Annotated in this window: 44 protein-coding genes and 1 pseudogene; 9 read left to right on the top strand and 36 right to left on the bottom strand. The window is 40.7% G+C overall.

The genetic code is table 11. From position 1 onward, the window contains the following. Window positions 1-569: 569 nt before the first annotated feature. The 9 genes and pseudogenes from MHN81_RS21235 to MHN81_RS21275 form a co-directional block, all read right to left on the bottom strand. Window positions 570-2,195, bottom strand: coding sequence for a methyl-accepting chemotaxis protein (locus MHN81_RS21235; protein ID WP_023400024.1), 1,626 nt, complete (start codon window positions 2,193-2,195; stop codon window positions 570-572). Between the two features lie 356 nt (window positions 2,196-2,551). After that, window positions 2,552-3,127, bottom strand: coding sequence for a hypothetical protein (locus tag MHN81_RS21240; RefSeq protein WP_023400023.1), 576 nt, complete (start codon window positions 3,125-3,127; stop codon window positions 2,552-2,554). A gap of 332 nt (window positions 3,128-3,459) precedes the next feature. Continuing rightward, window positions 3,460-5,970 (bottom strand): glycoside hydrolase family 3 protein, encoded by a 2,511-nt coding sequence (locus MHN81_RS21245; RefSeq protein ID WP_239426696.1) that lies wholly within the window; start codon window positions 5,968-5,970, stop codon window positions 3,460-3,462. Window positions 5,971-6,005: 35 nt separating this feature from the next. Next, window positions 6,006-7,163, bottom strand: coding sequence for a sugar MFS transporter (locus MHN81_RS21250; RefSeq protein WP_231105436.1), 1,158 nt, complete (start codon window positions 7,161-7,163; stop codon window positions 6,006-6,008). A 196-nt stretch (window positions 7,164-7,359) separates the two neighbouring features. After that, window positions 7,360-10,329 carry a TonB-dependent receptor gene (locus MHN81_RS21255; RefSeq protein WP_023400020.1) on the bottom strand — a complete coding sequence of 990 codons (2,970 nt, stop codon included), beginning with the start codon at window positions 10,327-10,329 and terminating at the stop codon, window positions 7,360-7,362. A 579-nt stretch (window positions 10,330-10,908) separates the two neighbouring features. Continuing rightward, window positions 10,909-13,566: pseudogene (locus tag MHN81_RS21260) on the bottom strand (family 16 glycosylhydrolase); the annotation flags it as partial. A gap of 281 nt (window positions 13,567-13,847) precedes the next feature. Continuing rightward, the gene (locus tag MHN81_RS21265; protein ID WP_239426651.1) at window positions 13,848-14,690 is read right to left on the bottom strand and encodes a LytTR family DNA-binding domain-containing protein; all 843 of its coding nucleotides are present in this window, start codon (window positions 14,688-14,690) and stop codon (window positions 13,848-13,850) included. A 14-nt stretch (window positions 14,691-14,704) separates the two neighbouring features. After that, window positions 14,705-15,811, bottom strand: coding sequence for a histidine kinase (locus MHN81_RS21270; RefSeq protein ID WP_239426652.1), 1,107 nt, complete (start codon window positions 15,809-15,811; stop codon window positions 14,705-14,707). Window positions 15,812-16,059: 248 nt separating this feature from the next. After that, a complete protein-coding gene (locus MHN81_RS21275) occupies window positions 16,060-17,046 on the bottom strand; it encodes a rhodanese-related sulfurtransferase (RefSeq protein WP_023400016.1) in 987 nt (328 codons plus the stop codon). A 265-nt stretch (window positions 17,047-17,311) separates the two neighbouring features. On the opposite strand from MHN81_RS21275, the gene MHN81_RS21280 reads away from it, so the two are divergent. The 3 genes from MHN81_RS21280 to MHN81_RS21290 all read left to right on the top strand — a co-directional run bounded on the left by MHN81_RS21280 (window position 17,312) and on the right by MHN81_RS21290 (window position 22,058). Then, window positions 17,312-18,640 carry a DEAD/DEAH box helicase gene (locus tag MHN81_RS21280; RefSeq protein WP_023400015.1) on the top strand — a complete coding sequence of 443 codons (1,329 nt, stop codon included), beginning with the start codon at window positions 17,312-17,314 and terminating at the stop codon, window positions 18,638-18,640. A gap of 3 nt (window positions 18,641-18,643) precedes the next feature. Continuing rightward, the gene (locus MHN81_RS21285; RefSeq protein ID WP_023400014.1) at window positions 18,644-19,471 is read left to right on the top strand and encodes a S1-like domain-containing RNA-binding protein; all 828 of its coding nucleotides are present in this window, start codon (window positions 18,644-18,646) and stop codon (window positions 19,469-19,471) included. Between the two features lie 394 nt (window positions 19,472-19,865). Continuing rightward, window positions 19,866-22,058, top strand: coding sequence for a hypothetical protein (locus tag MHN81_RS21290; protein ID WP_239426653.1), 2,193 nt, complete (start codon window positions 19,866-19,868; stop codon window positions 22,056-22,058). Here MHN81_RS21290 and MHN81_RS21295 read toward each other — a convergent pair whose 3' ends face one another. The 8 genes from MHN81_RS21295 to MHN81_RS21330 form a co-directional block, all read right to left on the bottom strand. Beyond that, entirely contained in the window at window positions 22,059-24,557 is a 2,499-nt protein-coding gene (locus MHN81_RS21295; RefSeq protein WP_239426654.1) for an exonuclease domain-containing protein, read from the bottom strand. A gap of 98 nt (window positions 24,558-24,655) precedes the next feature. Then, on the bottom strand, window positions 24,656-25,045 hold the full coding sequence (locus MHN81_RS21300) for a hypothetical protein (protein WP_239426655.1): 390 nt from the start codon (window positions 25,043-25,045) through the stop codon (window positions 24,656-24,658). Between the two features lie 319 nt (window positions 25,046-25,364). Then, entirely contained in the window at window positions 25,365-26,468 is a 1,104-nt protein-coding gene (locus MHN81_RS21305) for a serine hydrolase domain-containing protein (protein ID WP_239426656.1), read from the bottom strand. A 352-nt stretch (window positions 26,469-26,820) separates the two neighbouring features. Continuing rightward, the gene (locus tag MHN81_RS21310) at window positions 26,821-26,988 is read right to left on the bottom strand and encodes a DUF6435 family protein (RefSeq protein ID WP_023400011.1); all 168 of its coding nucleotides are present in this window, start codon (window positions 26,986-26,988) and stop codon (window positions 26,821-26,823) included. Window positions 26,989-27,082: 94 nt separating this feature from the next. Further along, window positions 27,083-27,439, bottom strand: a complete 357-nt coding sequence (locus MHN81_RS21315) for a VOC family protein (RefSeq protein ID WP_239426657.1) — start codon at window positions 27,437-27,439, stop codon at window positions 27,083-27,085. Window positions 27,440-27,560: 121 nt separating this feature from the next. Then, the gene (locus tag MHN81_RS21320) at window positions 27,561-27,944 is read right to left on the bottom strand and encodes a GFA family protein (protein WP_023400009.1); all 384 of its coding nucleotides are present in this window, start codon (window positions 27,942-27,944) and stop codon (window positions 27,561-27,563) included. A 181-nt stretch (window positions 27,945-28,125) separates the two neighbouring features. Then, window positions 28,126-28,860 carry a hypothetical protein gene (locus MHN81_RS21325; RefSeq protein WP_239426658.1) on the bottom strand — a complete coding sequence of 245 codons (735 nt, stop codon included), beginning with the start codon at window positions 28,858-28,860 and terminating at the stop codon, window positions 28,126-28,128. A gap of 29 nt (window positions 28,861-28,889) precedes the next feature. After that, complete coding sequence (locus MHN81_RS21330) at window positions 28,890-29,186, bottom strand: hypothetical protein (protein ID WP_239426659.1); 297 nt, start codon at window positions 29,184-29,186, stop codon at window positions 28,890-28,892. Between the two features lie 461 nt (window positions 29,187-29,647). On the opposite strand from MHN81_RS21330, the gene MHN81_RS21335 reads away from it, so the two are divergent. Then, window positions 29,648-30,529: an alpha/beta hydrolase-fold protein gene (locus MHN81_RS21335; RefSeq protein ID WP_239426660.1), complete on the top strand. Its 882-nt coding sequence runs from the start codon at window positions 29,648-29,650 to the stop codon at window positions 30,527-30,529. A 229-nt stretch (window positions 30,530-30,758) separates the two neighbouring features. Here MHN81_RS21335 and MHN81_RS21340 read toward each other — a convergent pair whose 3' ends face one another. Beyond that, window positions 30,759-31,685 (bottom strand): S41 family peptidase, encoded by a 927-nt coding sequence (locus tag MHN81_RS21340; RefSeq protein WP_239426661.1) that lies wholly within the window; start codon window positions 31,683-31,685, stop codon window positions 30,759-30,761. A gap of 676 nt (window positions 31,686-32,361) precedes the next feature. Here MHN81_RS21340 and MHN81_RS21345 point away from each other — a divergent pair. From MHN81_RS21345 to MHN81_RS21355, 3 genes are all read left to right on the top strand, one after another. Further along, window positions 32,362-35,526: a M43 family zinc metalloprotease gene (locus tag MHN81_RS21345; RefSeq protein WP_239426662.1), complete on the top strand. Its 3,165-nt coding sequence runs from the start codon at window positions 32,362-32,364 to the stop codon at window positions 35,524-35,526. 775 nt (window positions 35,527-36,301) lie between these two features. Further along, a complete protein-coding gene (locus MHN81_RS21350; protein WP_023400003.1) occupies window positions 36,302-37,303 on the top strand; it encodes a sensor domain-containing diguanylate cyclase in 1,002 nt (333 codons plus the stop codon). Between the two features lie 104 nt (window positions 37,304-37,407). Then, window positions 37,408-37,869, top strand: coding sequence for a ribosome recycling factor family protein (locus MHN81_RS21355; protein WP_239426663.1), 462 nt, complete (start codon window positions 37,408-37,410; stop codon window positions 37,867-37,869). Between the two features lie 76 nt (window positions 37,870-37,945). On the opposite strand, the gene MHN81_RS21360 is transcribed toward MHN81_RS21355, so the two are convergent. The 8 genes from MHN81_RS21360 to MHN81_RS21395 form a co-directional block, all read right to left on the bottom strand. Beyond that, window positions 37,946-38,416 carry a DUF6265 family protein gene (locus tag MHN81_RS21360; protein ID WP_239426664.1) on the bottom strand — a complete coding sequence of 157 codons (471 nt, stop codon included), beginning with the start codon at window positions 38,414-38,416 and terminating at the stop codon, window positions 37,946-37,948. Window positions 38,417-38,691: 275 nt separating this feature from the next. Beyond that, the gene (locus tag MHN81_RS21365) at window positions 38,692-39,057 is read right to left on the bottom strand and encodes a hypothetical protein (protein WP_239426665.1); all 366 of its coding nucleotides are present in this window, start codon (window positions 39,055-39,057) and stop codon (window positions 38,692-38,694) included. Between the two features lie 97 nt (window positions 39,058-39,154). Beyond that, window positions 39,155-40,027 carry a PhzF family phenazine biosynthesis protein gene (locus MHN81_RS21370; RefSeq protein ID WP_239426666.1) on the bottom strand — a complete coding sequence of 291 codons (873 nt, stop codon included), beginning with the start codon at window positions 40,025-40,027 and terminating at the stop codon, window positions 39,155-39,157. Between the two features lie 81 nt (window positions 40,028-40,108). Then, window positions 40,109-40,558: a pyridoxamine 5'-phosphate oxidase family protein gene (locus MHN81_RS21375; RefSeq protein ID WP_239426667.1), complete on the bottom strand. Its 450-nt coding sequence runs from the start codon at window positions 40,556-40,558 to the stop codon at window positions 40,109-40,111. A 243-nt stretch (window positions 40,559-40,801) separates the two neighbouring features. After that, complete coding sequence (locus MHN81_RS21380) at window positions 40,802-41,155, bottom strand: EMAP domain protein (RefSeq protein ID WP_023399997.1); 354 nt, start codon at window positions 41,153-41,155, stop codon at window positions 40,802-40,804. Between the two features lie 46 nt (window positions 41,156-41,201). Then, window positions 41,202-41,546 carry a hydroxylase gene (locus tag MHN81_RS21385; protein ID WP_239426668.1) on the bottom strand — a complete coding sequence of 115 codons (345 nt, stop codon included), beginning with the start codon at window positions 41,544-41,546 and terminating at the stop codon, window positions 41,202-41,204. Between the two features lie 66 nt (window positions 41,547-41,612). Next, complete coding sequence (locus MHN81_RS21390) at window positions 41,613-42,059, bottom strand: N-acetyltransferase (RefSeq protein ID WP_239426669.1); 447 nt, start codon at window positions 42,057-42,059, stop codon at window positions 41,613-41,615. Between the two features lie 48 nt (window positions 42,060-42,107). Continuing rightward, window positions 42,108-42,497, bottom strand: a complete 390-nt coding sequence (locus tag MHN81_RS21395; RefSeq protein WP_239426670.1) for a MazG nucleotide pyrophosphohydrolase domain-containing protein — start codon at window positions 42,495-42,497, stop codon at window positions 42,108-42,110. A 243-nt stretch (window positions 42,498-42,740) separates the two neighbouring features. Here MHN81_RS21395 and MHN81_RS21400 point away from each other — a divergent pair, with 243 nt between their 5' ends. Beyond that, the gene (locus tag MHN81_RS21400; protein WP_023399993.1) at window positions 42,741-43,103 is read left to right on the top strand and encodes a hypothetical protein; all 363 of its coding nucleotides are present in this window, start codon (window positions 42,741-42,743) and stop codon (window positions 43,101-43,103) included. 358 nt (window positions 43,104-43,461) lie between these two features. On the opposite strand, the gene MHN81_RS21405 is transcribed toward MHN81_RS21400, so the two are convergent. From MHN81_RS21405 to MHN81_RS21435, 7 genes are all read right to left on the bottom strand, one after another. Beyond that, window positions 43,462-45,093 carry a methyl-accepting chemotaxis protein gene (locus MHN81_RS21405; protein ID WP_239426671.1) on the bottom strand — a complete coding sequence of 544 codons (1,632 nt, stop codon included), beginning with the start codon at window positions 45,091-45,093 and terminating at the stop codon, window positions 43,462-43,464. 461 nt (window positions 45,094-45,554) lie between these two features. Continuing rightward, window positions 45,555-45,719, bottom strand: a complete 165-nt coding sequence (locus tag MHN81_RS21410; protein ID WP_239426672.1) for a hypothetical protein — start codon at window positions 45,717-45,719, stop codon at window positions 45,555-45,557. 378 nt (window positions 45,720-46,097) lie between these two features. Beyond that, window positions 46,098-46,595, bottom strand: coding sequence for a hypothetical protein (locus tag MHN81_RS21415; RefSeq protein ID WP_239426673.1), 498 nt, complete (start codon window positions 46,593-46,595; stop codon window positions 46,098-46,100). 96 nt (window positions 46,596-46,691) lie between these two features. Next, window positions 46,692-47,204 (bottom strand): GrpB family protein, encoded by a 513-nt coding sequence (locus MHN81_RS21420; protein WP_239426674.1) that lies wholly within the window; start codon window positions 47,202-47,204, stop codon window positions 46,692-46,694. Window positions 47,205-47,494: 290 nt separating this feature from the next. After that, window positions 47,495-48,601, bottom strand: coding sequence for an ABC transporter substrate-binding protein (locus MHN81_RS21425; protein ID WP_239426675.1), 1,107 nt, complete (start codon window positions 48,599-48,601; stop codon window positions 47,495-47,497). A 360-nt stretch (window positions 48,602-48,961) separates the two neighbouring features. Further along, complete coding sequence (locus MHN81_RS21430) at window positions 48,962-49,852, bottom strand: hypothetical protein (protein WP_239426676.1); 891 nt, start codon at window positions 49,850-49,852, stop codon at window positions 48,962-48,964. Window positions 49,853-49,937: 85 nt separating this feature from the next. Continuing rightward, window positions 49,938-50,375 carry a hypothetical protein gene (locus MHN81_RS21435; protein ID WP_239426677.1) on the bottom strand — a complete coding sequence of 146 codons (438 nt, stop codon included), beginning with the start codon at window positions 50,373-50,375 and terminating at the stop codon, window positions 49,938-49,940. A gap of 1,221 nt (window positions 50,376-51,596) precedes the next feature. Between MHN81_RS21435 and MHN81_RS21440 the strand changes: the two genes are divergently transcribed. Continuing rightward, window positions 51,597-53,567 (top strand): hypothetical protein, encoded by a 1,971-nt coding sequence (locus MHN81_RS21440; protein ID WP_239426678.1) that lies wholly within the window; start codon window positions 51,597-51,599, stop codon window positions 53,565-53,567. Window positions 53,568-54,184: 617 nt separating this feature from the next. On the opposite strand, the gene MHN81_RS21445 is transcribed toward MHN81_RS21440, so the two are convergent. The 3 genes from MHN81_RS21445 to MHN81_RS21455 all read right to left on the bottom strand — a co-directional run bounded on the left by MHN81_RS21445 (window position 54,185) and on the right by MHN81_RS21455 (window position 57,486). After that, window positions 54,185-55,642 (bottom strand): putative lipase, encoded by a 1,458-nt coding sequence (locus MHN81_RS21445; RefSeq protein ID WP_239426679.1) that lies wholly within the window; start codon window positions 55,640-55,642, stop codon window positions 54,185-54,187. Between the two features lie 763 nt (window positions 55,643-56,405). Beyond that, window positions 56,406-57,023, bottom strand: coding sequence for an HAD family phosphatase (locus tag MHN81_RS21450; RefSeq protein ID WP_023399983.1), 618 nt, complete (start codon window positions 57,021-57,023; stop codon window positions 56,406-56,408). 289 nt (window positions 57,024-57,312) lie between these two features. Beyond that, window positions 57,313-57,486, bottom strand: coding sequence for a hypothetical protein (locus tag MHN81_RS21455; RefSeq protein WP_155250771.1), 174 nt, complete (start codon window positions 57,484-57,486; stop codon window positions 57,313-57,315). Between the last annotated feature and the right edge of the window lie 185 nt (window positions 57,487-57,671).

The raw sequence follows: 57,671 nt of genomic DNA on the forward strand, positions 1-57,671 counted from the left end.
CGCTGAGGCTGTCACCTCTAAAACCAACACAGCGTCAATAAACATGGATTGCGGGGCAAGCCCACAATGACGGTATTGACCGTGACAGCATTCCCCTCCTCGTCACCCTGAACTTGTTTCAGGGTCCATAGTGCAAAAGACAACGACTGCAAATCCAGTAAGCACGGTTCTTTTGCGCAAGGTGAAGTAAGTGCAAAGTGTTAATGACAACGAGCGCAGCGAGCTCATTTACTTTGCGCAAGGTGAAATGAGCTAGTTTAACATCCGCGAAGGCTGTCACCTCTAAAACCAACACAGCGTCAATAAACATGGATTGCGGGGCAAGCCCACAATGACGGGTATTGACCGTGACAGCATTCCCCTCCTCGTCACCCTGAACTTGTTTCAGGGTCCATAGTGCAAGAGACAACGACTGCAAATCCAGTAAGCACGGTTCTTTTGCGCAAGGTGAATTAAGTCCAAAGTATTAATGACAGTGAGCGCAGCGAGTTTATTTACTTTACGCAAGGTGAAATGAGCTAGTTTACTAGCCGCTTAATACGTCACCACTAAAACCAATGCTGGGACAATCACGTTTTGAACGAGTCAACTTTCTCTTTTAAGCTGCTTGTATACTCACCCAGCGCATTACTTGCTTCAGCATTCAATTGCGCATTTTTAGCGATTTCGATAATACTATTGTTAAATTCGTTGATGTTGGTGCTAATTTCAGAGATCACCGATGTTTGCTCTTCCGTGGCTGTTGAGACTTGCACATTCATATCAATGATTTCATTTACTGCGTTATTGATTTCCGCCATATACTTGGCAGATTCATTCGCTTTTTCGACGCTTGACGTCGCACTAGATTGCGCATTTTCCATCGCGCCGACTGCGTTTTGTGCCATCGACTGCAACTTCGAGATCATTTCTTTAATTGATTCAGTCGCTTTTTGTGTATTGTGCGCCAACTGCCTAACCTCATCAGCAACAACCGCGAAACCACGACCGGACTCGCCAGCTCGAGCGGCCTCAATCGCTGCATTTAAAGCTAATAAATTAGTCTGCTCTGCCACACCTTGAATCATCAATACAACTTGGTTAATTTCATTACTTTGGGTGTTCAATGCCTGTATTTGCTCTGTGTTATCAGCCACTAATTGCGCCAAACGCTCAATCGATTGAATATTATCCGTAATTGTACGAGTCCCCTGCTCAGCAAGTTCGCCTGATGTTTCCGCTTTGTGGGCCGTATTTTGAGCATTGTTTGCAACTTCTTGAATTGCCGCACTCATTTGCGTCACCGCAGTCGCTATCATGGCCGTCTGTTGCTCTTGATCCTGAGAAGTATTGGCCATGGAAGAACTGATTGTCGTCAGGTTGTTAGATGTTGAAGTGAGCTCGCAAATCATCTCCATTAAATTTTCGACTAGATTGTGCAAGCAATTGACCATTTTATTAAAATCATTGCCAATCTCACTTAACTCATCTTCACCTGAGACTTGCACACGCTGGGTTAAATCCGCATTTTGTGCAATGATTTTAATTGTCTTGCGTAACCCTTTTAATGGTCTGTGTATGGAGCCGTATATCAACCAACTTACACTCAGCATAGCCACAACAACAACCACCGACGCGATAATCATTCCAACTCTCGTGGCATCCGCCTCCGCATGGCTAACTTTGATCAATTGGCTAGCTTCATCTAACTGAAGCACCATTAATTCATTGTAGCCCTCACTGAGTGGATCAAACGTATCGTAAAGGTCTTTAACAAATTGGCTGTAAGGTACAGAGTCAAATTTATCTTGCGATATCAGTGATTTATACTCCTCAATGAGCAGGTTAACTTCCCGCTCAGACTGCTTTATTTGCTGAACAATCGCTTGCTCTTGGCTGGTCAAATTACCACTTAAGTATATTTGCCATTCTTCAATCGCAATTGACTTTGCTTCCTCAATACTCCTGAGCGCCTGACTGGACGTGAGTTGTTCACCTCTTAATTTATGGAAGGTATCAACGATAACAACCGCGTAATTGTCCGAAACAACTTTAATTTCTTTTAATGGCAGCACCCTACCTGAGTACATTTTATCCATGTTCGTGACAAGATGAGATATCGTGGTTAGCGTAATGATTGTCGCCACAACAAACAAAATGGCAGGCAAGCCAGACAGCGATAATAACCGACTTTGTACAGAGAAATTATTCAACATCAAATTTTCCTTAAGCTGAGCCTAAGCACCTTCAAGATTAGTATTGACTAACATGACGAAATTACAATGTAAAAACTTGACGAATGTTATATTTCATATACGCAGTCTGACGATCTCTTGGCAGTCAATTGTGACTTTGGCTACTAAAAACATCAGGGCTATACTAACGGTGATTTATATCATTTATATGTATGGCAGCAGTACTTGATATTGAACAGTTAAATGAGCCTGAGGGCTTTAAATGAATTGATAAATTGACTGCAAAGCTAACGGGGTAACAAAGGGGGTTTGTCTGCGCAAAGATCTCGCCAGTGCTCAATGTCATACTGGCGATTCAAGTATTTATCAAGAAAACACTACAAGTACTGGTCCGTCAATAACGTGTAAGTGCCTAGCAGAACAAGATACCATAGCGCTACGCCAATAAAGATAAATACGTAATTGATAAGCGTAAAGCTTGAATTAGCACTACCGCTAGGGTCGTTGTTCGCCTTGTTAACCAACATTTGTGCCTTAAAACAACAGAAACTGGTAATAACCAGAGTTAAATACCACGCCAGCTCAATGTACAGCGCCACTTGCCCAGTGCCAGACTTAGTGTTAATCATGCCGCCGACAATAGTCACAATGACAAACGCAGTTGCGTAGTGGATGATTCGAATCGGCTTTTCCCCATTTTCCTGTTCATACTTCACCTCAATAAATGAAAATAAAGAATGGGTAAAAAATATTGAAAATATTGCTCTTGGCACTGGCCAGATATCTTCGCCAGTGCTTTTCTTGTATTCGCTCCAATGTTTGTAAAACCAATACAGTGCATAAATGCCTAGCGTCATTAAGCTAAGAGTCCAAAACTTTTTCGCAGACACAATATAGAACTGCATCTGCGCAGGCTCATCGGTATTTAATCTAGGTAATACTTCTTCTGACATTACTTCCTCGACGTGAATGAAACTATACATGGTTAAAAAAAAGACGAAATCCTGACATACAGTTGCCTTATTTGCAATACTAAAGTCCCGCTCTGGCACGCTGATTAAGTTAAAAACAAACAAAAGGCTGAGTGTGACGGGCTGCAAAAATTATGCTCAAATTAAGAAGCTCAGTCCCATATTTCTAGATATCAGGATACAAACATGCCGTTTACTCTATGCAAACGGCATTGTGCGATTTACCTGAATTTACAAAGCAATATATATTTAAGCAGTTCGCTTACTCAGTGCTTCTGTTGTGCTTCTCCATTACAAAAGTGACCACGTTCATGTTAGTCACAAGCAATGATCAGAGCATTTGGAACCGCAGCCCGCAAAGCTATTTTGCTCAATCCTACTTCAGCGTTACCAACAAGCGATATCTTAAATGGAGACATGGTCTGCGATAATTTAGCATCAAGGCTTTCGAAGCAACTTAAAGGCAGAGCAATCTGCTGCCAATTTGTAGTTAGCCTGCTCAATGTTTCGTCTGGAATTTTAATTTGCGAACTGCACTGGGTTTCTTCCTGACAATTCACGCCAACAGAGGTGTGAGAAAGCGAGCCTGATTTCAATGAGATATCAAAGGTGAGGTACGCATTCGAATTTACATATGCACTGAGATCTTCAGGGAAACCATGCTTACTGAGTAATTGAATTCCCGCAATATCTGAGTTGCTAAATGACAATTGAATGCTGTCTTCCTGTACAAAGCGATCAATCGTTCTGTATTCAACCCCATTCAACTGCTCGCTATTCGATTTAACAGGTTTTTTCTTATTACTTTCAGTTAAATATAGTGCCCAAGGTTTTTTGGGCTGACCGTCATATAAAAACTCTACTTCATTAACACTGGCGCTAACGTCAAACAACTCACTCAGATTATCTTGTAAAGTATCAATTTTTTCGTAATTCAGCCCATAACCATATTCAAACAACGGTTTTTGTCCATCAAAACGGTTCACATGTTGCGTTGGTGAATTAGGCCAAGAAAATGAAAGTCTGCCTGAAAAGTCATATTGGACACTATCGTTTATATCTCTTAACAGCACATCGGCAACACCACCCCCTTCAGAACCAGGCAGCCAAAGCGCCACAAAAGCATCACTGGCATTTAACTCTGCATTTACCCACATAGGGCGACCACTTATGAAGAGTGATACTACAGGTATACCTTGGGCCTTCAAGGACTTTATTAGCTGCAAGTCTTTGTTAGTGCCATATTGATATGCCAAATGAGGTCGGTCTCCTTGCCCTTCTGCATAGGGTTCCTCTCCAAACACAACAATCGCGACATCTGGCTTGTTGCTCTTTTCAAAAGAACCATCAACACTCAAGGTAATTTCACCACCAGCTTTCAACACCTGTTGTTTAATCCCTTCATAAATTGAAGTACCTCCAGGAAAGTCTGTATTTGCGTTATTCGTCCCTTGCCACGTAATAGTCCACCCACCTGACTGTTTTCCGATGTTATCAGCACCATCTCCGCTGATTAAAATATTTTGTTTGGCAGATAGCGGTAAAATCCCTGCCTTATTTTTGAGCATGACCATTGATTTTCTTACGGCTTCTCTGGCTAACGCTCTGTGTTGCTGATTGCCCATTATTTTGCTCTCACCAGCATAAAGTCGCTGTGCAGGGCTAGGTTTATTGAACAACCCAGCGCGTAATTTCACTCGAAGAATTCGACTTACCGCATCATTTACTCTGCTCAGCGGTATCGTGCCGTCCTTGACTTGGCTGACAGTATTATAAAATAAAGGCTTCCAGCTTTGAGTTGGGGCCATAAACATATCCAAGCCAGCATTGATCGCTTGTGGACAGTTATCATTGCTACACCCTTGGATCTGGCCGTGACCATTCCAATCACCTACCACAAAACCATCAAATCCCATTCGGTCTTTTAATACAGTAGTCAGCAAATATTTATTGCCATGGATTTTATCACCATGCCAACTATTAAAGGATGCCATTACCGACTGAGACCCAGCTTTTAAGCCACCCACGTAACCTTGTGCATGAATTTTAAACAGAGTTTCTTCGCTAACAACATTGTTCCCCTGGTCATCTCCTTTTAGTGTGCCGCCATCACCGACAAAGTGCTTGACCGTACTGATCACATGTTGCTCTTTAAATACGGAATTAGAGAACCCATCACCTTGTAGCCCTTTCACAATGGCATAAGCATAATCACCGACTATTTCAGGGTCCTCTGAGTATCCTTCGTAGGTCCTCCCCCACCTGTCATCTCGCACAGTGGCGACCGTTGGCGCAAAAATCCAGTCAATGCCAGTTACCAGTACTTCTTTGGCGGTGGCCTGAGCAATTCTTTCAATCAATTTAGGGTCATTTGCTGCACCCAATCCAATGTTATGTGGGAACAAGGTCGCACCAATCACATTGTTGTGACCATGAACCGCATCTGTGCCCCACATAGTCGGGATTGACGAACCATCTAAAGACGCATCGATAGATGCTTGATACATAGACTCCGCCAAGGCAACCCAATCAGCCACAGAAGCGTGTTTATCACCATTTGGAAAAGCCCCACCACCATTTAAATAAGAGCCGAAGCCATATTTACGCATGTCTTCAACTGTAATATCGCGTATTTCAGGTTGGATCATTTGCGCTACTTTTTGCTCAATTGTCATATCGGCAAGAAGCTTGGCAACACGCGATTCAACATCTTTGGAGGCAGCGACCTCAGAGGTAATATTTGGCCAAATTGATGGGTCTTTTGCTATTTCTGCTTCTGTTTCAAGCTTTTTGGATTGACCACATGCACTAAGCAAACTCGCCATACAAATATATAGTAGCGTTGTTCCTTTTAAGTTGTTCATTGCGCAGTCTCCTTTACTGATTTTTTATGACATCCCCAAAGACCAAAATAAGTAATGAAGATATAGCACGTTGCGGGTAGGAAGAATGAACCATTAAGGCCAATATTGTCAGCAAGTACCCCTTGTAAAATTGGGATGATCGCACCGCCTACAATCGCTAAACATAATAAACCTGAGCCACGACCTGCATCTTTACCTAAACCTGAAATTGCCAAACTGAAAATCGTAGGAAACATAATAGAATTGAATAAACCAACCGCTAACATTGCCCACATAGCAAGTGCACCGGTTTGATTCACTGCAAATATAATGAGGCCCATTGAAACAACGCCATTAAAAGCCAGTACCTTTCCACCTGAAACTTTTTGCATCACTGCTGCACCAATAAAGCGCCCTATCATCGCGCCGCCCCAGTAATACGCGATCAGCTTGGCTGCTTGTGCTTCATTTAAGCCGGCAATGCTAGGTTGATGTAAAAAGCTCACCAGAAAGCTACCAATAGAAACCTCAGCGCCCACATATAAGAAGATACCTATTGCACCAAGAATCAAATGCGGATGATCTGTTAGCGGCCTTGTACTTGTTGATGATTCATCTTTTGACTCAACGAGTTTCGGTAACTTCAGCGCAGAGAAGACAATGGCCAATACCCCCAATGCAGCCGCGAGCAATAGATATGGTACTTGTACGGCTTCGGCACCACTCGACACAGTATCTTGCCCTGATGAGAACAAAAGGTAAGCACCAAAAAATGGTGCAATTGTAGTACCCAGAGAATTAAACGCCTGTGTGAGTGTGAGCCTAGATGGTGCCGTTTCTGGCTTACCAAGTGCGCTTACATACGGGTTAGCAGACACTTGTAAGATTGTGATCCCACAAGCCAATACAAACAGAGCAAGTAGAAATACTTCGTATAACCCAATAATCGCCGCTGGCACAAACATCACACAGCCCAAAGCAGCAATAAATAAGCCAAATACAATGCCTTTTTGAAAGCCAATTTTACTGACCAGATTTCCCGCTGGGATAGACACAATAAAATACGCGCCAAAAAAGCAAAACTGAACCAGCATTGCTTGCGTGTAACTTAGTTGAAACGCACCTTTGAGGTACGGAATTAAAATATCGTTCAAGCAGGTAATAAAGCCCCACATGAAAAATAAACTTGTGAGCGCACAGAGTGCAAAACCAATGTTTTTAGGATAGTCAGAAGATTGGTCCACTTGCGCAGCTTTTGAAGCAAACTCGGTTGCCATAATTAAAAACTCCAACCAACACCGAGTTAATGCAACAGCGTGTGTTGCAAACTCGGCGCTTTAAAATTACAAAGAAATAAGAGAGTGATTAGATTTACTGAAAGCTATATCTCACACCTAGGGTATACCTTGGGCCATATTGCCTAGCAAATAAGAACTGTCGTTCGAATCGCCCAAAACCTTGCTCAGTTTCGTCATTGAGGTTTATGCCCTCAAAAAAGACCGTCCAGCGCTCGTCAATGTCATAGTTTACACTGGCATCTAACTGCGCGTACGCCTTCGCAAACTGTGGTGGATTGTCAGCAGAGCCTTGATCTTGACCAACCCCAATCAAGTACTCATCACGCCAAGCGTATGTCACTTTGATAGACAGCCCGTCTTTTTCATAAAAGACTTGCGCGTTTGCCGAGTCACTTAATCCCGTTAGCGGTGTTTGTTGATCTAGGCTGTTTACGTCAAATTCTACGTCGCCATCGACAAACGTTGCGTTTATTCCGATGCCAAAACCGCTCTCGCCAAGCACATGCTGAAATGCCACTTCAAAGCCATCTACCTTTTTAGTGTCTGTCGCATTAAATGGCCTAGTTATTTTCCAAAGTAATAGCGGATCGCCATCAACGGGCTCTATGTATCCTTGCGAATTAAGTGTCGCGCCATTTGCTTGCATTTGCAGAAAAATGGCGTCACTTGTTGCTTGCTCACCACGCGCTTCAATATCAGCTACCGCCTGAACCCACCTCGGGCCTTGATAAATATCATTAAATCCTTCAATGGTCGTTTCGCTAACCTGACTTCCGATGAAGTTCTTTACCGATTTTTTGAAGTACCCAATCGCTGCATAGCTACTTTCATCGTAATAGTACTCGAAGCTTAAATCTAAATTTGTAGACTCAAATGGCTCTAAATTTGTATTGCCTTCACTACCGTTACGAGATCCAATTTTTGGGCTGCCAGAAAGCACTCTACCACCAGATAAATCACCAAGCGGCGCACGCGTGATTGTTTTGCCCCAAGATACGCGGCCAACTAGCTCATCGGTGAAATCTACTTTGACGTCAATCATGGGCAGTAGCACATCGTGTTGCCCTTCAGAAGTGTATTGGCTATTGTCCTCAGGGAGGTATTGTGTATGCCATTCACTGCCGCCTAACCACCAAACTGATACTGGAAGTGGTTGTGCATCAACACTGGTGACGTCTGTTTCTTCGTATCGAATGCCCAGATTCAAATAAACTGGCAATGACGCGACCTCAAATTCCCAAGCGCTCTGAACATAAAAGCTCACTGTCTCTTCTTGAACAGAGCTTTGAGAAAAGGTGCCTAAATCGTGATACGCAGTTGTGGCAAAGTAGTCGTCACCACCGAGTACTTCATTTGTCAGGAATGCTTCGGAGCGCGCTACCACTTCGTCAAAGTCAAAGGTGTAGTAGTAATTCGGGTTCAGATTTGCGCCGCCACTTGCAAATGCATCCAAAAACCCATTGGTATTGTTTCTGACAAACATGCTATCTGGAAACATTTGTGGCCAAGCCGGATTAAATAAAAACCCGCCAATTAAACCACTCCATGCATTTGATCCGCCCATGGTTTGGTCCGTCATAGCAACACCAAACTTGACATCGTTCAATGGAATATCAAAACGATCATTCTCCCATGTCGCGTCTATTTGCAGCTGCTGAACTTCAGCCTTACCAGGGGAGTGAACAAACTGGCTAAAGTGTGAGTCAATTTCACTTTCAAGCAATGTTGTAGACCCATTTAGCCAATGTATTTGCGCATGTGGGATATCACCTGTGCGGTAGTCATAAGTTTTGGTTCTTAGTTGGTCTGATCCCAACACCAAAGATCCTTCACTGCCAATGCCCTTATCGATACCATTGTCAGTTTCACTCGAAGAATCGTGATAGTCTAAAGAAACGTGCCACACGTCATTGATATGCCAATCGATATTAATACCTGCTGATTTTTCAATGACTTCTGTTGTTGAACGCGATGCAGTGAAAGAGCCATCATTACCACTAATATCGGCAAAAACAGCAGTTCCATTTTCATCTAGCTCATACGCATTGATATTGCCACCATATTCATTCCACATGCCCCAACCTATACCATTTTTACCTGTTACGGCTTTGGTATGGGTGTAGTCGACAGAGAATACTAAGTCATCAGACGGCGCATATTGAAACACAATGTGACCATTGGTTCTGTCCCGTTCTAAATCTTCAATGCCATAGTTCATGTCACGAGGAAAAAAGTAATCTCCTACTCTGTTTCCTTCACTGTCCAGCGGTCTAGGATCGATCACATTACTGTCATCAATATTGCTGGGTAAATCAACATTGGCCTGCCACCCCTGAATATGCGCCTGTTGCTTTTGAAAATCTCTTTCATGGTGCGTAAGCGAGAATGACACCCCAAATGCATCGTCAATAAAAGTGTTTGAATAAAGTGCTGACAGCTCTGGGGTGATATCATCATTTTCGACGTTTGACGAATCATGCATAGCCTTAGCTGAAAAGGTATAACGCTCCCCGGGGCTTGCCAGTGGCTTTCTTGTCACGATGTTAACGGTTGCCCCTAAGCCGCCGCTTGGATTTTCAGCACGTGCAGTTTTAAATACCTCCAAGGCCATCACACCATCAGCAGACAAATTCTCTAGGTTATAAGATCTTGAATTACCTGTGCCAGGCATTTGCCGGCCATTTAAAGTAATTAAGTTAAAATCGGGGCCAAACCCCCTAACCGTAATTTGAGAGCCTTCGCCATTACTCCTGCTCACCGCAACACCGGTGATGCGCTGTAAAGACTCAGCTAAGTTGGTATCTGGGAATTTCCCCATTTCCTCAGCTGAAATCGCATCAACGACCCCTGATGCGTTTCTTTTGAGATTCATAGCACGGGTCAAACTCCCTTTGATCCCACGGATTTCGATCACTTCTATTTCTGAATTTTGTTCTTCTGCTGTTAAATTGGTTGCTGGTTGCTCGTTGGCATACACTTTTCCTGATAGAGCTAAAGCGACACACAAAGCCACGCGCGAAGATACAAATTGAACTTGTTTCATAACTAACCTACATAAATTCTATGTTCTGGGGGAAGATTATTCCCCCTTGCATTTGCCGCGTTACGGCACTGTGATTGCTGCGTTATCAACTCTATAAACCGCACCTTCGCCTGTGCCCCAAGCAGGAAACACCATCACAACATTGATGTTTGATAAATCTAAGCCTGCGTCAGCCAATGACTGTAAAGAGTAGGTATAGGTTTGCCACTGCCCAGTAACTGGAGCTTGCGCTTCGAGGCTCGCACTCAAGTCGAGTTCTACCGCGGTTTGAGCATCGAGTGACTCAATCTTGAACTTCCAAGTACTACTGGCATCATTGGGGGCATTGAGCACTTTCATATCAAAGCGAACAACCCCTTGTGAAAGTAAGGAACTGGCATCAAAATGTGCGCCTTCATTTGCCAAAAACCCCATCACTGTTGGCTCAGCACCGATTGAAAACTCAGCAGTCACACCATGCTCTGCATCATCTTGTTGCTCTGTCGGCGTAGACCCTCCACAACAATCCCAGACTGGCCAACTGCTGTTTTGTCCATCTTTAAAAAGCGTTAGAGACTGTGGCTGAGGTACTGAACTTTGATTGTAGATGAGCACATTATCCAACCTAAATACTGCGCCTTCGCCGGTGCCCCAAGCAGGAAAAACCATCACGACATCAATCGCCGTCACATCTAACCCCGCAGAAACTAGGCTTTGTAAAGAGTATGTATAGGTTTGCCATTGACCGACTACAGGGGCTTTGCCTTCTTGGCTAGCCGTCAAGTCCAGCTCTACCGCCGTGGTCGTATCCATAGATTCAATCTTGAATTTCCATACAGACTCAGCATTTGTTGGAGCACTCACCACTTTCATCTCGAATTGAATGACACCCGATTGTAAAAATGCGCTACTGTCGAGATACACACCATCATCCGCAAATAGACCAACAACAGTGGGCTCGGCACCAATTGTATATTCAGCAGTCATACCATGTTGTGCATCGTCATTGACAAGTGTGGGTGTCGTACCACCACAACAGTCCCATAGTGACCACTGTGATAACACATCATCTTGAAACAGCACATGTCCTTCGAATGTTGGCGCATCCATTGGTTGATAGAATTTCAAATTATCGACGCGATAAAGTGCGCCCTCACCCGTACCCCAGGCAGGGAAAATCATCACAACGTCAATGGCACTCACATCCAGCCCTGCACTGGCTAAATCAGAGAGCTTAAATGTATAGGTTTGCCACTGACCTGTAACAGGCGCTAACCCCTCGATACTACTGGTAAGATCAAGCTCTGCTGCCGTTGCGGCATTATTACTTTCTATTTTTAACTTCCAAACAGATTCAGCATTCGCTGGCGCATTGACCACTTTCATTTCAAATTGCAGCATGCCATCGGCAAACATAGACGATGCGTCATATGGCGCTGGTGAAACACCTTCTTCAACGATATTGTCAGCACGTGATATAAAGCCCAACACCGTTGGTTCACTGCCCACAGAGAATTCAGCAACATTACCATGCTGGGCATCGTCTTCAACGATTTCTGGTGTTGTACCTCCGCAGCAATCCCATAACGGCCAAGCAGGGTTAACTGTGTCTTCGAATACAACAAATGATTGTGGTGCGGAAACGCTGTCACCAGCAATGCGCATATTGGTAATTTGATATACTGCGCCCTCACCGCTGCCCCAAGTTGGGAATATCATCACAGCATCGATAGCATTGAGACTAAGACCGCCATTTACCAACGCTTGCAAAGGAAATGTATAAGTTTGCCACTGTCCAAGCGCTGGGGCTTGACCTTCAATGCTGGTGGTCAACGCCACTTCTACAGCCGATGATGCATCGACGCTTTCAACTTTTAAAAGCCAAGAGGTATCGGCGGCATTTGGCAAGCTCACCACCTTCATCTCAAAGCTCAGCGTGCCACTATTTAGAAGCGGGCTCGCATCAAAAGGCGTGGCTGCGCCCGCTTCGTCGGTAATAAACTCTTCACGAGAAATAAACCCATTCACGGTTGGGCTATCGCCAACCATAAACTCATAAGCTGCACCTTTTTCAGCGTCATCGACTAAAGCAGGTGTCGAGCCGCCACAGCAATCCCAAGCTGGCCAATTCGGATTTGGCGTACCAGTAAAGATATCTAAATTCTGGGCTATGCCGGAGGAAGGAGGAATGGGCGTGGGCGCTTTACCTTCAACTAATGCGTCATCTAAGCTATCGAATCCACCTCGAACCGTATCGCAGCCTTTACCTGTTTCTTGATTAATTTGGCATTGATACACGCGTACATAATCGATTTCAAAATGCTGCCCACTGGTAAAAGCAGACGCATCAACCCCCAATTCATTGACACTTTCAGGCCAGTTTCCACCGACTGCAAAATTAAGCAACATATGGAATTGTTGGTCATAAGGCGCGTTATCCCAGTGTGTTTCTAATTCACCAGAGCCCTGTCCAAAATACTCTGTGAACCAACCTCGGTAAATTAACCCGAGGGCATTGCCACTGCTGTCGTAAAGTGCCTGAGAGCGCCTTTGTGTTTGGTAGAGGTAACCATCTACATACCAGCGGATCTCACCTTCTTGCCATTCTATCGCATAGGTATGAAAATCATCTGCTGGGTTCATGTCATTTGGCAATAAATATTCTTTACCGCTCGATTCATTATCAGGCCAGTCTTTACCATAATGCAAAGTACCATAAACATGGCGCTCTAGTGTGCCATCTTCTCTTTTTGCTTTTAGGTTGACCGACTCAACCACATCAATTTCACCAGATTTTGGCCATCCGCCGTATGTTTCATCGGTTGGTAGCAGCCAAAATGCCGGCCAACTTCCCTGGCCAGATGGTAATTTTGCCCGAACTTCAAAACGTCCATACTTGAAATCTGCTTTGTTTTTAGAACTTAATCTCGCTGATGTGTAGGGTTTTGGCTCCCCATCTGCCGCCGGTAAAGCAACAATATGCAAAACGCCATCTTCAATATAAGAATTCTCACTGCTGGCTGTGTAGCACTGTTGCTCATTATTACCGCCACCATCACAATTGACTTCATGCAGCCATTTATTGGCATCAATGGTGTCTGCATCGAACTCATCACTCCATACGAGTTGCCAATCAGATACGGGAACTTCTGGTGATATTTGGCTGGTATCAGTGTTCGTTTCAGCGCCCCCGCCACACCCTTGCAGTGTCGCACTCAGCAGGCAAACGCCAAACACTTGGTTTACTGTTGGTTTCATTTCATCACTTCCACATTTGCTCACAGTGCATATGTGATATTTTCTGATATCGAAAACATCACACTGTGAACCTTGGCACATTTATCGTTGTCATTTGGCCAAATGCATTTATTTTAAATGCAAATTAAATATGTAAATTTGGCAGTTAAAATATTGATAGAAAGATAATATTGTGACAATCGAAATGCGCTATCGCGGTGCAATTTTGCGTCAATGCTGGTGCAGCTGCACCTAGCACGACAAGACGAAACAATTACACGATGAAATGTGAGGTATGAGGGCTATAAAAATGCATCTCCCACACGAGATTTCAACAATAACTTCAATGTGTCACTATAATTTCGACTCACTTTGAGTCGGATATCTCCCCCTAAATCCAACATCGATTCATTGTTCTTTAGTGTGGTAAAACTTTTAACAAAATTCACATTTACTAAGGTAGATTTATGGATTCGTGCAAACGTGCCACTATCTAGCTCTTCACTGAGTCGCTTGAGTGTGATCCTCACGACATAATTTTCCTTTTCTGTGTGAATGCACATGTAATCTCCCGCAGCATCAACCCACATAATATCGTCTACGCACAAAAACACTTGCTCGTTGTCATGATTCTTAATCAGTAATTCATGTCTTGGTTTTGTCGGAAAAGGCGCACTTTCTTTATCGAGCCAGTCTTGCAGCTGTGAGATACTCAAACCCGACGACTCACCTAGTGCTTTTAAAAGCTTGGCTTTTTCTTCACTCTTTTGCGTACGTGTAGATTCATTAAGTGAGTCACGAATTCTGTCTACTGTTTTTTTAAGCCTGCCAAGATTCACAGGCTTCATGAGGTAATCCAACGCATTGAGTTCAAACGCTTCAATCGCATAGTCGCTATACGCACTGACAAACACAACCAGTGGCATAGTATCTGATTGCAAGCCTTGAACAACTTCAAGGCCGCTTAGACCCGGCAGCCTTAAGTCGATAAACAATACATCTGGCTGATGCTCATAACACAGCCGAATTGCATCATCGCCGTCAAACCCTTCTCCCACAATCTGAATATCAGATATGTTTTCAAGTCGCAGCCTTAACCCCTCTATTGCCAAGGGTTCATCATCAACCAGTACAGCTGTAATCATATTATTTCCAAGTCTTATTTTGTTATCACAAAGGGAATAACCAATGTGACGCGTGTTTTTGTATTGCCACTCTCAACATTGAGTTCACATGGCGTGCTAAAAAAGGTTTCTAGGCGTTCTTTGGTGTTACTTAAGCCGATCCCAAACCCTTTTTCATTGGGTTTGTCTGATCCCCCCCCTTCGTTTTCAACCAAGATCATTAACTGTTCATCTTGCTTGGTAACCCGAATATCGATTACGTTTCGTTGTTTTCTCGCTTCAACACCGTATTTAATCGCATTCTCTGCTATGGGCTGCAAAACTAAAGGAGGGATTTTGGCCTGCCTTGCCTGGTCGTTTATGTCAAAATTTACCTTGAGGCGTTCGCCAAACCTTACTTTCTCAATACTCAAATACAAATCAAGCAGCTCAATCTCTTTGCCGATGTGACTGGCATCAGATGTGTCGTGCTGGAGCGAAGCACGGAAGAAATCGCAGAGTTTGTCTAACATCTCCTGCGCCATATCATTCTCTTTTTTCATGATCAAAGTGGAAATGGCATTCATGGTATTAAACATAAAGTGGGGATTTAACTGATACCTCAGCATTTGTAGCTGTGCGTCTTTGGCCGCTGTTTGAGCTCTAAGCAACATTTCATGTTCTTTTTGCAAACGCGCGTTATACAGCATAATAAAGAATATCGCTGTCCACACAAACATGGTAGAAACCGAAAATAAGAACCAGCCACCAAACTCAAGCATATTAAGCTCTTGATACCATACTTGGTTATACACAATGGTTTTGTATGAAGCCAACTTAATGATATTAAAAACTAAACCTAAAACCGCTGCGCTGACAAAGCTCATTATTAAAGTGCGCTTGAGCGGCCAGTGCACAATACGCCTAATGATTGACCACTGTACAAATGACAGAGTAAAACCAAAACCCACCTCAACAGCCAAATTCAGCATTTGTCCTTTTAAGTTAAAGTCGTTGTCATCAAACTGAGGATGAATAATCGAGATAAAAACAACCACGGTATAACCAAGCCAACCAAGGATCTGTAACGACCAAAACTGGTGACTTTGTTTTGAAAAAGCTTGCAGAGAAATTGTCAGTTCTGACTGGGTTGGCGCATTCATTATTGTTGTACGGTATAAACTTATCCTAATTCAGTATAAGCGCACATTACCGAGGAACCCAAATCAGCAACAATTATTATTGAGCACGCTCACATTTATTCCTTTAATATGGATGATTACTTATAAACCACTGAATTTATTATTTTTTACAAAAATAATTGAAAAGTATATTTACTGAATAGAACAAACAAAAACGCCCACGGCCAAATTGACCGAGGGCGTTAAAAGCAGCTAGTATTTTTTAAAAATTAAGCAGATTGCTTACGCTGCGCTTCTTTTTGCGCTTGCTTTTGCTCTTTGCGCTGACGAAGTGCTTCTTGCGCTTCGTGACCGATATGGCCTTCACCGCGCTCTTTCGCTAGTTCCATTTGCTTTTGACGCTCTGCAAATCGTGCTTTTTGCTCTTCAGTTACGTTGTCATAGCAGTGATGGCAAGAAACACCTTCCATATACTGCTCTAATTGCATTTCTTCTTCAGTAATAGGCATGCGACACGCGTGGCACTGTTCGTATGAACCTTTGTTTAGGTCGTGATCAACCGCTACACGGTTATCAAATACAAAACACTCACCTTCCCACATGGTTTCTTCTTTTGGTACGTCTTCCAAATACTTAAGAATACCGCCTTCTAAGTGATAAACCTCTTCAAAACCCTGCTCTTTCATGTAAGCAGTTGATTTTTCGCAGCGGATACCACCTGTACAGAACATCGCTACTTTTTTATTCTTTGCTGGATCTAGGTTTTTTTCAGCCCATTCAGGGAACTCGCGGAAAGTTTTTGTCTTTGGGTCTACCGCGTTTTTAAACGTACCGATTTCAATTTCGTAATCGTTACGTGTATCAACCAGAACGACTTCTGGATCAGAGATCAATGCATTCCAATCTTCAGGCTTAACATATGTGCCGACCACTTTTTTCGGGTCGATACCTTGTACACCCATGGTCACGATCTCTTTTTTCAACTTAACTTTAGTGCGGTAGAACGGACATGTTTCGTCGAAAGATTCTTTGTAAACAATGTTGTCTAAACCCGGTTGTTTGTCTAGCCATGCTAGTAATGCATCGATGCCTTCACGCTGTGCAGCAACGGTACCGTTGATGCCTTCTTCTGCAAGAAGAAGCGTACCACGCACTTCATTTTCTTCCATTACTTGCAATAAAGGTTGACGGATCTGCTCAAAATTAGGCAATGAAACGAATTTATACATTGCACAAACAACATAAGGTTTAGTCATAATAATTCTCTTTTATAAGCTTTAAAACAACCTACACTTAAACACGACGCGTAGGCACAAACCGAATCGTAAATCCGGCGCTGAGGCGTGTATTTTACGGATTTATGAAACAAATGCAAAACACACACAATCAAGTGCTGAGTTTTTGTTCCAAGTGACTAAAACGAAAGCAAAAACATTTTTAACCCTATATTTATGTAGTGCCTTTGTCTGGCACTTTGCTATAATGGCGCGTTTTTTAGAATAATGATTGGAGACAGTAACTTTGAGATTTTCCGAACTCGGCCTTGACCTACGCTTTGAGAAGCAATTACAACATCAAGGAATTAATGAGCCAACAGAGATCCAAGCGCATGCTATCCCTACCGCACTTGCAGGCCACGATGTTTTTGCCCAGTCAAAAACCGGTTCAGGAAAAACCTTGGCGTTTTTATTACCTGCTGTTCAGCGCGTAATGAAACAAAAAGCGCTGAGTAAACGCGACCCTCGCGTACTCATTGTTGCCCCTACCCGAGAGCTTGCTAACCAAGTATTTTCACAGTGCCGTTTGTTAATCGCAGGTACTGCGATGACTGCAACAAAGGTATTAGGTGGTGAGAACTTTAACGACCAAGTAAAAGCGCTGCGAAAAAACCCGCACTTTGTGATTGGCACACCAGGTCGTATTACTGATCACTTGGAACAGCAATCACTGCACTTAGCAGGCCTTGAACTATTAATTTTTGATGAAGCCGACCGTATGCTTGATTTGGGCTTTGATAAGCAGCTTAATGCTATCAATAGTCAAGCTGACCACCGTCTTCGTCAAACCATGCTATTCTCTGCTACTTTAGAGCACGCTCAAGTAGAAATAACAGCCAAAGCCCTTTTAAAATCACCGAAAAAGATTTTACTAAGCGGCAGTAACGAAAAGCACGGCGATATTCAACAAGCATTGTACTTTGCTGATCACCTAGATCACAAAGAAGCGCTGCTAAAACACTTTGTTCAACAAGACGAAGTGGGTCAATGTATTATCTTCACAGCTACCCGCCAAGATACAACGCGTTTAAGTGAATTGTTAAACGAAATGGGGATCAAGGCCATTGGTCTTGCAGGTGATTTAGCACAAAACAAACGTTTAGATATCATGGATGCCTTTAGCCGCGGTATTTATAAAGTGCTGGTCACTACAGATGTCGCGTCACGTGGTCTTGACTTGTTAAACGTCACTCACGTGATCAACTTTGACCTACCTAAGCAAGCTGAAGAATATGTTCACCGCATCGGGCGTACAGGCCGAGCGGGCTTCAAAGGCACAGCGGCATCTCTAGTTGGTCCAAAAGATTGGAAGAGCTATCAGGCAATTGCACAATACCTGAAAGAAAAGCTCACCTTCCACACAATTGAGGGCTTAGAAGGTAAGTTTAAGGGCTTTAAAGAAAAGCCTAAGAAGCCTACTTATAAAGGTAAAAAACCACAAAAAACTGCAAAAGCAGAACAAAAGCGCAAGTTTACGAAAAAGCCTAAAGCGCCGAAAAAGCCAATTGCAGCACCAATTGATGTGGATGGTCACGCACCACTTCGCAGAAAACCAAAGCCAACCGAGGAATAAGCCATGCTTGGTACTAAACAATTTTTAATGATTGAAGAGATCTGTGCAGAAGGCGCATACCTCGACGGTAAAGAACTTGGCGATGTATTTTTACCACTGGATGAAAAGCCAGAATACCTAGAAGAAGGCGACAACGTAGAAGTTTTTATCTATTCAGATAACCAAGGGCACGCGTGTGCTACAACCAAAGACCCTATTGCACAGGTTGGTGAATTTGCGCTACTTCGCGTGAAGCAAATCAATAAAGTGGGTGCATTTATGGACTTGGGTATCGCCAAAGATGTGCTTGCACCATATAACGAGCAAAAGCCTAAAATGCGCGAAGGCTACAGCTATCTCGTAAAGTTGTACCTAGACAATGCGAGCAAACGTTTATGTGCTTCTAGTAACCTAAATAAGTTCGTCAACAAAACACCTGCTCAGTACGATAAGTTTCAGGAAGTTGACTTAATCGTCGCTGCTAAAACAGATCTGGGCTACAAAGTAGTAATAAACGAAACCCACTTTGGCATGGTGTTTTTTGATACTGTATTTAAGCGCATGTATATCGGCCAACGTATGAAGGGCTTTATCAAGCAAGTACGTGAGGGCGACAAAATTGATGTTTTACTAGAAAAACCGGGGATTGAGAAAATCTCAGGTCTTGGTGAACAAATTCTTGCCAAACTCGAAGAAAATAACGGTTTTCTACCGCTAGGTGATAAGTCAGACCCTCAACTTATCAAACAAGCTTTCTCAACCAGCAAAGCCAACTTTAAAAAAGCCATCGGTGGCTTGTTCAAGCAAGGCAAAATAGATATCGAAGCGAACTCTATTTCACTTCGAAAATAAATCCTGTTAGGTGATTTGGCCTACGTGACCAAATCACCTTTTCAATTAAAGAAGTGTCACAAGTACGTCACTGTACACGTTTATATGTGTTTGGTAATAATATGCTTCAGATGCAGTCCCATCTTGACGATAAAGCGGTATTTTCTTTCTGCTGGCCTCTCCCACCACTTCAACTTTTTTGTTGATAAAAAACACTTCTGGTCTTCGGGCTACTGAATGAACTTGGAGCTGAAAAAAAATTAATTTTCAGCTCTTTTTTTATGTGATTGAAAAAATTAAGTTTATTTCATTCGAGGTGCAGTAATAAATAAAGCTATTTATACAATTAGTTGTTTTTTTACAGATAGTTAAGCATGATTACTAAGACTAAATCTGAAAGTTCAAAGGAAGATGCGTGTTTGCAAGTAATAAGGCTAAATTTTGGCAAGCTTACTATTCATTTAAAAACAAAGTGGCTGAGTTAAAAGCTTCAAAAAACTACTCTGTGATTCTGAATGCGTCCATCATATTCTTGTGTTTCAGCACTGGAGTATCAATCCTATATAGTTCTCAGGATTTGCTTTTTCGATTTTTCTTTGAACGAGAGAGCTTTTTGCAATTTAGGTCAACTATATTAGGTATTGGCGGTTCGCTAATTGGTGCAACCTCTATCGCTTTCACATTTCTAATATTTTCTTTGCAAAACAATTTAGACAAATTACCGCACGGTTTGTTTAGAAAGGCTGGAGTAGATTCTAGGCTGATTTTTTATTATTTAGTTAGCGTTATGCTTGCTCTATCAATTTGCTTCATTAGTTTATTTCCCGATTACCGTTATGTAATGGTTATGCTTTCGATGTTATTTATATCTGTTAGCACAATATTAATAATGTTTATTCTCGCTTATAAAAGAACCCTTATTATTGTAAATCCTACGTTTCATCTAGGAACTATTTTAACGGGAGTCATTAAGAACCACAGGATGTGGGACAAAGCATTTAACCGAAGTAAGTCATTGATTGAAGTTAATGAATCTCCATCAAATCATAACTATCAAAAAGTAAAATACCTGAGTATTTTCCCAAATTGGTCAAAACCAACAATTGATGGAATTAAACACAGCATCCTTTTAGCAAGGGCGTTTAAAGCTAAAGGTGATCTTGAAGTATGTGAACAAGCGCTTTCTACAATACTAAATATCAACATTGATTACATTTCAACTAAAGAAAATACTTTCTTTACTGTAAATCCATTTATAGATAACCCTTTATCTTCAGATCCCATAATCAACTACACACTTGAAGAAGTGCGACAAAATATCAACATTGGCATCACAACTAATGACGAGCAGTTTGTAATGCAAAACATAAGGTTATTACATAGCTTAGCTTTAGCTTACTATAATATTGACTATTCTGATCAAAGAGCCTCTAAATGGCATTCTCATTTAGCTACAGGCTACATTACAAGTGCGATTGATGAGCAATGTATACCTAACAAGCTAGTTGATGTTACATTGGAGTCGATCAGGCTACTAGGCAACATAGCACAAGTTGAACTGGCTAAAGGTGATATTGAAAATATAACGACTATTAGTAATAAAATATCGACTTACGCTTCTATCGGAGCAATAAATGAAAAATTTCGATGCATTACACAGGTGGGTATTGAACAGATATCGAAGTTGATGTTTAAAGTTATTACATCAGGAGATTATGATATTAAGATAATCTCAAAGGTGTTAACTGAAGATATTGCTCAAGTAGCAAGATTTTATATCAAGTCACCAGAGGTTCCGTTTTCTAATTATAAGAGTCAATGTTTAGGAGACTACTTCACTGGTTCATCTCAAACCAGTTTTCTACAATTACTAACTCATTTATGTAATCACATATCCGATCAAGATAATGATCCTGATGAAAAAATAAAAGAGACAATATCTAGAATTAGTCAGTGGGCCTCTGAATCATATAGTGATATCAAAGACTTATTTATTGAAAGTTTACAAAAAAAATCTTCATTCGCTTGTGACCTAACTCACTGGCTAGAACACGTTGTTAAATGCTTATTGTTTGTCTCTCAATCTCCTCATACAAGTGTTCATGATAAAGACGAGTTACTTAAATCAATCAATTGGCTCACTCACATATTTAGTTGGGTTCCCAATGAAGAAGACGCAGTTAGATGTGCAGAGTCTTATCAAATGACTGACGTTATTTTTAGTATTGTTCGTGAAGCCTACAAATTCGGTATGCATGACACCGTTACGGAATTAAAGTCACTACTGTTATCTTGGGGGAAGAAAGCAAGCTTCAAAGGCAAGGGCTGGCAATCATTGGAACGAGCAATATCAGGATATCTAATATTGGATCTGCTTGAAAACATTGAACCTGAAGTAACATCAAAGAACATACTGAAACTTTTTGAAGGCAACAGCGCTCTGGATAATGCAACTAGAGCTAGTTTGTTGACATATTTAAATAAGCAAGCAAGCGATTATCATCGTAATCACTATTCTCATTCACAAATTGAATATTCGATGTCTCAAGTAGATTCTCAAAAATTGACAGATAATTTACATTCAATAATTGAACAGCTTTCGAAGTAGCTAATCAGATTTAAAAACAGTATTAATTAACTCTTTGTTGCGGCTAAAGCTCAATATATCTTGAGCTTTAAATATTTGATTTGCAAGATTCAACCTCATTGCTGGGCTAGTTGGTTTTGGCATTAACTTGCGTTTACCCTTGTACTCTTTTTTTAAGCTGCGTTCATTGGTTGAACAATAATTGTGGTATATCCTTTTAACTTCCATTAGCTTTGCCATCCATTTTGGATTGTATCCCGAATATGCATTCCATCGCTTTGAATTGGTCCCACTTGTAACGGGTCTTTCATAGTAATTAATGTGTCTTCTTAAAATCTGGAACCAATTATCAACACCATTTAGCGATGCAGAGTTTAGTAGTGAAGCAATTTTTTCCGGCTCAAAACCTTTAATGTCTGTTAACGGCAGAAACCCAGCGAACCTTGATAGCATATTTGGACTCACAATCCATTCAGATTTACTGCCTTTAAGCGTAACTCGGTTACTTAACTGCTGGCTCCAAAGTAGATTGAGGCGTTCTTCTTTAGACAAACTAGGAAAATCTTGTTGTAACTCTAAGTCTCTCTTTTTTATCAGCTCAGCAGTGGGTTTATCTAATAACTGATTATTACCTGAACGCTCCGTAAAGACTTGAAAAGCTCTCATTGTTCCATCAGCAAGCCAGTCCTGAAAAACACCGGAAATCGCAGTTTTGAACCCAGAGTCGTTATCAGCATACAAGTTAATATGCCAAGCTGTTCTAAGCATCTCTTTTATGACAGCAAAATGTGTCAACATACTATACGTTTGATGTACCAAGAGACCCTGCGTTGGCATTTGCATTGCAACATCAGCATTTGTTTGACGAGCCATTTCCTCCACTTCAGCATCATTTAAAACATACTGTGCATACCTACGATAATAACTTTCTTTGTCATTATCTTTTTTCTCTTTATATTCTTTTTTAATGTAATCAGAGTCGCTGGTAAAATCGAAATTCAATGTTGAAGCAAACACATACCCTGAATGGTTATCAACTGTAGAGGTTACAAATAGGGGCGTTGGACGAGGTATATCATGGTCTCCCCAATTTGTTGTATGGTGCAATCGATCTGTACTTAGATTTAAAGTTTTAGTCGCTACAGCGTGATCAATAAGCTGTGAATGATAAGCATCGAAAGCCAAAGCTTGTTCATAGAAAAAATCAATTTTTACATATATTACTTTGGCTGACATATCTAACTTTTCTTCCTCACGATTGATTATCCCTTTGTTCATGAGGTTGAGAAAGAGAGGTAAGTTTCTATCCCTCATATAGTGACGCTGCTGAGGGTCGAGCTTAACTGAAAACCTTGTATTACATGACTCACACTTAATTCTTTGAGATCCCAAGCGCTGCTCTTCAAGTTCTTGAACTGTCGGCTTTCGGCCTTTAGCAACTGACTTGCTCACTTGCTTTTTGATAACTTCTGTTGGCCTAGTTTTTCCTGATAACGTATATAGTTCAGGGTTACTGAAAATACCTTTACCAACATTTGTACATCGTGGCTTTAATACTGCCGTTCCTTTTCTTACTTCGTATGACTCTGGTATATAGTAATGGCGCTGACCATAAGGAGTGCCGCTATCACCAGTATTTGGGCAAGATGGCTCCCTTTGTCTATGAATTGCAGCCAATCGCTCTAACTCTTTACCAAAGCTTTGATTATTGATAATTGCAGAGCTTTGACCACATAGCTTACAAGTCAACAGGTACTCATTTTTATTCGTGGTCAGCTTATATCCATTTCTAAGTCCCTTTTTAGGTTTTCCATTTTGATATTTTTCTGGATTTAAGGCTACAACACCAAAGTTTGCACACTCACTGTTTTTACAAAAATTTTGTTGGATAAATGCTCCATCTAATTTACTTTTATATGCCCTAGGAATAGTTAATAGCTTGGGTTCTCGGTGAGGTTTTGATTGAGGAGTTCGTTCTAACGGGACGATTGTTTCATCTATCAACTTGAAAAATAGCTCTGCACATAAACTAGCGTCTATGAGGGCACCGTGAATTGTACGATGGCTTATATCAATACCGTATCTTTTACATGCATTATCTTGGCTAATATTTTTTTCTGAATTGAATTTGAGTTTGGTTAACTCCATCGCACAAGTAATTTCTGAACATATGTCATTAATTGAAGACGGGTAGTTAATTCGATTTAGTTCACTATTTATAAACTGGATATCAAAAGAAGCATTATAAATTACAAGATGAGCACCTTTTATGAAATTTATGAAGTCTTCTGACACCTCTTTAAAGGTCGGTTTTCCAACTAATTCTTCACCAGAGATTTTGTGAGCTTTAAAAGCGCCTTTTGTAGATTTTTTGCCCTCAGGATTAATTTGCGTATGAAACACATGTCCTGTTTGTTTGCCATCTCTATATTCTATGCAGGCTAGGTCGATGATCCTATGACCACCTTTATGCGGATTTAACCCCGTTGTCTCTGTGTCTAAGAAGACATATCTCGTCATAATTCCCCCCATTGTTGAGAAATTATAGGTAATCTGAATAGTTTTTATAATAAATTATTGAAATTTAGCCACTAATTGGAATGTAGAACAAAGATATCTTAGAAAGAATATAGGTCTATCTTGTTATAAGTTGTTGTTTTTAATATAAGTGATAATAAAAAAAGCCACTGTAAAAAACAGTGGCCTCCAAGTTCATTCAGTAGCCCGTCTGGTCTTTGACCATATTTTTTAGTCATTTTGGCAACGGCATACCAGCTAAGCACAAGCGTCACATTACGCCTGTCTCGATAATCCGGTTGGGTATTTAAATACACGACATCGCCTCTTTTTGCGCCTGCCTTGATTTCAAATTGAAAAACGCCACGTACTGAATTGGGTGCACTGGCTTCTGTATCTGCGATCAAGTCCATTGTCTCGTTCAAGTCATATACACTTGGCGAGGTACAAGAATCCAAAAAAACAACTAGTAATATTATGGGTACTTTCACTTTCAACTCCTTTTGTTCCGCACTCTCCTTGTAGATGCAAAATATATTAACGGCCTTGAATGGAGTAATTATTTGCTTTTTGTAACAGTTCTATTTCTCAGTACTGAAGAGGCAAGTCGATAATAATCAGAGCAATAAAGCGAATAAATACTGAGGAAGAATCGTCGATTAATATCTAGTCAGAGACAAAAAATAAAGTGAAAGTTTTGAACATCATTTTATAAGAAATGAGCAAACTGTACCTAACAAAGGCCGTTTAAGCTAATTCGCTTAAACGGCCTTTACTATGCTAGATAAGTTTCGAGTTTTGATGCTTTAACTACAGAGCAAAATCTTCGATATAATGTGCTGCTATTTCATCAACAAATTGAATTGGCAACGCACCGACTAGATTGGTAAGTACAACGATTGAAACGCCATCATTTGGGTAATGGATCATGGTGACGGCATTACCACCGCTTGCACTCACCGCTGGGTGGCTTCCTCTGTCTATTACCTGCCAACCAATTGCATAGCCATTTTCCAAGTTGCTAAAGCCTTGTGTTTTACCATTGTTGAGCGTAACTGGAGACCACAATGCATCCAAGTCATTTATCAGCGTTTTTGATTGTAAAGCTATCATGTACTGGGCTAGCTCGGTCGCTGTTGAATTCATCCCTGCAGATGTTCTCAACATATATGAAAACCTACCGTAAATATTGATAAAACGCTTTTCTTCTTTGTCATACAAATACTGCCTGGCTTGATTTTTTATAACGGATGTCATGTATTCAAAACCTGCACTGGCTGTAAGCTGCATGCCAACCGGTTTTAATTGATTATCGGTTATAAATTTAATGAAATTACCATCTACGTATTTATCGATAATTTTACCCACAATAACATAACCAGTCTGGTTGTAATCAAAGCGGGTATTTGTTTTCGATACCATAGGAAGCGTTTGAACCTTTTCCCAAGCTGCTTTGGGGTTTCCTCTTACAATCAAATCAATATAGTAACCACTTAAAATTTTTGGCAGCCCTGAAGTATGCGCCATAAGGTGTTTGATTTTTATGTTATGCCAAGCTTTTGGAAGCTCAGGCAGGTGTTTGCCTATCCCATCATCAAGCGTTAGTACGCCCTTTTCTACCAACTGCATTAAAGCTACGCCAGTAAACGCTTTCGTCATAGAGTTAATTGAAAAAACAGTATGATTTTTTACTGCAATGTCATCTTGCTGGTTCGCTATACCATAACCTTTGGCTTTAACTATTTTTTTATCTTTAACGACTGCCAATTGCAAACCAGGAATAAAGCGCTTTTGCATAGTGGTTGTTATAAGTTTGTCCACTTCGTCTGCAATCGAAAGAAATGAAGTAAACATACACATTGCCGCAGCCAAAGAGCATGCGATATACCGCCGTTGTCCTAAACTTGTATTCATAATTTTCTTTTTATAGTTTGTTGTTATTAATGCTATTTACTGATTTAAAAGGCATACCCTTAATCAGTTAAACACCTATATATTAAAGCAAAAGAAAAACGAGCGATAATATTAAATTGTAAGATTTAGAACAATACACAAGAAAGAGGAGAGCACTGGTGTGACATTAGTCGTGTGAGATTAGCTATTAAACCATTGGACAGAGGTTACCAACTGCCATTAACATAACCGCACCTAATTGGTGTCTTTTTCAATATCAACAGAGTGCTTTGTGCACGCTATATAGCTTCTGCTGTGTTCATAAGCGAGCACAAACACTGTCAACATAAACCTGACCTAAGCAAAGCCACTGTTACTTTTCTAAACCTTCTATTTCCTTCCAAATAGACTCAGCTTCGGCAGTCAACATAGCGTATCCTCTGATATCTCCATTTCTTTGGGCATACATAGCTTGCTCGAGTTTTGCATCATGTGCTTTTCTGAGCTTTTTGACTGGGTTGGCCTTAAAAATTCCAAACATACGTTCACCTTTATTCAAGCATTTTAAACAGTAAACGAGCTGTGTGATATTTTAGATCAACCCTATTTTAAAAAATTTACGAGCGTTTTCGCGATTATGCGGTTTCTGACCAGACAGCAAATTCATTGCCGCTTGGTTCGGTGAAATGGAAACGGCACCCGCCTGGAAACTCAAAGATGGGACGCACAATTTCTCCCCCATTTTCGGTGACCTTGCTAAGCGTGTTTTGAATATCTTTGCTATAGAATACTAGGAGAGCCCCACCATTGCTCACTTGGCATGACATATCAGCTTGATAAAAACCGCCATCCAAACCTTGATTTGAAAAAGCCGTATATTCAGGCCCATAATCGACAAATTCCCAGCCAAATACCTGGCTGAAAAATAGCTTTGTCGATTGCAAGTCCTTCGCAGCAAATTCAACATAATTGAGTTTTTCATGTTGGTTCATAACCCCCCCTTTCTAGGTTTATTATTCATTGTTATCCACCCTTATATTTTGGGTATTTTAAGTATGCTATCAACGATACCCTGTGATGTGCAAACCCAACTACCTCTTCCATTTACTTAAGTTAGTGGTCAATTTGCACTTTCCACCATTTAGGCTTTTTAGAAACATAGGAGTGGGAACTTGGTCTAAGCTCTTTTCGATTTGGTGCGTCAAAAGTGCCAAGCACCAACGCAACGATTGGCTCATCGTCAATGGCCCCCAACGTACTACCGCATTCATTGCAGAAGCTGCGTGAAGAATACTCTGAAGAGCGCCATAACTTTGGCTCTCCTCCCGGTCCATCCCAGGTGACATGTTGGCTGTCAAATTCGACCCACACCTGACTAAGAGAACCACTGTGACGCTGACACATGGTACATGAGCACGTATGCGGGTTGAGAGGCTTTCCTGCCGCCGTAAATCGGATGTGACCACACAAGCACCCTCCTTTAAACTCTTTTGCCATATAACTATTCCTTGTGCTTTTTAATTTATACTTTTGAGCTCATATAAAATCACACAAGTATCATAGTTTCAATTGGTTAAGTAAAATAACAAGTTTTTTCGAAGGTGGAAATAAGCTCTGTGAAGAGCAAGCACACTTTATACTTACTCTAATAAATATCGAAGAATGTTAGTTCGCAGAATCAACCGTTAATACGAGGTCGTCTAATAGAATAGATAGATAGATTGCTTTGGTTTTTAAAATGCAAAAACTTAAGGTCTACATGCTTTATTGCTCTGCTGCTATCCAATGGTAAGTCTACTTCAAATGACGTAACTGAATTGCCTACATTGCTCAATGTCACACGCTCGTGCGCAAATGGATATTGCTCGCTTTCATGGTATGTTACATGCGCTTCTGCAATCACTGACTCGGTGTCATACCCAGTAATCATTTGAAGTTTACCGCTAAAGCGTAAGCTATTTAGATAAGTATTTTCTGCAAATTGATAAGCATGATTAAAAGGGCTGTAGACATCAAAATCCGTAAAGTTAACCAAAGCACTTTGCTCACCGCTAATCGGCGTATCCGTCGTTAGATATGCTGTACTACTACTGTTGGTAGGAAATCTAAACAAGTTTTCATTTTCAAAGTTACCGTGCTCTATCAAGTTGCTATGCTCTTTAGGCACAACATAAAGTGCGAGATTATCAAGTAACACCGTTAGGTCTTGTTGATTCTGTGTGTATAAAAACTTTAAGTCTACATGCTTTATTTTTCTATTTTTATCGAGCGGCACCTTGACGGTAAACTGATTTACAGCATCCCCATTTCCAGAAATCGTCACTCGACGATGAGTCAGCGGATATTGGCCATTTCGATGGTAAGTTACATGAGCTTCGGCAATAAGTGACTCTGTCTCGAAGCCTTCAATCATCTTTAATAAACCATTAAACTGCAGACTTTCTAACTGCGTATTTTCGGCAAATTGATAGCTGTAATAAAACGGGCTATATACACTGAAGTTGGTAAGTTTACTTGCACACTTTGACGCCCTGAGATAGCAGACTGGTCATTTAGGTTGGCAACCCCTTCACTATTTGACGGAAATTTAAACCGATTTTCAGTTTCAAAATCGCCATGAGGTATTAGATTTTGTGCAGTATTATATAGGCTAGACGGGTTTTTAGTAGACTGGGAGTCTGCCATCGACGACAGGCTGACAGCAGCCATTAGGCATATCATAGGTTTAACTAAGTTCATAGGTAGCGCCCTTAATTGATTGAATCAGATTGTAACCCTATAAGGCACACGATTAACATTTAGATTTAATTACACAAACAAAAAACCAACATAAAGATCAATTTCTTGACATAAAGTACCACCTAACAATCGTTAAACCATTTCTGGGCGATAAACTGACGCAAAATAGTTAGTGCGCACCAAACTTTCCTACTTTTAGTGTTCGCCCTCATCCAGCCCCCTTTTCAGAAACAAGAATAACTACTCAACGCTTGCTTTAACAGTCGGATTAATTTTAGCGCCACAAGCAAAGCGTACAGCTTTCAAACTCCGTCATATCACTAAACCAACCTAAGTTCTGTGAGTGTATTGTCTTAATATTTAGACACATCTTTACAGAAATCATGGCTCAAGAGTGATAAAAAAGGAACGAGTAAAACGTAATACCACCTAATTTGTTAATTAAATTAAAGGATAATTTTATGCATGCACTCATTGGTATATTACTTTCAATATTCTGTTTTTCTGCATTCGCCAACTATGAACCATTCACATATAAACACGAACCAATAGCACATACATTCAGCCCCAACATACTGGCTGAGAGCAAAAACGTTTGGGTAGCGCTGCCAACGGGGTATCACGCCCCTGAAAATGCACAAAAACATTATCCCGTCGTATATATTACTGATGGGGTTGTATATCAATTTATTACCGCGGAAAGCATGTGGTTTGCGAACATGGTTGGCCATATTCCTCAAGCAATTTTGGTGGCAATTGATACAACAGAACACAGAACGCGAGACTTAACTCCCACTGTACCAAACGACGGCCATAGCACGGATTTAACCGCTGGAAAAAGTGCAATTTTTCAGGATTTTATTAAACAAGAGGTTGTTTCTTTTATCGATCAAAACTACCGTACTAATGATTTTCGGGTCCTTGCTGGCCACTCTTTAGGCGGCTTATTCACTATTACTTCGGTACTTAACCCACAAATCCAAGACACCTTTAAATCATATATCGCACTGGATCCGTCTATGTGGTGGGACAATGCTGGCACAGTAAATCAATTAGAGCAGTCATTAGGGCTATTAAATAGCAAAGCATTTAATATTTATATTGCGGCCGCCCACAACGATAAAGATGCAGCGAATGATACAGGTGACTATCTAGAGCATATTCAAGCCATTGCCAGAGCTGGGCATTTGTTATATGCATCCAATAAGACAACTGGAACTTATGACGTTTTCCAAGATGAAACCCATATGTCTGTGTTACACCAAGGGCTTTATAAAGGGCTTAGAGCGGCCTTTAAGTGCTACCCTACCACTTGTGATAAGTCAGTTAAGACAAGTAATTAGTGACAAATCACTGGCATTCAATTAATTGCCAATAAAATTGACGCCTATCATAGAAGCTAAGCTAGTTTCGACTTGGCTTCTATGGTTCTGTGTTTTCTCTTTGTGTCTGGCTTAAAGTGTGGATCCTGTTAAGCCTCTTGAGAGCTTTACCAATTTGCCAAAACTTTTCGGATAAATGCCCCACTTTCATTGAATCTATCGAGGTAAACCAACCACCATAAAACTGGCACTACTGTCTTTTACCAATTAAATTCAATGCGACGTCCAGTGCTTTTTTGCTACTTGAAAAGTGATTGGGCACAACTCCCTCTTCGTGCCACGATATACGCTCATTCACACCCATTAACATACCACTGGTTAATGACAAGGTGATGTGTTCACTGATCTGGACTAATGTTTCAATGCTTGCAAGCCCCATGGTTTCTTCACCAATTACCACTGCGCGCTCCGATTCTTGCAATGCGTAACTAAATAATTCCCACGGACCGCTTACAAATGACGACGTCAGTATATATAAAGGTATATGGTCGCCAAAACGTTCAAATTCTGGCGTTTGAATAGCATAGACTGATTCAACACCCTTGTTTGTTTGCAACAATCCGATTGCTTGGTCTAAACCTATGAAATACCCCAACAGTGTCTGACTCAATTCAATACTCCCCTCATCTACAGCGCGCAGATCAATTATCAAAGCTCTCGCCTTAGATAAGCCGGAAATATGGGTTTCTATCAATTCGCTATGAACACCAGACGCAAAACTCCCCTTAAGTTCAAGGTAACCCACGCCGTCACCAGATATTTGGGATTCAACAGTCGCTTCATCATAACGTTCAGAGATAAGCTCAATAACAAAATTATTGTGTATTAACTCAAAGCTATTATCACCTGTTGTCATACGTAACGCGTTGTAAACCTCACTCTTAAACCAATGAAAATCAGCCCCACCGCGAAAACGCCCTCTATTCATTTTTGTTTTTAGTGAATCTACGGCAAGCCCCCCTTTATTAGGATCAACGTAAACGCCAATTAATGAATTAGAAATATTTGCTATTGCTGTTGACACTTGCTCTGCAGACATATTCTGAGCTTGATTTGCCGACAAATTGCTCGACAACATCAAGTAAAAAATGAACCAAATAAAGTGCTGTAATTTCATTGTTTCTTTCCTTAGTTTACGGCATGTTTGCAGTAGCAAAGCTTCGCGTCATTGCCTTTGACCAAACAACTACACATATGGTGACACTGAAAAAGCTAAAAGTTAGCTGCTTTATATTTTGATGCGATAAGGATAATTTCAAGACCAGATCCGTAATTTCACCAACAAAGCTAAGCATTGCCTGCCGTAATATTGACAATCAATCTGACTAAAAAACCTGTAACGCACTCGATATTGAGCGCGCTCAATTTAGTAAAATTTATATTTAGTTTGTCTTTATTGGCAATTGCGCCCTTTTTACCTGTTTTCAAGACAGGTAAAAAGGTTACGATTTAGATAACTTTTACCGCCAAGTACGATGACAATATAACCTCTTGTATTTTTTGCATTATTTATAATTTCACAGCTCACTAAACCTAAATAATGACTAAAAAACAAACCAAAATATTAAATATATTGTATACAATTTATTTTCATTGATGTAAGTTAAAAAACGTTTATTACAAATTAAGTGTCGTTTTAGTACTAAATTAATAATAATAAACCATTGATAATAAAGAATAATACAATTCACAATCAAGAGGTATAGGCAGAAATGCCATTTGTTAACTTAGGTTTAAGCAGTACCTGAAACATATCAACTGTTAACAATAAAAATAAATTACAGGAGAACAACATGTTTTTATCCAAGCCGGTGCTAACGTTGCCCAAACTCAATTGCGTAACAATTGCACTACTCTCTGCTATGACAACTGCAACGTCGTATGCAGGAGAAAGCCCTGAGCCACATACACACGTGAACAACATTGCAAGTTTGGATGTGCAAGCGAACCATAAACACTCAGGTCAAATATGTGGTACCGACCACAATGACCAAAATTGGTCTGCCATTCAAAAAGAAAATGCCCGGCAAGCCAACATCAGCTCAAGCTTTTCCTCGCAAATTATGAATTCACTTGCCACTCAAGAAAACCTTGCCGCCGAGAACGGTAACGGTGTGCCTGGGAGGTACTATATTCCTGTTGTTGTGCACGTTTACGGTGACAGATATAACTGTGAAACAGGAACCTATTGTTTAACTGAACAGAAAATAATCGATGGATTAAACAAGTCAAATGAAGACTTTTTGGGACTAATTACAGATGATGGCCCGATAGCACCGGAATTCCAGGCAATCAGGCGAAACCTTAACATCGAATTTGTGCTTGCCAAAAAAGACCCTAATGGCCAGCCTACTAATGGTATTGTCCGCTATCCAGATAAAGCAGGTTATGGCAAAGGCAGCGGTAAAGATGACCAAATTGCTGCGGATGCTTGGGACAACTTCAAATACATGAACATATATATTCAGCGCGACTTATATGATGATGGTCAAACTAATAACTCAGGTGTCGCTTGGTACCCGCAGCTTAGTATGTCACAGCAAGGCCTCTCTCGTGTTGTCTACAATGGTGACTATGTCGGCGCGAATACCAATGAGAACTTTCGTTCTGTCTTAACTCACGAGTTTGGTCACTGGTTGAACCTACCGCATACTTTTGATGGTGCTTGTACCGTGCATTCAGAAGCATTTTGTAACGCGACTGGTGATGGCTCATGTGACACACCTCAAATGAGTAGTAGTATTTTGCAAGACAACGCTAAAAATTGCTTAGGTCAGGCTACTAACACTGAAAACTTCATGCATTACTCTGACAACTATGCCATGTTTACCAAGGATCAAGTAGATCGCATGACTGCAGCCCTCCACGGCCCAGCCCGTGCGACTATCTGGTCAAACGCCAACTTGATTGCAACTGGCTTAGGCGAATATACCAGTAATGCGGATCACCCTTGGGATGGCACTTCAGGCGCAGTCGTTCCTCCCAAAGGCGATGTTGTGCAGTCGTTTACAAACCTATCTGCACAAAAGGGCGAAGTTGATAACTTCGAAATTAACGTACCTAGTGGTACCCAAGCAGTCGCATTTTATCTCGACGGGTATGACGAAGATCCAGATATGTATGTCTCCAAAGGTAAAGCACCAACCAAAAATGGCGACAACTGGGATGCAGACTTCATTTCTTTTAGAAGCGCAGGATCTCCTGAACTGGTGACTCTATCGGCGCCTTCAAGTACCGAAAGTTATCATGCTGCAATTGATGCATATAGTGCCTATTCCAACGCGACACTCAGCGTCATTGCAGGTACAGATGATACCTTATGTGCCACTTGTGAACGCGTTTTTTTAACTGAAGTCAAAGATTTAAAATCAGCAAAAGGTGCTGACCCTAAATCTTATCAATTCGATATACCTGCTGATGCAGTGCGTACAGTTGCGGTAATGCCAGGCGGGTATCAAGGCGATCCAGACTTATACGCCAGCATAAACTCGGTGCCAACCAAAGATAAATTTGACTGCGGCCCATTCAGCGCGCCAAGGTTAAGTGAATACTGTGAGTTCCCAGCAGGTGGCGGTACGCTCAACCTTTTAATAGATCCATTCCTAGAATATAGCGACGCATCGTTGGTCGTTTATTACGAAAGATCTACAGATTCAGAACTGCCAATCGCGCAAGCAAACGGTCCATATAATGGCTTGCTCGGTAACACCATTGCCTTTAGTAGTGCGGGTTCATTCGATTCAAATGGCAGCATTAGCAGCTACTTGTGGGAGTTTGGCGATGGTAATACCTCAACGGCTGCAAACCCAACACATGCATATCAGCAAGCCAACACATATACAGTTAAGCTGACAGTAACCGACAATGACGGTAACACCGCTAGCGATACAGCCACAGCACTCATTAAGGCTGAGAATATCGCACCTATTGCAAATGCCAACGGCCCATACACTGGCTCTGCTGGGAAAGATATTGAGTTTAGCAGTGCAAATTCATCAGATCCTGATGGCAGTATTGCAAGTTATAAATGGGAGTTTGGCGATGGTCAATCCAGCACAGCTGCAAACCCTAAACATAGCTACGCCCAAGCCGGTGATTATACTGCAACTCTAACCGTTACAGATAACGAAGGCCTATCTCACTCTGCTCAGGCTAGTGTTACAGTCACGGCAATGAATTATTGTGAAGCGAGCGGTAATACAAAGTATGAGTGGATTGCCAATGTACAATCAGGTGCGTTTAGCAACCCTTCTAATGCCAATGGTTACAGTGACTTTACTGCGCAAACAATCGACCTTAAAGAAGGCGATAATCAGTTTACACTGACGCCAGGTGGCAACTATACAGAACATTGGGCTGCGTGGATTGACTTAAATGAAAATGGTCAATTTGAAGAGTCTGAGCAAGTAATGAGCGATGTTTCAGGCAAAGGAGCTGTGAACGGCACAGTGTCTATCCCATCTGGCTCGGTAGGAAAAACGACGCGTATGCGTATTGCCATGAAGTACAATAGCGCCCCAACATCAGCTTGTGGCAGCATAGGTGATGGTGAAGTTGAAGACTATACAGTCACTATTAAGCCCAGCTCGGTGAATAAGACAGTTCCTAACGCATGCTCCACGCAAGCCCCTATTGCAGGTGGCAGGTTGGAGGCTGGCAAAGCTGCATGTCTTGGAGGTAATGGCACAGTTTGGTTAAGCCTACCAGAAGTGGACTCTGCACAGAATATTGCGATTACAACGGCGCATGGCCAAAGTAACTTACACATTTTGTACAAAAATGGTGGCTGGCCAAGTGATAACGATAAAGATGCTGAGTCGAACTCTGGTACCAATACTGAGTGTATTACGATTCCAGCAGGTAATAGCTACTGGTCATATCTAAAAGTCTCTGGAGATGCAACAAATACAAGCATTATCGTTGACTTTGATAGCCTTGAATGTAGACGTCAAAACTAAATTCATTCATCCCCCTCAGCACTGCAGCGAAAGCTCGGTGCTGTATTGAACCTGTAATAAAGCTACAATCTAAATATTATTCATAGGGTTACAACGCTCTTCCACTGTCGACTTTTTTAAACTTAAAAATCGATTTTCCATACCGTAGGTGTAACTTAGTATCTGATTTTAGTAACACGATGAGCGTTTGACTGCTCGCACCACCTTGCAAAAAAGACGCTTGTTTAATTTTGCGAGCGTGAAAAATAATGTGACTTTCGTCCAGTGTGATGCTGCCTGTTTCTATTATTGGATTTCGGGGATCAACGCCATAACAATCATTGTAAATTGAATAACTTTCTCCCTGTAATTTCAATAAGTCCGGACACTTTACATTGGATTCAATTTGCAGCCAGACTTACGAATAGGCAGAAAAACTACACACACTGATAAAAATGATAGAAAGCATGTCTACCAAATAGCAACGCATTTTATAACACCCTTCACAACTACCACCCTAGACCACTGATTATAAGCTAGTTTTCTACCCATTTTAAACTTTAAAAGCAACTTGTACATTGTGCTAAGCATGAGAGTCTGACTGTTGTAGGTTTGAACTTAAAACATACCGTTTATAAGTTTTAGCATTGCGGTGTGAACACCTGTAGGAGAACTCTATTCAAACATACTTTGTGTGCATTGAAAATACCTACAAATCCACCAGTGCAGCACCTATAGAATAAGTAATATTAAGCTATAATCAAACTTAGTTGCCGTTATGCATTTGTAGATAAATATGTCTTCTTCGATCAACCATGAGTCAATATGCTTGCCAATAACATTTGTCAATGAGTTGTCTAAATCAAAAGATTTGCCAGAGACATTGGATTTGATTTCTCATTGGTTACCGCAAATTATCGACGCAGATCGGGCAAGTGTTTGTTTGCACAACGGACAAGAAGACACATTAGAGGTGTATGCTTTATACGGAAACAAAGCCATTGAGGCCAATACGATCCTGCAAATAAACAACACCATGGTTGGACGGGTATTTCAAAGCAAAACATTAGAAATAAACAATAACCTCAAAGAATCCCAAGATTTCGATTGCAAAATTTTACATGGAGGCGGTTTAAACTCGTGTATGGATGTACCGCTACAAAAATCTGGGGCATGTTTTGGTACATTAAATTTAGGCAGCTTAAGAGAGAATGCATATCAAACACAACATGCTGTTCTACTCGAATGCATTGCAAATTGGTTGGCCAATTACCTGCACGCACAAATGGAAATTACAGAGCAAAAGAAACGCGCAGAAACCGATCCCCTAACTAAAGCGAGTAACAGGCGCTGTCTGACTATCGTAGGCAATGAGCTGCTCAGCAAGTGGCAAAGCGACAAACAGCCATTTGCTATGATTATGATGGATATCGATAACTTCAAACAATTCAACGATCGATATGGGCACAATGTGGGCGACTTGGTTTTGGTCACATTCAGTAAGGTTATTAATCAAGTTATACGTACATATGACCACTTTTTCCGTGTTGGGGGAGACGAGTTTGTAATTTTGGTAAGCGGAAACGTTGATGTCGCAGGGAAGCTTGCGGAGCGCATCCGACTTGAAGTAGCGGGCATGACTGTTCAATACGATATTCACAGCCTTCATATCACCATTAGCTGCGGTGTAACCACCGCACAACTCAAAGATGACAACCTTGAATCTATTTACAATCGAGCAGATCAGGCCCTTTATTTATCTAAAAAGAATGGGCGGGATCGCACAACTATAAACTAACAGCCGCATCTAGAAATTTTTCATTCAAATACGCTCACAATCCGATATACCAAAATTAATGACTTTTTGTAACTGCCCCAGTTTTAGTACAGCAAATTTTTAAAGTGTACGACAAGCTATTCAACTCCTCATCACCAACGCCCTTTAAACCAAGGCAAACGACAGATAATTTTGATACACTGCTCGTTCGATTCCCTACCCATGTACGTATGTTAGATATCCAATTAAATAGTTTTGTTCGTCGTGTTGAGCGCGCCGACAAACTAAAAGCGCTTATAAAGTCCAGCGGTGCTCAACTAAACCGGAAAGGTCGCTCAAGACACTGGAGGATACAAGGAGACTGGTCACAATTGGAGTTAATTATTCAGCAAATTCAACAATATGATGAACCAAGCTGGCAATGGATAGTTGAAAAGCTGCGCTGCCATAAGCCTAAATCAAGCCTCGAAGGTTTAGTTTCGATAGTAAAACACAACCCCACCATCACGTTACAGCAACTGATAGCGCAAACTGATTGCACATTGGTAGAGGCCAGAAAAGCTTTTGACGAAGTTGCGTGGGATTAACTTGTGCCAACGCAACGCCATTGCTTGTAGTTACTCATATGAGCCTATCATCGACTCTGACCCCATTGATTTCTCGTTAGCTATCGTTTTCTCCAACAAAATTAATTGAGAACCCCTTACCTTGCTCTCCAGAGACCAAAACAGTGATGTAGTTGTCTTTCGTTAATTGATAACTTAGCTTTTTAGGGAAGTCATGTTGCGGGTTCTCAAAAACCGCGGTTTTTTCTGAGCAGCTTGTTAGTTTAAAAGCGACAGGCAGGTCGTTACTAGCAACTTTGGCGACATAAAACACCTCTCCTGACATTTCGACTAACCTTAATGTTTCAGAGCTAACCGTTTTACCTTTTTCGATAGAATAAGTGGAGCCTGTGCCTTCAAAGGTTTTACCGCTTATCTGTTTCCAAGATTCGCGAATTTTCAGTTTACTGCTTTGGGAATACCAATTCCCGACAAGCCATGACAGTGATTTAACAGAATCACAAGATTTCGCTTGCACCGTTGAGTGAAAAGCCAAACACACGAATACAAAACCTATCACTTTTGACATTGAACACACCTCCATTTGACTGACAAAATTACCGTACCTATATCAGATACGGTCAAACCAAAGCGAAACGTCCAATAATTTGCTCCATTATGCAAAGCATAATATAAGTTAACGACGTTATTAAGACTGCTTGAAACTATACTTTTTTTACCGTATCGCTTTGCATGCGCTTAGAACAATGGCTTGAAGCCCCTGGCCTTGTTCATATTGCAAACCATCTTATTAATGTTTTTTTTAGCTGCAATATTCATTGTTGAGCAACTTGAAGGACAAAGTTATTGTGACACAAAATAATGACCATTAAATGTAGCGGGCGCTACCGGTTTTTTCGCCAACTGCCTCATTGGCGTATACGTGTTCACTTTAAAAACCTGTGTGAAGGTTACGATATCCCTCAGTGTCTGGTTATCATATTGCTGTTTCAAAGCTTCATCTGGCGTGAGCGGCGGATAGATCACGCCGCATCTGTACACCTTGGCCTTATATCTTTTATTGATTTGCTGTGTAAATTGTTCGCGGCTAGTTTGATCAACCAAGATCTCTTTTACAGCAGGCAATGAAGGCTCTAAGTTAAACTCTAGACTTTCAGCCAGTCCGCTGAAAGTGGCTAACGTCACACAAATAAATTTGAGAAGTTTCAAATTAGCTCCTTGACTGCTCACTTGTTTATCTACCACAAATACCGCTTAACTACAGCGCAAATTACACCAAATAGCAATACATTAAAATTCGGTACACCTATGCCACAATGACCTTTTTCACGTCAAATTCATGAGCAAGGCCGCCTACCTTTACTTGAGTGACCTGTTCGTTGCAAAGAGTCACAGACGCTGTGATTCTAGATGTACATCCCATGGCTCGACCCTGCTCAAATGTAAACTCGCTCGTATCAATGTTTTTGAGATGTTTACTCAAATAACATGCAAGCGCACCATTAGAGCTACCTGTTGCAGACTCTTCAGGTATACCAACTAAAGGGGCAAAGTTTCGACAGCTTGCAGTGTACTCAGAGTTAGGTCCACACAATTCAAATACATGCGCGCCAATCAACTTATGTTTTTTACAAAACTCACTGAGTCGCATTTCATTTATTTTAATCTTATCAAGATAGCCATGAGGTACAGCCACCAATATATCGGCCAAGCCAGTAGAAACCATTTCGGCAGGCAACTGAGTAGATGCCAATATAGACGCTCCTATTCCCATAAATTCAGACACGTCTTCATAGCTTACCTGCCCTAGATATATTGGCAGCTTTTGCTCCATTACAACGTACCCGTCAGCGTCAATCATGACACCCAACAACCCGGCTTTTGTTCTTTGTGTATACTGGCCTGCACTGAGCACACCCCTTTGACGCATTACAGTAAAGGCAGACAAAGTAGCATGACCACAAAAATCGACTTCTTCAGTCGGTGTAAAAAAAGACAATTGAAAATCGACTTCGTCATCTCGAGAAACAAATGCTGTTTCTGAGTAACCAACAACTTTTGCGATATATTGCTTGTCTTGTTCAGACAAACACTCGGCATTTAACACTACACCTGCAGGATTCCCACCCGCACCATTTGCCGTGAATGCATCGACCAAATAAACTTCGACTTGCTTCAATCTCTAAGACTCCAGTTTGTACTTTTTTGAAATAAATGCAGCAAGGCTGCAAAAATTGAGCGCGCTCACATACCCAGCGAATTAGACGCCATAGGTCTTTTTGGCACTTTCAATTTGTTGTTCTTCTGTGATGTTAGGAAACAGCTTATAACTTGGCGCAACAATGGGTTTCGCTTTTAATACTGTAATACGAATAACGCCCGCAACAGGGTACTTGTCACCAGTTAGTGGTTTAATTGGACTAAATACGGACTCAAAACCACCTGAATTTTTGGCTATATACGTTGCTTTGCCAAACAACTTAAAACCCTTTTGCTTAAAGACATCGACAAAGCTCACACACACCTTGTCATTGTTTTTAATATTCTTCACACTATTTGCTGATGCGATGTTTGCGATCAGTATTTCTGTATCACTATTGCAAACAAAGACTTCTTTTGGCGAAACACTCGGACAACCATCTTCGTCGACAGTAGCCAACCAACATAAAACACTCTCTTTTATTGACGATTTTATTTTTTCAGTAAGCATTGCGGTTCCTTGTTATTTGCTTTTATTCGTAATGCTCTAGGTTAGCGCTGAGTCCTTTTCTTTCTTATAGCGCTCATTGATTCTATTAAAGGACAAACTGTTTAGGCAATTGGTTGTATCATTTACAAGGTAGCTATGACTAGTTAGCACCCAGCTTTCTAGAACAAAGCCCACTGTAGCAAGTAACAATTGTCCCTCATATTATACCAGTTCTACGCCCTATTATTGAACTGCCCAGACTTGCTAACCAGCTCTTGTACCATTTGGAATTTGCCTTTCTGGACAAGCAAGACATGGCTGTACTTTATCTTCATAACCGATATCGAAAAGCATACCTTGTGATACTTCACCAGCCATTTTTCTTTCTGGCAAATTCACTACGAACAGCGCTTGTTTTCCTTCAATTTCTTTTGGATCTTCACGTTCTTGTTTTATTCCAGCCAAAATTGAACGTGTATGGTCGCCAAAATCAACGATAAGCTTCATAAGTTTATCTGATTTTTCTACGTCACTCACTGAGATGATTTGACCAACACGAATATCAATTTTGGTAAAATCCTCGAATGTGATTTGTTCTTTTATGGGGGCTGTTTTCATTTTTGGAGCCTCATGTTATTTCAATTCGCTTGCTAAGAAACCATGGTTATATCTGCCACAATCCATGCTCGATAGACCCCAAAATATAAATTGCGAATTTCCCTTTACCAGGGATCTCCAAAGGTGGAAGCGCTATTTCTGCACCATTCGATTGTGCACTTTTCACTGCTTGCTCAATATCATCCACCAACCAATACGGACGAACAACCGGGGTTTCCGTATCTCGCAATGGGCCACGTACCCCCACAATAGAACCATCAGATAATATGCAAGTTTGAGCGCCACCAAGTAACTCTTCTGCTTCACCAAACTTCACCTTGTATGTGTCTTCATAAGCACTGATGACAGACTCTACATCAACTGAAACAATTTCTAGGTAATGAACTTTCATTTCAAACTCCCTGTTCCTATTCATTAATGACTACTTCACTTTTGTCGTGAATAGATGATCAACGATTTAAATTTGAATATATAGCCTTAGCATATCCTTGTGCTGAATGCCATTTTCGAAAATTGGCATATCATATTGTTTTAAATAATAATCCTTTGATACCGATGCCACCCGAAATCCGATACGCTGATAGTAAGTGAGCTGATAACCAAACGTACCGGTGCCAAGTTCAACTCTTTTCACGCCTCTATTTGATAATTCAGAGAGGGTAAACTGAAGCAATTTAGACCCAATTCCTTGTCCTTGATAAGCTGGATAAACCGAAATGTTGTAAATTTCCGCCAGTTCTACATCTTGCGCTTTGACGATACATGCCGCGAGAATTTTGCCGCGTGTTGTTGCCACAAAACACCAAGATCCTGATAGGTAGTTTAAAATACTCTCTTTTGATGGATCTGCTTCAAGCAAGAGTTCAATCGGAATTGCATGACTATTAACTTCCAAATATTCCATTTTTACCTGTACCTTCCTGTATTTTTAGGGACCAAAGTTCAAAACAAATTAAGTACGTTCGGCCAACGCCTGCTCACGTGCCAAAATTTGCTTTTGTGCTTCTTTTACTTCTGCCCAACTACCACCAGCTTCGATGGCTGACACCCTTTGCTCGTATTTAACGTAAGCGCGTTTGAGTACAGAGTTAACATCAATACCCGACTCTTTTTCAAGTGACAACAAGATATTAAGGTAATTCCAAAGGACATCTCCCAACTCGTCTTCAAGGTAGCAGGTCCTGTTTTTTGGTATTTCTTCTGTGACCTCGGTTATTTCATCTTTTAAGGATGACAGGTATGTGCTCGAGCCAGAATACCAACTATTTGTTTGATCAAATACACTTTTGCGCTTTGCTACTTCCAGCACCTTTTCAAAATCTTGCATAGGGCCCCTTATCATCTCTTTTCCTACAACAACCAGTATCAATGCCGATACTGGCTAACCCACTATTACCGATATTCATACCTGCCTCCATTTTGTTAGCAATATAGAAAATCAGTCTCGTTCCAAATATTGTTACAGTGTAATAATTTGTAATGTTAAAAGCCAAATCTATCTGCCAACTTAAGTGTGGTGAAACCAAAGTGTCACATAATGGACTTCACTCATATCAATTTATTTTACAACTTAAAGGAAACTAAAATGAGTCAATATATTCCAGAAGGTAGCTTTACTTTAACGTCTAAAAATATTCGCTCAACGCTGTACACAAAATCTCAAAAACGAGATGGCAAGTACATTCCGGCCTCACTTGATTTGACGAACTTATCTTCTGCTGATGTAGCAAACATGGATGGTTTTTTAGTCAATCAAACACACTCAGGTAGCGCTAGCGGCTATGTGCCTAGCGGCAGCTATCAAAAAACATCTGATGACATTGTTGTTGTTTTGTCTGCCGAGTGCCAAAAGCGCGATCAAACATATCAAGAGTCAACGTTGGTGATCAGTGGCTTGGACAATGTCAGTGTTTCTAACATCGATGGGGTGCTGACCGTTGACAAATAAACGGAGTTAAAAACTAGACTATGTGCCTTTTACACCTAGGTGCATAGTCATTGAACCGGCAGGTCATTGACCTACATATGAATAATCAATTTCAAGACAATCGCTTACTTTCTATGCAGAGCATACTTTTTTACGCGTCTTATTGCCTATAGCTTGGTAACCATCCTATTGTTATCAGGGCCTGTTGTACTTTTACTCGTTATGGCTGCAAGTAACCCGCTGGTCGTTATTTTCGAGTTACATATTGTCGAATTAACAGACATGCTTTGTACTGTATTCACTCTTATTAGTGCAGCATTCAACATTAAGTTGGCGATTCATCAACACTTGGATGAGAGTCCTATAGTCGTAAATAGATTCATAGTTTGAACCCGCCAACTGCCTGACTAAGTCTTTTTGCGCTTGCCATTGTTTTATCTGCAACTTCTTCATTTTCTACCGCGGTATCGAAATTGAGGCGTGTCCCTTGAAACATTTGGGTCAAATTACCACTTATATCATCGGTGACTTTGCTTTGTTGCTCCGTTGCAGTCGCTGTTTGCACGGCGACATCAGACACCCGCTGTGAGGCCGATGCTATCTTGCCGAGCGACTCGAGAGTTTGTGATGAACAATCAACTGTTGAGCTAGTCGACTCATTGCCCTTTTCTATTGACGCGACTGCTTGCTCGACCCCTTTTTGTAAGTTTGAAATCATTTCCTGTATGTTTTCAGTGGACTGCTGCGTTTTACTGGCAAGTGTCCTTACTTCATCTGCAACAACCGCAAACCCCCTGCCTTGCTCACCCGCTCTGGCGGCTTCTATTGCCGCATTCAACGCCAGTAAATTTGTCTGTTCGGCAATTCCTCGGATCACATCTAACACTGAAGTAATATTAGTGGAGTCTTCAGAAACCTTTGAGATGGTGTCAGAAGCATGCGCAATGACCTCTGAAAGTTGATTGATTTGCTCAACCGTTTGGTTTGTGACCGTCGCCCCTTCATTAGTCAAGTCGTTGACTCTAGCAAGGTCTTCCGCTGTAAGGTTGGCATTTTTTGCCACTTCTTTAATTGCGTAAGACATTTCATCCACCGCTGTAACAATAACCTCGATGGCTTGCAGCTGACTAGAGCAAGTATCGTGAATATTTTTAGATCCAGACTCAAGCGTTTCTACACCCTTAACAACCGCCATTGACTCATCGACTATCGTCCGTATCAAATCAGATAGGCCTGCAACAAACCTATCAAACTCCTTAGCAACATCGCCAAGTTCATCATCTCGTTCGGAGTTAATCCGTCTTGTGAGGTCTCCATCTCCCTGACTCATATCTTTTAATTGGTTTGTCAGGTCATTTAACGCATTAGCCATTTTTTTTGGTGCGATCACGCCAATTGCAACGATGGCTGCAACTATGATTGCGCTTACAACCCAAATCACCGTCAAGGTACTATTTACTTCACTTATTGACTGGCTGCTAACCTCACCACTGATGTTATCAGCCGCTTCACCAGCCAAGTTAAAATACTCTCTTAATTCATTAAAACTCTGCGTCGCTTTGCCTTCACTTTGGACAATGGCAGCACTTTTATCACCTTGTTGCATTAAATCAAATACCTTTTGAGAGTCCGCGAGCCAAATGCGATATTGGGTATCAAACCCCCTCAACGGCGCCAACGCACTGGGGTAGCCTCCCATCAACTCACGATATTTGTTCATACGATCCAATGCCTGCTGTGCATTTTCTTTGTAGTCTGCGTATAGATTGTTGTAGCTACTGTTTAAATTCGTACTGTACAAGATATGCTGTTCCGCCGACAACGCTTGATACAGGTCTCTATCAGCATTGATAACAGCAGAAATAGCCGGGTTAAACTTCGTCCCTACTTCTGTGAGGCTATTCTCTGTTTTAGATATCAGAAACAGGTTTATTGATACCACCGCGATAAAAAAAACTGAAATCGCAATAAACAAAAACGTGTATTTAACGCGAATACTTTGAAAATTCATAACAGGTCACTTATCAAGTTTTACTATTTGCACTATGAGCAATGAGAATTACCTATCAGTTTTAAAATAAGACTTAACTGCCATGGTCATTCACCAATTGTGTTGGCCACCAAGGTTTTAGGCTACTTATTAAGTGGTAGTTTGTATCTGGCTCTTTTGCAAACAGTTAGCTACAAGAAAGGGAAGGATGAACAGTTCTCAAGAAGTGATCTTCTAACACAACCAGTAATTGAAGCTTAAAGAGCGCGAGCTAAGATAAATACACGATTAAACACTCAGCACTAAGCAGAAATGGATGAGATAAAACCGGTGCAAAGGTATGTTGTCGATACTCAATAAGTTATGGAAAAATTTTCTGGTTTTAGTGAATGTCAGTTGATTTTTATATACTTGATTTAAATTGAGAGCCCAGTAATCAATAGGCTCTCTTAAGCAAGGCTACTTCGCAGTAACAGTTATGCCTATAGACATGGTCCATTTGTCCAACATTGGATCATACCTGAACCACACCAGCCCACTTGAGAAATGAATGTTCCACCAGCAACCTTATCCGTAACTTGCTGATTTAACTGCTTCTGGTTGAGTTGTTTCATTGATTTTTTATTGAGTGCTAGTTTTAATTTCACAGTATCTCCTTTGATTGTTTTTTATTCACTCACATTCAAAACTACCGATTAATTAGGTACTGTCAATTTAGAAAAATTAATAGTCATCTTTTAATTACAATCGGGATTTTATATATGCTCAACCATAAGTACTTCGATGAGGTTGCTCTCACGCATACTTAACTTAACGTTGGAAACCACATACCCCACCTAACGATCACCTTGTTTGCGTAAACTGATATCCACTTACCTTCTAGCTACCTAGCTCAACCTGATACAAAGTAGTTTTGGGATTTCCGCTGTTTATCAGTGCAACTGGCTCTTAATCAAGATGTAGAATTAGGTCGGCCCAATAAAGTAGCGCACACTCTTAGATGTCCTATTAAGACGTTTAGCTCTTTATTCCTCGTGCGACTTTAACGCTTTAAAAATCTGTATCGATAGTGACTCAAATTCGCTGTGCACTGATTTTGATAGTTCATTTAAGTTATCAAAATCAGGATCTTCCAATAAAGGAACTTCAAATACCGAATAATCTGGCATACACTGTGTGTCGACCCATTCAGTGCCCTTTAGTTTGTGCCAATAGTGTTTCTGCACGTCTTTCGTTTGACCAAGAAGCCATAATTCAAATTGGACTTGTTGATGATTGAGTACAACAGCAAGTTTCAGCTTATGAGATTTTAGGTAGCTGTTTTGGATATAAAAATAGGTAAAATCTAAGTAGCCATGTAAAACGCCCGCGACCGCATACTCGCCGTCAAATCTTTTTGAAAATTCAGTTCGTAGGTTTTGAACGATACTCACCAAACTTTGATACGTTTCCTGTAATTCACCACTTTCAATAGCTTGCTTATAGAGTGAAATCCGGGTATTTAAGCTTTTAGTAACCACCATTGATATCCTCTTGTGCATAGCGTCTGTATTAATTTAAAGTACATACCTTAATGTATGACATTCTTTAAAACCAAAGCAACATCCCCTAACGCCCAATCACTTTACTCGAAGTGCACTTTGTATCACATGCTGAATAAAAGGGCCTTTTTTACTAAGGTACTCGGAAATACCGTGTTGATTCTCCATTTCTAACTTGCACTTTAGCGCTTGATACTCTTCACGCACCTTTTTGTTAGCGCGAAGGTAGTTACGAAAGCCAATTAACTCTTTTACCTTTGAGTGCCCATCAATACAGATATGTATTTTGTGTGTTCTTACATCGTTGACATCTTTTTTATAAAATTGGTGGCCCTTAGACAAGTCATTACCTCTTCTGTAGCCTAGTTGAACGAGTTGAGAGGTAAAATCTTTATTTGTATTTGTCGCAGATATTACGATTAAGATATCAATCTCAGGTTTAGCTGCCAGACCAACAATCGAAGTGCTCCCTATATGATGAATTTCCTTGATCTCATTAGCTAAAATTCCAGTTAGACGTGTCTTTTCAAATTCATACATCTCACTCCACCTCGGGTTATACTCGGCAATATTACTTGTCAGTTTGGTCATGGTTTTATTTTTGCCACAACTATACTTTGTTTGTTCCCGAAAGTAGAACCAAATAGAACGATACTGCCATTTCAGTCGTATTCTTAGGTGCTTTGCTTTAAAAGGTTTTTGTGGTGTTGCCCAGTAATTTTATGAAAAAATTAGCATGACAATTCCCACTAGGCAGATCAGAGCGTTCTATGATGATAAGACTATTCGAGTTTATCAAAACTATAACAATGCAATTGCAGACTCTGCTTTTTAAGTCAATACCCTGCTATTAGGTAATGACGACATGTTCTGCGTATTGCTTAATAAGATACGGCTATTGCATAGTTATCTACGGTGAATGGTACATGTTTTAACCCATGCGTATGCGCCCAGTGCCGAGAAAACTTTGAAAAATCAGCTATGCCGGCAGCTTTTGGGTCAAAAAGAGGCAAATATATGTCAATGTTATTCTCATGAACAATGTACATGGGGACTCTCGCGCTTTTGTCACCTTTAGAATATATTTCCACACCGTGTAAGTGGTCATAGAAATCAATCAGCGCCATACTTGCTTGAATAAAGTGCCCTCCCATACTCGCCGTCAGAGTCTTATTTTCTATCGCTTTTAAGGCTTCTGGCATCCAGTCAAATCCACCTATAAAAATTTGTTTATTGGATGTTAAACCTAACTCTTTTGCGCCTTCGATTACGCCCAAAGCCATTAAGTCTGATGCACAAAATACAATGTGCGTTTCTCCATACTTGGAGTGAACGCCTTTAAATAATTGTTTTGCTTTGCCCCGCTGCCAGTTCGCAGGTAAAACATGATTTAATGTCACGTTTTCATTTAGCTGTGTGGTTGTTGTAAAGCCGTTTAGCCGATTTATTGACGACTGGTAGAAGTCACCTCCAAATCCCACAGCATAAAGGTTTTTTGGGGCTTTCAGCGTTGAATTTGCTCGGTCAATAAGATACTGAGTTAGCTTAGTGGCTGCCCCATAGTTGTCATATGTATATTCTCCCAGCCAATATGTATATTTCTCCATTGGATACCCAAGATCTGGAAACAAACTCCGATTGTATACTTGCTCCAACGTTACAAAGGGAATTTTAGCTGATTCTAACGCTTGAAAACTTTTCAAAATACTGCCGTCGTAAGGCATGAAAATGACGCCAACTGGTTTTGACTTCCGAGCTGAAATTTCTTTCATTAGATCGGATTGATGAATTCGATTTGCGCCTGCATATTCAACATCCAACCTTACATTTAAGTCCTTGGCTGTTTCTATAACTAAATTAGTAACATGATTCCAAAATTGGTCTTCTCGATTTGATGGATTAACAAAGACAAAGTAACTGGCTTGCGATGAAAAAGTAACGAATACCAATACACAACTGAAACAGCGGACAAAGCTCATTGTATCCATTAGAACACCTCTTGAAATGGCTCCCTATTAGTTTAGCAGATTCAATACACCAACTTAGAGATTGTTACTATCAGTTAGGGGAAGATCGGCATGGAAATTGGCTGGTGTTCATAAGGCATTTCTTGGCGCCTAAAATGTCATTGGTCGCACATTTCACTAGCAGAAGCTGAAAAGAGCCTTATTTCTATCTTTTTTGTATTTGGTGCGCTTGGAAATTGAATTCTTGTTCTTATTTTATGCAAAAATTAGGTTAGGTGTTTTTTATATTGCTTATTAAGCGCTATCTAAACCAACCAATTATATTTTTAAAGCCCCACAGCATAGCTTGTGCTTTAGGGCTAATAATTAAATATCTTTTTGCTAGTCTACCGCTACTTCTTGTAAAGCCGGTTTTTCCTGGTCTAATAGAGATTTATCTTTCGCCTTAACATTTTTAAAGAGCTCAATGAGTGTAGTCTTTTTCTTGCTGACCGATTCGGCCCTGATAATGCCCAGAAAATCATCACATTGTTCCTTGAACCTTTCATCATTAAGATATGAATTAATATTAAATGTCAACACCTCTTGAAACACATCTAAGTCAAGATTAACTTCATACGTGTCATTGCACACACCGAGGTTTTTTGACTCATTTAGAGAAAACGTGGTTTGTGCAAAAGAAATAGAGGGTAAATAAATTACTACTCCACTCCTATTTTCAAAAAGATTATGCTGACAGAAGCTATACAGCATCGTTTGTGCAGTGTCTGTCTTTTTAGCTTCGGTAGAGAGAACATCAGCCACACCCTTCAGGTAATTTTGAAAATCTCCGATATCACTCGCTATGACATTACATGCAAAATCCAACGCTGTACGAGCCACTTGTACACCCTCTGTTGTTCGCTTTAGTTTTCTATCACCTTTTTGGCTTATTTGGAAAAAGTCAACGAAAAAACCAAATGCATACTTCCAAGCTTCAACATTTTGGACATAATCTGGGTCACCCTTTTCATCAGCTTGCTGTTTAACAATCGCACCAGCCAAACTCAGAAACTTTTCACAAAGCTCTTGACCTATTTTAACAGCTTCCTTTAGCTCTGGAGGAGCGTCATTCATTTGAAATATACTATATGTAACACCTGGAAGCTTATTCTCAGGATCGATAACCGCAGGAGGAATAGGCGCGACATTGCTCTCTTCTAAATTTATAAAAAGGCCTTTTAGCGAAGCTTTTCTACTTTCGATACTATTTAAATTGAATGAACTAGACATAACAATTTCCTTTTAATTTATTTGTTAAAAATATTAATAATTTAAGTTAATTTCGATAATCAAGCTTGACAGCGCATGTGTTATACTACGTTGCCATGTTTAGGTGGGGCTGGGAGTTCTGATAGCGACAAATTGGGATTATAAAAACGTTATCTCCAGGCACAGTCTGTTGATCATTTATATTTACAACAACGTGCCCGCCTACTACTAAGTTACACAAAGCTCCCGTTGCACTATCATTTGCACCAGCAGGGACTGGTAAACCACATGTTTTCTCAGACAACTGAATCCAATAGATACTTTTAAAGCCTGCAGGAAGTGGATCATGAGCCGAACCGAACACATTCCAAAATGCTGTATTAGCTGGAAACGTTACAGTTCCTAGATAAGAAGAATTTACTTCTGCCTCAGCATTAATTCGCTGCTCATTCAATGGATACTTACTTCCTGATTGACTGCAGCCGGCTATAGCGATAGGCCCAAACAGAACAATTGAAAGCCCTGTGAACTTGAGTTTTGGCATTATTAATATCCCTGTAAATTGAATACAAAGTCATCAAGCGGTTGTACAGATCCGCTCGCAAGTAGCTATGAAGACTACGACATGAATTATATTTACAACTCGTAAAAATAGTTATTACATCACCATTACATGCAAATACTAAAACCTAAACCAATCCGGCAATATCGTCCCATGTAGCTCGCGCCTCACCAGTCTCCCAACGCTGGTAGGTGCGGACGTTGATTCCATAAGCCTCTGCCACACTAGCTGAGTAAGACCGGCAGCGCGCCGCTCCTTGCGCAATGCAGCTCTACAAAATCTAAATGAAATACCTGTGTTGCAACAGCGTGCAGATCAACAAATTTAGCCTGCCTCGTTCCGTGCTCCCAGTGCGGTAAGTTCGCTCCCCTACCCCAAGAGTAACCTAAACTTCAAGCTGCATAGGTCCTGCCAGAGCACGCCCCATGGTTAGTAGTTTCGAAGCGCTAATCAGGTTCATACCGCCCTCGTATGCATCTGTCGCAAAAGTGCGCGAGCCTGTCAAACTTACTAACCTGCTCTTGGCTACGAGATTTAATAGTGCCGGGTAAAGCAAAATTTTTGTGCAACTCTTTTTGAGCCGGTTTAATCGATGGATCTATGCGTAAGGAAAGCAGCTTAGACAACGATGGAGGTTTGCCGCACCGCTCGAAAAAAGAGTATCCACACCGTGTGCAACATCAACCCGCGTACAATTACGTTTCGCCAGACATTCCAGTAAATACCGAAAACCATCGCCTCCCAGCACATCATTGTTAGCTACCCATAACAAATTTTGCGCTGACACCAGTTATATTTACATCACAACATCATCAAGTTTCAAAACAGAAACAAATCACACCGTTATGCACGGTTCGCTTTTCTTAAACAGATGCTTTGCTTAAATTTGTCCTTTTGGAGAGATTTGGAACATAAGGACACCGAAAATGTTTAATTAGTTACGATTTAGTTGGATGTTTTTAATATGTACTACAGGCTAGGCGACTAGTTCACCGCACCGTGTCAAATTGGCTCTTCGTTTTAATTTTAGGTGTTCACAATATTTTGTTTCGCATTTGTATTTTCCACCGAGATTTTAAACACTTTTATAAATTTGGTTGTGGGTCTACGATACATCCGCGTTTGTCTTCGCGATTACATCTTCGCTGATTTGTTGTATATAATATCGCCGCTAAAAATTCATACACTTAAGGAAAGTAAAGCATGAAATATATATTTGGGATCTCTGTTTTAGCGATTGCAGCGATGCAAGGTGCACACGCAATCTCAAAACCAACAGGGAAATTCTCTTTTCAGCCCAGTACAATTACTGTGGGAGAATCCAGCACACTAAGGTGGCATGTCGTTAATGCCACAAGTTGTAAAAACCAATGGGGAACGGAAATTGGAACCAGTGGTTCATATACTACCACCCCCTCAGTCGGTACTACCGAGTACCAATTTACGTGTACGGGATCTGGCGGGCGCGCAGCATTCAAAGCGCGACGAGTTGTAAAACCTCGCCCCTTGCCTATGGCAAGCTTCGCCTACCACCCCCGTACCGCCGAAGTTGGGACACCAATCACCCTGAAATGGTCTACCGAACATGCAACGTCATGTAAAAACCCATGGGGAACTGAAGTTGGTACATCAGGACGTTATACTTTCACAAGCAACAGACCAGGTACTGTCAGTTATCAATTTACTTGCACTGGTCCGGGCGGTAATACAAAAACAACAGCATCATATACCCTTACCCCAGTCTCTAAACCAATAATCAGTAACTTAAAATACACTCCAAACACTGCCTATTTGGGCCAGCGCCAAACATTGAAATTCTCGTATAGCCATGCAAGTAAATGTTACGCCTATAATAGTGAAGGTGATGAAATTGTCTATTATGAAGGAGCGCAAAAAAGTGGTAATTACAGCTGGACGTCTGAGCGGCGTACAAATCTCGTGGACAATTACGAACTCAAAGTCTTCTGTGAAGGAAAAGGCGGTACCACACAAAGCGTCACTAACTACAGCGTGTCGGAAAACCCGACAGTCACGTCCCTAAGACACGCATTTAAAGCAAGAGCGCTTCACAATTGGGTGAATAATATTCATTGTAATACACCAGTAACCATAGATGGTCGGGTACACAACGTTTGCGATGTCAAGAATATGTACAATGCGTGGCTTGGTATCGATGGGTTACTTGACCTTTATCTTGCATCTGGCGATAGTTCATTGGCTGAATTAGCATTACAGATCAGTGAAAAGTATAAAAGCACAGGTCAAGACAAAAACGCTGATGGCTATCTAGATTGGTTCAGCACACCTTTGTTCTATCACAATGGTAACATGTATGACCATGATCACTATGAGTGGCGAGCAGGTGCAGGAGTTGCACGTACTATCGCCGTTATATTGGATGACCCTCAACTTTCCTCTTTACATTCAAGAGCAAAAAGCCTTCAAGTTTTTGCTGAACAGCATATTTGGCGCAAGTGGTACGCTAAATATGGCCAATTCAGTAATTTGAAAGTAACACATTTTATAGGTCGAGTTGGTACAATTGCGCTGTTTCTTAATAAACATAGCTCTGATCCTACCCTTAAAAATCAATACCAAAGCTTTATAAAGAATCGCGGGCAAGTATTGAAAGACTCTTTGGAGCACATCACAACCAACGGAGCCAATGCCTATAATATTCGCTGCTATGCGCCTGCTGGCGGGGTCGCTCAAGATTGTGCGTCAAACAGCCTGCCTGTTGGGGGAACCATTGACGTAAGTCATGCCGGTGATACAGTCGCATTTATTGTAGAAGCGTACCTAGCTGGAGGCTTTGGCGTCTTTGACCATCAAGACATGATGCGATTATCTAATACAGTGACGCAATTAATTATCTCCGACTTGGATCAACGGTTCAGATCCAATGTTTGTTCAATTGATGCCTGTAGTAAAAACAGAGGCTCAGATCCTTACTACCGTAATATTGGCGCTTATCAAAGCCAATGGGCAAAATTGGCACAGTTCGACAAAACCTTACTCGACATTTACTTATACTGGCTGTCTACCCAAAATATAAATGTCACCCCAAAATCAGCACCTGAAATATTTATTGATCACTCGCAATCATTACCTGGTGGTTACAGTACACCCAATATATTGGGAAATATTGCGCTGGCAGTCGCTCGAACTCAGTAACATTGTGGCTTCAATGCTCGTTTAATCACTATGCGTAAGGCTAGGTTTTTCCCTTTGGCCTTGCGCTTAGTGGTCATAAGCTAATGGCAAAGATAAGATCGGTACACATTGACAGCCTTACCAACTTATAGACCTATGCCCTATCCTATATCCACTCCAATCTAATTTGGATGGCACGAAAGTTACTTATTTACAATAAGTCCGCTTGACAATGAACGTGAAGAATCCCAAAACTTGACAGGTAAAATTTAAAAACCATGTGATGCAGCACCTTTTCCCGAGCTAGTTAGGCACCCTGAGTTAAATACACGATTTGCACGAATAGTGGAAGAATAAAGCTCCTGTAAGTCAAACCAAAGCCCAACAAAGGCGCTGTATAACACCGATTGATTTTTCTAATTGGGGGACAAGAAATAACAGCTAGGCCGGATATAAAATCAGGGCAACGTGTTAGTGCACATGGTTAGTCAATAAAGTGTGGCTGTTAGAGGAAACGTTCAGACAACGAGGTAGCAATTGAAGGTTTTATTATTCATAACAGATTAAAATAGCTCAAAAAGCCCTAACCTGTTAGGGCTTATAAGAAATCAGGTATGATTACCTGTTAAATCGTCTAATTAATGGTATAGATTCAACATATTTTGTAATTCATATGTATGATGCTCCATACGGTCATGAGGGTAGTTATTAGCGCCACCATGAAACACATGTTTAAAGCTTGAGGAATTGTAGAACGGTAACGTATTTAAGCTAGATGAATTAATGTCTAGTGCACTGACTGTAGGAATAAAGCTGTGTTTATCAACATTATTATACGATAGAATTGCTACACCTGAACTCGATAACTCTTGTCTCAGAGCGCCATATCCAGCTAGGTAACTACCTGGTGCGTAATCAAAGTGCTTACTGTTGTATGGGTAGTATCCTTTATATGCATGATTGTCAATTTTAGTTGATTTAATTCTAAATGTTCTTTTGTCAAAACCAAGGTCAAATTGAGCCGTCATAATATCTTTATTCTCACCTGGCTCACCATAACTACCATCGTAATTGCGACCGTAACCATTACCGTTGGAAAATGCAGCTGAAGCATGTTTCAATGGCTGGCCATAGCGAGCAAGGTCTTCATAAGTGCGATAAACATCATTTCCTATTACTGACATAGTACCAGCTGTGCCTGCAACTAAACTATCTAATGATGCAGCGATCTTCTCTCTACTTCTACTACATTCCGGAATAAATCGACAATCATTTAGCTTGTTTTTCATACTTCTAAGCATTTCTACCACTTGATATGGTGTGTTTGCGCCACGATGCGGTGTATCTAATGTGCCGTAAAAAGAAACATTGTGGTCTATACGTTTGCTTTCCAAATCGGCTAGCGCTTTTCTCGCTATGAGACCTCCCATACTATAGCCAATTACCGCAGATTTCTTCATTCCAGCATGTCTAAATTTATCAACTAATAAAAGGCGTTTGAACACTTCGCTGCTGTTAGAGATGTCTGACCTAGAATCCGTATTAATAAAAACAATATCTCTAGTGGAGTTATTTAACTCTCTTTGAAATTGTGGCTTACCATAATTGCTAGAACCTGATGGGAAAAACATATCAAAAAATGTTTTCATCGTTCGCGTAGAGTTCGGATCCAAGCCATCAATAATATACACGGGCTTGTCAAATATATTATCTTGACCTAGCTCAGTATTAGTATACAACTTAAAATTGTTATATCTATTTGAGTGTGTGCCTTTGCAAAACTCTAATTGAGATGGGTCATGACGGTAATATTGCATACAGTAGCCAGTTCTCCTGCCCTGCTCCTCGCGCTCACTTATCAACCTCACCTGACTATTATTAATGATTTCATACATTTTCTCTGCTTCTAAAACACTAGTCCGACCCGTTCGCTGATCTACCTTAATTCTTGCCCCGGTGATAATTGCTCCTCTTAGTGGCCCGTCAATCATATAACTCGCCGAAGAGTTGATAACAAACGGTCCACTCGCATGTGCATTAAGCGAAAATAAAGTTGCAGAAAGTGGGAGCAATAGCTTTTTTATATTAGTAAACATTTCATATCCTTTTATTTATATTTAAATTTCATTTCGTGAAGAAGCACACATTAATTGAGCTACAACAACTGAAAGAATTAAAAATACAAGTTCTTTATTTTTAGCCATAAAAAAGTGTATGGCGTGAACTTGTCATTCGATATTACTACTGCCCACATTGAGAACATTCATCTATGATAAAAAGTGAAAAAATATTTATTAAGCTTAACTATCAAACAGTTAAAGGGCTATTTTTGGTTAAAATGACGACTCAATAAGAATCATTGTTCGTAGAAAAAAGATAAAAATAGAAATTGATAAACAAATAGAAATAGACACTTTCTTTTTCGCAGGGGCTTGCTCTCTAAATAATTGATCTTCTGCCCTTTTACTTGCTTAGATAAAAAAACGTAACTTAACTCAAACCACCCTGACAAAGAAAATTAAGAATTGGTCTGCCTATAACCGAGTATTGGTATAGAGTGGCAATATTAATATTTGGGTCAGTGACGACGCTATTCAATAATGGCAAACCGCATAAAAACACTACACAAACAAAAACCTGTTAGCAAAAATAAAAAACGGCACCGGCTTGTTCTTGTATTAATATAGTGTCCAGACACGAAATATTTAGCTCTGTAAATAATCAAAGGCTAAGGGGTTTATTAAAGCATGCATTCAAGTGGGTAAAATGAGTGAATGAGTGAACGCCTAAATTCACCCAATGTGTATGACTGCCGCCAATTTAAGGGCCAATTGGCGGCCAATAAAGTAATTAATGATATTAAAAAATCAGCCCTAGCCGTTTAAGCTCTTTTTCGCCCTGCTCTGCACTCTCAAACTGTATTGCTTCCATGCCCACCGCCATTGCGCCCGCTACATTGTGGGGCATATCATCAAGAAAGACCGTTTCATTGGCAGCCAGGTTGAATTGCTCTAGCAGCGCATGATAAATCTCAGGCTGAGGCTTTAAAACTCCTAGATCAGCAGACACAATTTCGCCGTCGAACAAGTTCCAAAAATCATAAGTACGTTTGAGGTATGCGACAATTTCATGCACATTATCGGTTAAGGTATATACGCCGTAGCCTGCCTGTTTCACTCGCTGTATAAGCTCTACTGACTGATAAAGTAAAATAAGAGATTGTTTGGTGTAGTGAAAAAGCCGCTCAGTATCTTGCGCAGAGAATCCCAGCTCTTCTTGGTATCTTCGTTTTGCTTCTTGTTCTGTGGTTATGCCTTTATTGATATCCAACCAAATATCAGAGTGAAAAACCAATTTTGCAAGGGCTTCAACCTCTTTTGCATCAGGAAATGTCAGTCTAACAATGTCTATCGGAGACCAACGTACAACAACGTTACCTATGTCAAAAACTACATTTTTTATCCGATTTTGTGCCATTTTTATTCCTTTGTTTTGCGTTTTGTCTTTCACAGAGTGTACACGAGTATGTCGATGCTATTTTGATATTAAAAGTTGAATTAAGTTCATACTGCGAAATAACAAAATCAAGACTATCGCCATTTGTATTAATAAGTAAGGCAGGGGTAATCACTTTTACCAATAGAGCACGAGTTTGCTATGTAGGGAAAGTGAAAAGACGAACAATCGTATATCGAAAGTAGGTCAATTAAGACCTACGACAAGGGTTAAGGATATTTACAAACACAAGCATAGCTTGCTTTTTTCATTAGCAGTTATCTGAGTAACACTGCCAAGAAACCTGACATTTGACTGTTGGTAAACAGCCTAGGGTATCTAAGCCATTTGCACCGCCAATCTGAGGAGTCTGCTGTTGATTAAGCGATTTGTGAGACGTGCTTAGGTTTTTGACTTTCTTTTTACTTAGTTTAAGTAACATCATAATTTCCTTTGGTTAGTTACATTCAACACGCACACAATAGCAGGTTTTTATATTCACACAATACCTATATGCAAAATTAATTATCCTTTTTTGATCTTAATTATGGTTATTTAATTTGCCAATATTGATATTTTTAAAATATCCCAATCGTTTTTTGTTTTAATTTTGAACGTATTTAACACTTC

This window comes from Pseudoalteromonas sp. Of7M-16, from assembly GCF_022347805.1.
Lineage (GTDB): Bacteria > Pseudomonadota > Gammaproteobacteria > Enterobacterales > Alteromonadaceae > Pseudoalteromonas > Pseudoalteromonas luteoviolacea_F.

What these genes read in the sequence shown, in the direction of transcription:
- MHN81_RS21235 (WP_023400024.1), bottom strand. Translation starts at nt 2,195, where the DNA reads ATGTTGAATAATTTCTCTGTACAAAGTCGGTTATTATCGCTGTCTGGC.
- MHN81_RS21240 (WP_023400023.1), bottom strand. Translation starts at nt 3,127, where the DNA reads ATGTCAGAAGAAGTATTACCTAGATTAAATACCGATGAGCCTGCGCAG.
- MHN81_RS21245 (WP_239426696.1), bottom strand. Translation starts at nt 5,970, where the DNA reads ATGGCGAGTTTGCTTAGTGCATGTGGTCAATCCAAAAAGCTTGAAACA.
- MHN81_RS21250 (WP_231105436.1), bottom strand. Translation starts at nt 7,163, where the DNA reads ATGTGGGGCTTTATTACCTGCTTGAACGATATTTTAATTCCGTACCTC.
- MHN81_RS21255 (WP_023400020.1), bottom strand. Translation starts at nt 10,329, where the DNA reads ATGAAACAAGTTCAATTTGTATCTTCGCGCGTGGCTTTGTGTGTCGCT.
- MHN81_RS21265 (WP_239426651.1), bottom strand. Translation starts at nt 14,690, where the DNA reads ATGATTACAGCTGTACTGGTTGATGATGAACCCTTGGCAATAGAGGGG.
- MHN81_RS21270 (WP_239426652.1), bottom strand. Translation starts at nt 15,811, where the DNA reads ATGAATGCGCCAACCCAGTCAGAACTGACAATTTCTCTGCAAGCTTTT.
- MHN81_RS21275 (WP_023400016.1), bottom strand. Translation starts at nt 17,046, where the DNA reads ATGACTAAACCTTATGTTGTTTGTGCAATGTATAAATTCGTTTCATTG.
- MHN81_RS21285 (WP_023400014.1), top strand. Translation starts at nt 18,644, where the DNA reads ATGCTTGGTACTAAACAATTTTTAATGATTGAAGAGATCTGTGCAGAA.
- MHN81_RS21295 (WP_239426654.1), bottom strand. Translation starts at nt 24,557, where the DNA reads ATGACGAGATATGTCTTCTTAGACACAGAGACAACGGGGTTAAATCCG.
- MHN81_RS21305 (WP_239426656.1), bottom strand. Translation starts at nt 26,468, where the DNA reads ATGAATACAAGTTTAGGACAACGGCGGTATATCGCATGCTCTTTGGCT.
- MHN81_RS21310 (WP_023400011.1), bottom strand. Translation starts at nt 26,988, where the DNA reads ATGTTTGGAATTTTTAAGGCCAACCCAGTCAAAAAGCTCAGAAAAGCA.
- MHN81_RS21315 (WP_239426657.1), bottom strand. Translation starts at nt 27,439, where the DNA reads ATGAACCAACATGAAAAACTCAATTATGTTGAATTTGCTGCGAAGGAC.
- MHN81_RS21320 (WP_023400009.1), bottom strand. Translation starts at nt 27,944, where the DNA reads ATGGCAAAAGAGTTTAAAGGAGGGTGCTTGTGTGGTCACATCCGATTT.
- MHN81_RS21325 (WP_239426658.1), bottom strand. Translation starts at nt 28,860, where the DNA reads ATGATTGAAGGCTTCGAGACAGAGTCACTTATTGCCGAAGCTCATGTA.
- MHN81_RS21330 (WP_239426659.1), bottom strand. Translation starts at nt 29,186, where the DNA reads ATGAACTTAGTTAAACCTATGATATGCCTAATGGCTGCTGTCAGCCTG.
- MHN81_RS21335 (WP_239426660.1), top strand. Translation starts at nt 29,648, where the DNA reads ATGCATGCACTCATTGGTATATTACTTTCAATATTCTGTTTTTCTGCA.
- MHN81_RS21340 (WP_239426661.1), bottom strand. Translation starts at nt 31,685, where the DNA reads ATGAAATTACAGCACTTTATTTGGTTCATTTTTTACTTGATGTTGTCG.
- MHN81_RS21345 (WP_239426662.1), top strand. Translation starts at nt 32,362, where the DNA reads ATGTTTTTATCCAAGCCGGTGCTAACGTTGCCCAAACTCAATTGCGTA.
- MHN81_RS21350 (WP_023400003.1), top strand. Translation starts at nt 36,302, where the DNA reads ATGTCTTCTTCGATCAACCATGAGTCAATATGCTTGCCAATAACATTT.
- MHN81_RS21360 (WP_239426664.1), bottom strand. Translation starts at nt 38,416, where the DNA reads ATGTCAAAAGTGATAGGTTTTGTATTCGTGTGTTTGGCTTTTCACTCA.
- MHN81_RS21375 (WP_239426667.1), bottom strand. Translation starts at nt 40,558, where the DNA reads ATGCTTACTGAAAAAATAAAATCGTCAATAAAAGAGAGTGTTTTATGT.
- MHN81_RS21380 (WP_023399997.1), bottom strand. Translation starts at nt 41,155, where the DNA reads ATGAAAACAGCCCCCATAAAAGAACAAATCACATTCGAGGATTTTACC.
- MHN81_RS21385 (WP_239426668.1), bottom strand. Translation starts at nt 41,546, where the DNA reads ATGAAAGTTCATTACCTAGAAATTGTTTCAGTTGATGTAGAGTCTGTC.
- MHN81_RS21390 (WP_239426669.1), bottom strand. Translation starts at nt 42,059, where the DNA reads ATGGAATATTTGGAAGTTAATAGTCATGCAATTCCGATTGAACTCTTG.
- MHN81_RS21395 (WP_239426670.1), bottom strand. Translation starts at nt 42,497, where the DNA reads ATGATAAGGGGCCCTATGCAAGATTTTGAAAAGGTGCTGGAAGTAGCA.
- MHN81_RS21400 (WP_023399993.1), top strand. Translation starts at nt 42,741, where the DNA reads ATGAGTCAATATATTCCAGAAGGTAGCTTTACTTTAACGTCTAAAAAT.
- MHN81_RS21405 (WP_239426671.1), bottom strand. Translation starts at nt 45,093, where the DNA reads ATGAATTTTCAAAGTATTCGCGTTAAATACACGTTTTTGTTTATTGCG.
- MHN81_RS21415 (WP_239426673.1), bottom strand. Translation starts at nt 46,595, where the DNA reads ATGGTGGTTACTAAAAGCTTAAATACCCGGATTTCACTCTATAAGCAA.
- MHN81_RS21420 (WP_239426674.1), bottom strand. Translation starts at nt 47,204, where the DNA reads ATGACCAAACTGACAAGTAATATTGCCGAGTATAACCCGAGGTGGAGT.
- MHN81_RS21425 (WP_239426675.1), bottom strand. Translation starts at nt 48,601, where the DNA reads ATGGATACAATGAGCTTTGTCCGCTGTTTCAGTTGTGTATTGGTATTC.
- MHN81_RS21430 (WP_239426676.1), bottom strand. Translation starts at nt 49,852, where the DNA reads ATGTCTAGTTCATTCAATTTAAATAGTATCGAAAGTAGAAAAGCTTCG.
- MHN81_RS21435 (WP_239426677.1), bottom strand. Translation starts at nt 50,375, where the DNA reads ATGCCAAAACTCAAGTTCACAGGGCTTTCAATTGTTCTGTTTGGGCCT.
- MHN81_RS21440 (WP_239426678.1), top strand. Translation starts at nt 51,597, where the DNA reads ATGAAATATATATTTGGGATCTCTGTTTTAGCGATTGCAGCGATGCAA.
- MHN81_RS21445 (WP_239426679.1), bottom strand. Translation starts at nt 55,642, where the DNA reads ATGTTTACTAATATAAAAAAGCTATTGCTCCCACTTTCTGCAACTTTA.
- MHN81_RS21450 (WP_023399983.1), bottom strand. Translation starts at nt 57,023, where the DNA reads ATGGCACAAAATCGGATAAAAAATGTAGTTTTTGACATAGGTAACGTT.
- MHN81_RS21455 (WP_155250771.1), bottom strand. Translation starts at nt 57,486, where the DNA reads ATGATGTTACTTAAACTAAGTAAAAAGAAAGTCAAAAACCTAAGCACG.